At 67.1% G+C, this 57,671-nt stretch carries 49 protein-coding genes and 4 tRNA genes; 26 read left to right on the forward strand and 27 right to left on the reverse strand.

The window, feature by feature from the left end; translation table 11 throughout:
• Positions 1-196 precede the first annotated feature (196 nt).
• From AB0J16_RS00005 to AB0J16_RS00025, 5 genes are all read right to left on the reverse strand, one after another.
• Positions 197-1,501, reverse strand: coding sequence for a hypothetical protein (locus tag AB0J16_RS00005; RefSeq protein ID WP_358532514.1), 1,305 nt, complete (start codon positions 1,499-1,501; stop codon positions 197-199).
• 712 nt (positions 1,502-2,213) lie between these two features.
• Positions 2,214-2,290, reverse strand: a tRNA-Phe gene (locus AB0J16_RS00010).
• A gap of 4 nt (positions 2,291-2,294) precedes the next feature.
• A tRNA-Asp gene (locus AB0J16_RS00015) sits at positions 2,295-2,369 on the reverse strand.
• An 87-nt stretch (positions 2,370-2,456) separates the two neighbouring features.
• Positions 2,457-2,529, reverse strand: a tRNA-Glu gene (locus tag AB0J16_RS00020).
• Positions 2,530-4,074, reverse strand: a complete 1,545-nt coding sequence (locus AB0J16_RS00025) for a metallophosphoesterase (protein ID WP_358532517.1) — start codon at positions 4,072-4,074, stop codon at positions 2,530-2,532. It lies immediately after the preceding tRNA gene.
• A gap of 60 nt (positions 4,075-4,134) precedes the next feature.
• Here AB0J16_RS00025 and AB0J16_RS00030 point away from each other — a divergent pair, with 60 nt between their 5' ends.
• Both AB0J16_RS00030 and AB0J16_RS00035 read left to right on the forward strand, forming a co-directional pair.
• Positions 4,135-4,476: a metallopeptidase family protein gene (locus tag AB0J16_RS00030; protein WP_358532519.1), complete on the forward strand. Its 342-nt coding sequence runs from the start codon at positions 4,135-4,137 to the stop codon at positions 4,474-4,476.
• Positions 4,477-4,585: 109 nt separating this feature from the next.
• A complete protein-coding gene (locus AB0J16_RS00035) occupies positions 4,586-5,851 on the forward strand; it encodes an MFS transporter (RefSeq protein WP_358532521.1) in 1,266 nt (421 codons plus the stop codon).
• On the opposite strand, the gene AB0J16_RS00040 is transcribed toward AB0J16_RS00035, so the two are convergent.
• Entirely contained in the window at positions 5,852-6,151 is a 300-nt protein-coding gene (locus AB0J16_RS00040; protein WP_358532524.1) for a PspC domain-containing protein, read from the reverse strand.
• A gap of 91 nt (positions 6,152-6,242) precedes the next feature.
• On the opposite strand from AB0J16_RS00040, the gene AB0J16_RS00045 reads away from it, so the two are divergent.
• From AB0J16_RS00045 to AB0J16_RS00055, 3 genes are all read left to right on the forward strand, one after another.
• The gene (locus tag AB0J16_RS00045) at positions 6,243-7,397 is read left to right on the forward strand and encodes an acyl-CoA dehydrogenase family protein (RefSeq protein WP_358532526.1); all 1,155 of its coding nucleotides are present in this window, start codon (positions 6,243-6,245) and stop codon (positions 7,395-7,397) included.
• 59 nt (positions 7,398-7,456) lie between these two features.
• Positions 7,457-7,532 (forward strand) — tRNA-Lys (locus AB0J16_RS00050).
• Between the two features lie 458 nt (positions 7,533-7,990).
• Positions 7,991-8,401, forward strand: a complete 411-nt coding sequence (locus AB0J16_RS00055) for a hypothetical protein (protein WP_358532529.1) — start codon at positions 7,991-7,993, stop codon at positions 8,399-8,401.
• 259 nt (positions 8,402-8,660) lie between these two features.
• Here AB0J16_RS00055 and AB0J16_RS00060 read toward each other — a convergent pair whose 3' ends face one another.
• Both AB0J16_RS00060 and AB0J16_RS00065 read right to left on the reverse strand, forming a co-directional pair.
• Complete coding sequence (locus AB0J16_RS00060) at positions 8,661-8,861, reverse strand: hypothetical protein (RefSeq protein ID WP_358532532.1); 201 nt, start codon at positions 8,859-8,861, stop codon at positions 8,661-8,663.
• A 336-nt stretch (positions 8,862-9,197) separates the two neighbouring features.
• A complete protein-coding gene (locus AB0J16_RS00065; RefSeq protein WP_358532535.1) occupies positions 9,198-9,491 on the reverse strand; it encodes a hypothetical protein in 294 nt (97 codons plus the stop codon).
• Between the two features lie 102 nt (positions 9,492-9,593).
• Here AB0J16_RS00065 and AB0J16_RS00070 point away from each other — a divergent pair, with 102 nt between their 5' ends.
• The 7 genes from AB0J16_RS00070 to AB0J16_RS00100 are packed head-to-tail and all read left to right on the forward strand — an operon-like array spanning position 9,594 to position 18,146.
• The gene (locus AB0J16_RS00070) at positions 9,594-10,874 is read left to right on the forward strand and encodes a helix-turn-helix transcriptional regulator (protein WP_358532537.1); all 1,281 of its coding nucleotides are present in this window, start codon (positions 9,594-9,596) and stop codon (positions 10,872-10,874) included.
• 20 nt (positions 10,875-10,894) lie between these two features.
• On the forward strand, positions 10,895-11,569 hold the full coding sequence (locus AB0J16_RS00075; RefSeq protein WP_358532540.1) for a toll/interleukin-1 receptor domain-containing protein: 675 nt from the start codon (positions 10,895-10,897) through the stop codon (positions 11,567-11,569).
• Positions 11,562-13,832 (forward strand): hypothetical protein, encoded by a 2,271-nt coding sequence (locus tag AB0J16_RS00080; RefSeq protein WP_358532543.1) that lies wholly within the window; start codon positions 11,562-11,564, stop codon positions 13,830-13,832. Before AB0J16_RS00075 ends, AB0J16_RS00080 begins: the two co-directional genes overlap by 8 nt.
• Positions 13,829-14,767, forward strand: coding sequence for a hypothetical protein (locus AB0J16_RS00085; protein WP_358532546.1), 939 nt, complete (start codon positions 13,829-13,831; stop codon positions 14,765-14,767). The genes AB0J16_RS00080 and AB0J16_RS00085 overlap by 4 nt, the downstream gene beginning before the upstream one ends.
• Positions 14,760-15,959: an OmpA family protein gene (locus AB0J16_RS00090; RefSeq protein ID WP_358532549.1), complete on the forward strand. Its 1,200-nt coding sequence runs from the start codon at positions 14,760-14,762 to the stop codon at positions 15,957-15,959. Before AB0J16_RS00085 ends, AB0J16_RS00090 begins: the two co-directional genes overlap by 8 nt.
• Position 15,960: 1 nt before the next feature.
• A complete protein-coding gene (locus tag AB0J16_RS00095; RefSeq protein ID WP_358532552.1) occupies positions 15,961-17,349 on the forward strand; it encodes a hypothetical protein in 1,389 nt (462 codons plus the stop codon).
• Positions 17,346-18,146, forward strand: coding sequence for a hypothetical protein (locus AB0J16_RS00100; RefSeq protein ID WP_358532555.1), 801 nt, complete (start codon positions 17,346-17,348; stop codon positions 18,144-18,146). The genes AB0J16_RS00095 and AB0J16_RS00100 overlap by 4 nt, the downstream gene beginning before the upstream one ends.
• A gap of 338 nt (positions 18,147-18,484) precedes the next feature.
• Here the strand turns inward: AB0J16_RS00100 and AB0J16_RS00105 are convergent, their stop codons facing one another.
• Positions 18,485-18,691 (reverse strand): hypothetical protein, encoded by a 207-nt coding sequence (locus AB0J16_RS00105; protein ID WP_358532558.1) that lies wholly within the window; start codon positions 18,689-18,691, stop codon positions 18,485-18,487.
• 140 nt (positions 18,692-18,831) lie between these two features.
• Positions 18,832-18,987 carry a hypothetical protein gene (locus tag AB0J16_RS00110; RefSeq protein WP_358534790.1) on the reverse strand — a complete coding sequence of 52 codons (156 nt, stop codon included), beginning with the start codon at positions 18,985-18,987 and terminating at the stop codon, positions 18,832-18,834.
• Positions 18,988-19,660: 673 nt separating this feature from the next.
• Between AB0J16_RS00110 and AB0J16_RS00115 the strand changes: the two genes are divergently transcribed.
• On the forward strand, positions 19,661-21,244 hold the full coding sequence (locus AB0J16_RS00115) for a sulfatase (RefSeq protein WP_358532561.1): 1,584 nt from the start codon (positions 19,661-19,663) through the stop codon (positions 21,242-21,244).
• Between the two features lie 200 nt (positions 21,245-21,444).
• Here AB0J16_RS00115 and AB0J16_RS00120 read toward each other — a convergent pair whose 3' ends face one another.
• The 10 genes from AB0J16_RS00120 to AB0J16_RS00165 form a co-directional block, all read right to left on the reverse strand.
• Positions 21,445-22,116 (reverse strand): DNA alkylation repair protein, encoded by a 672-nt coding sequence (locus AB0J16_RS00120; protein WP_358532564.1) that lies wholly within the window; start codon positions 22,114-22,116, stop codon positions 21,445-21,447.
• Between the two features lie 120 nt (positions 22,117-22,236).
• Entirely contained in the window at positions 22,237-22,896 is a 660-nt protein-coding gene (locus AB0J16_RS00125; RefSeq protein ID WP_358532566.1) for a DUF998 domain-containing protein, read from the reverse strand.
• A 548-nt stretch (positions 22,897-23,444) separates the two neighbouring features.
• Entirely contained in the window at positions 23,445-24,794 is a 1,350-nt protein-coding gene (locus AB0J16_RS00130; protein ID WP_358532569.1) for a M1 family metallopeptidase, read from the reverse strand.
• A 188-nt stretch (positions 24,795-24,982) separates the two neighbouring features.
• Positions 24,983-27,511 (reverse strand): excinuclease ABC subunit UvrA, encoded by a 2,529-nt coding sequence (locus AB0J16_RS00135; RefSeq protein ID WP_358532572.1) that lies wholly within the window; start codon positions 27,509-27,511, stop codon positions 24,983-24,985.
• Complete coding sequence (locus tag AB0J16_RS00140) at positions 27,508-28,041, reverse strand: pyridoxamine 5'-phosphate oxidase family protein (RefSeq protein WP_358532575.1); 534 nt, start codon at positions 28,039-28,041, stop codon at positions 27,508-27,510. Before AB0J16_RS00140 ends, AB0J16_RS00135 begins: the two co-directional genes overlap by 4 nt.
• A 154-nt stretch (positions 28,042-28,195) precedes the next feature.
• Positions 28,196-28,486 (reverse strand): hypothetical protein, encoded by a 291-nt coding sequence (locus tag AB0J16_RS00145; RefSeq protein WP_358532578.1) that lies wholly within the window; start codon positions 28,484-28,486, stop codon positions 28,196-28,198.
• A gap of 166 nt (positions 28,487-28,652) precedes the next feature.
• Entirely contained in the window at positions 28,653-29,606 is a 954-nt protein-coding gene (locus AB0J16_RS00150) for an alpha/beta hydrolase (RefSeq protein ID WP_358532581.1), read from the reverse strand.
• Between the two features lie 82 nt (positions 29,607-29,688).
• Positions 29,689-31,002, reverse strand: a complete 1,314-nt coding sequence (locus AB0J16_RS00155; protein ID WP_358532584.1) for a family 43 glycosylhydrolase — start codon at positions 31,000-31,002, stop codon at positions 29,689-29,691.
• Between the two features lie 134 nt (positions 31,003-31,136).
• On the reverse strand, positions 31,137-32,312 hold the full coding sequence (locus AB0J16_RS00160; protein WP_358532587.1) for a hypothetical protein: 1,176 nt from the start codon (positions 32,310-32,312) through the stop codon (positions 31,137-31,139).
• Positions 32,313-32,411: 99 nt separating this feature from the next.
• Entirely contained in the window at positions 32,412-33,407 is a 996-nt protein-coding gene (locus AB0J16_RS00165) for a LacI family DNA-binding transcriptional regulator (protein WP_358532590.1), read from the reverse strand.
• A gap of 315 nt (positions 33,408-33,722) precedes the next feature.
• Between AB0J16_RS00165 and AB0J16_RS00170 the strand changes: the two genes are divergently transcribed.
• Genes AB0J16_RS00170 through AB0J16_RS00190 form a run of 5 tightly spaced genes read left to right on the forward strand, consistent with a single transcriptional unit; the run spans position 33,723 to position 40,622 of the window.
• Positions 33,723-35,231, forward strand: a complete 1,509-nt coding sequence (locus tag AB0J16_RS00170; protein ID WP_358532592.1) for an extracellular solute-binding protein — start codon at positions 33,723-33,725, stop codon at positions 35,229-35,231.
• 22 nt (positions 35,232-35,253) lie between these two features.
• A complete protein-coding gene (locus tag AB0J16_RS00175; protein ID WP_358532595.1) occupies positions 35,254-36,189 on the forward strand; it encodes a sugar ABC transporter permease in 936 nt (311 codons plus the stop codon).
• Positions 36,186-37,052: a carbohydrate ABC transporter permease gene (locus AB0J16_RS00180; protein WP_358532597.1), complete on the forward strand. Its 867-nt coding sequence runs from the start codon at positions 36,186-36,188 to the stop codon at positions 37,050-37,052. Before AB0J16_RS00175 ends, AB0J16_RS00180 begins: the two co-directional genes overlap by 4 nt.
• 22 nt (positions 37,053-37,074) lie before the next feature.
• Positions 37,075-38,745: an alpha-L-arabinofuranosidase C-terminal domain-containing protein gene (locus tag AB0J16_RS00185; RefSeq protein ID WP_358532600.1), complete on the forward strand. Its 1,671-nt coding sequence runs from the start codon at positions 37,075-37,077 to the stop codon at positions 38,743-38,745.
• Positions 38,746-38,765: 20 nt separating this feature from the next.
• Complete coding sequence (locus tag AB0J16_RS00190) at positions 38,766-40,622, forward strand: sugar-binding domain-containing protein (RefSeq protein WP_358532603.1); 1,857 nt, start codon at positions 38,766-38,768, stop codon at positions 40,620-40,622.
• 39 nt (positions 40,623-40,661) lie between these two features.
• On the opposite strand, the gene AB0J16_RS00195 is transcribed toward AB0J16_RS00190, so the two are convergent.
• Entirely contained in the window at positions 40,662-40,838 is a 177-nt protein-coding gene (locus AB0J16_RS00195) for a hypothetical protein (RefSeq protein ID WP_358532606.1), read from the reverse strand.
• A 618-nt stretch (positions 40,839-41,456) separates the two neighbouring features.
• On the opposite strand from AB0J16_RS00195, the gene AB0J16_RS00200 reads away from it, so the two are divergent.
• From AB0J16_RS00200 to AB0J16_RS00220, 5 genes are all read left to right on the forward strand, one after another.
• The gene (locus AB0J16_RS00200; RefSeq protein WP_358532609.1) at positions 41,457-42,068 is read left to right on the forward strand and encodes a PadR family transcriptional regulator; all 612 of its coding nucleotides are present in this window, start codon (positions 41,457-41,459) and stop codon (positions 42,066-42,068) included.
• A complete protein-coding gene (locus tag AB0J16_RS00205) occupies positions 42,065-43,828 on the forward strand; it encodes a sulfatase (RefSeq protein WP_358532612.1) in 1,764 nt (587 codons plus the stop codon). The genes AB0J16_RS00200 and AB0J16_RS00205 overlap by 4 nt, the downstream gene beginning before the upstream one ends.
• 42 nt (positions 43,829-43,870) lie before the next feature.
• The gene (locus tag AB0J16_RS00210; protein WP_358532615.1) at positions 43,871-45,214 is read left to right on the forward strand and encodes an MFS transporter; all 1,344 of its coding nucleotides are present in this window, start codon (positions 43,871-43,873) and stop codon (positions 45,212-45,214) included.
• Positions 45,215-45,286: 72 nt separating this feature from the next.
• On the forward strand, positions 45,287-47,536 hold the full coding sequence (locus AB0J16_RS00215) for a glycoside hydrolase family 3 C-terminal domain-containing protein (RefSeq protein WP_358532618.1): 2,250 nt from the start codon (positions 45,287-45,289) through the stop codon (positions 47,534-47,536).
• Between the two features lie 19 nt (positions 47,537-47,555).
• Positions 47,556-48,608: a family 1 glycosylhydrolase gene (locus AB0J16_RS00220; protein WP_358532621.1), complete on the forward strand. Its 1,053-nt coding sequence runs from the start codon at positions 47,556-47,558 to the stop codon at positions 48,606-48,608.
• Here the strand turns inward: AB0J16_RS00220 and mltG are convergent.
• The 5 genes from mltG to AB0J16_RS00245 all read right to left on the reverse strand — a co-directional run bounded on the left by mltG (position 48,595) and on the right by AB0J16_RS00245 (position 54,114).
• The gene (mltG, locus tag AB0J16_RS00225) at positions 48,595-49,557 is read right to left on the reverse strand and encodes an endolytic transglycosylase MltG (RefSeq protein WP_358532624.1); all 963 of its coding nucleotides are present in this window, start codon (positions 49,555-49,557) and stop codon (positions 48,595-48,597) included. The genes AB0J16_RS00220 and mltG overlap by 14 nt on opposite strands.
• A complete protein-coding gene (locus AB0J16_RS00230) occupies positions 49,554-50,066 on the reverse strand; it encodes a SigE family RNA polymerase sigma factor (protein ID WP_358532627.1) in 513 nt (170 codons plus the stop codon). The genes mltG and AB0J16_RS00230 overlap by 4 nt, the downstream gene beginning before the upstream one ends.
• Positions 50,067-50,230: 164 nt before the next feature.
• On the reverse strand, positions 50,231-53,353 hold the full coding sequence (locus AB0J16_RS00235) for a TIM-barrel domain-containing protein (protein ID WP_358532629.1): 3,123 nt from the start codon (positions 53,351-53,353) through the stop codon (positions 50,231-50,233).
• 289 nt (positions 53,354-53,642) lie between these two features.
• Positions 53,643-53,831, reverse strand: coding sequence for a DUF397 domain-containing protein (locus tag AB0J16_RS00240; RefSeq protein WP_358532631.1), 189 nt, complete (start codon positions 53,829-53,831; stop codon positions 53,643-53,645).
• Entirely contained in the window at positions 53,812-54,114 is a 303-nt protein-coding gene (locus AB0J16_RS00245; RefSeq protein WP_358534792.1) for a Scr1 family TA system antitoxin-like transcriptional regulator, read from the reverse strand. The genes AB0J16_RS00240 and AB0J16_RS00245 overlap by 20 nt, the downstream gene beginning before the upstream one ends.
• On the opposite strand from AB0J16_RS00245, the gene AB0J16_RS00250 reads away from it, so the two are divergent.
• Complete coding sequence (locus AB0J16_RS00250) at positions 54,100-54,492, forward strand: hypothetical protein (RefSeq protein WP_358532634.1); 393 nt, start codon at positions 54,100-54,102, stop codon at positions 54,490-54,492. The two genes, AB0J16_RS00245 and AB0J16_RS00250, sit on opposite strands and share 15 nt — an antisense overlap.
• Before the next feature lie 230 nt (positions 54,493-54,722).
• On the opposite strand, the gene AB0J16_RS00255 is transcribed toward AB0J16_RS00250, so the two are convergent.
• The gene (locus AB0J16_RS00255; protein ID WP_358532637.1) at positions 54,723-55,421 is read right to left on the reverse strand and encodes a hypothetical protein; all 699 of its coding nucleotides are present in this window, start codon (positions 55,419-55,421) and stop codon (positions 54,723-54,725) included.
• 224 nt (positions 55,422-55,645) lie between these two features.
• Here AB0J16_RS00255 and AB0J16_RS00260 point away from each other — a divergent pair, with 224 nt between their 5' ends.
• Positions 55,646-56,347 (forward strand): hypothetical protein, encoded by a 702-nt coding sequence (locus AB0J16_RS00260; RefSeq protein ID WP_358532639.1) that lies wholly within the window; start codon positions 55,646-55,648, stop codon positions 56,345-56,347.
• A gap of 254 nt (positions 56,348-56,601) precedes the next feature.
• Positions 56,602-57,342: a hypothetical protein gene (locus AB0J16_RS00265; protein WP_358532642.1), complete on the forward strand. Its 741-nt coding sequence runs from the start codon at positions 56,602-56,604 to the stop codon at positions 57,340-57,342.
• Positions 57,343-57,671 lie beyond the last annotated feature (329 nt).

Below are 57,671 nucleotides of genomic sequence, written 5' to 3' on the forward strand. Positions count from 1 at the left end.
GCAAGCTCGTCGAGCGGCCGGACGAAGCGCCCTCCGAGGAGGAGTCGCCCATCGCCGCTTAAAAGATCTTGATCCACAAGTATTGACGATTGCTCGCCCAGTGGCCAGCAGGCGCAGGGCAGGGTGGCCGCGCCCAGCGCCGCCACCCCTGATACCTATGAGATCAATTCGGCATTGTGTTGGACGCCGTTTAGAGTCATCCCTTCAGGTCAGTATCACTGGCGTACACGGTTCCCCGTTCTGTGCCGCGCTCCCGGTGGACATTCAGTCCCTCCTTACGGAAGCTGATCCATCCATCGTCGTCCTTTGGCCCCCGAACGATTCTGGTCTTCACGATGTCGTGGGTCGCATAACCAACAACCAGATGTGTCAGATGGTTGTCGTCTTTCCGGTTGACTTTGAGCCCTTCCACGGGGAAGGTGATCCATCCGTCGTCGGCGCTCCTCCCCTGCACCCACTTAGTGTTGACGCCGTTTAGATCGGCCTTGTCGGCGTGCACGGTTCCCCATGACCCGTTCCCTTGGCTGACGTTGAGCCCGTCCTTGGGGAAGGTGATCTTTCCATCGTCGGCGCTTCTCCCCTGCACCCACTCAGTGTTGACGCCGTTTAGATGGGCCTTGTCGGCCGTCACGGTCCCCTTCGCACCGGAGTTGCTAGAGATCTCCACCCCTGCGCCGGTGAAGGTGATACGCCCCTTGGTCGCTTCCGACGTGCCCTGGACCCAGGGCGAGTCAATGCCGGTGGTGGCGGTGAGTGTTTCTAGGACGGGATAGCGCACTTGAACGGTCGTGGTGAGAAAATGCTGCTGCTTAGTGACGGAGTCAGTGGCAACGAGAGTGTAGGTGGTAGCCCGCTTCGGGGCGTCGGCCAGCGGCCAGCTACGCCTCCCCGGGGGGATGGTCTCCTCTCCGCCGGGGAACAGGATCTTGTAGTCGAATTCGGCGGACCCCTCCCAGCTCAGTGTCAGGTTTTCGCCGGCGCCCATCATGCCCTTGTCCGGATGGAAGCCACGCGGCGCCGGAATCTCTTTCGGAGCGGCCTTCACCAGCGCTACCGAGGTGTAGCGAGTGTGCTCCCCGTCATCGTCCTCGGTCTTCTCTCTCACCGTCAGTACTGCCGGCCCGGCGGCCGAGGCGACGGTGATGTTCTCCAGCGTCAGCACCATGTAGTCGCCAGGTCTGAAAGATGCAACGCCCCCGGTCTGGGGAGTGACTTCGAAGACGTTGGTGCCCTGTTGGCGCTCAACCTTCACCCCCCGAGTTGTCGCCTGGGCTCCCCACTGGTTGTCGGTGTATTCGCCCTTCAGCTCCGTGATGTTCGGGCCAAGATGCCCGGGGCCGTCGCCCACGGGCACCTTCACCTCGATCCTGGACCAGTCCGTCCTCCTTGAGGTGTTGGTGACGACCAGGTACACCGTCCCTGTGGACTTGGACCTCCGTCTGGCGTCTGACGCCTCCAAAGACGCCGGTTCGGTGAAGATGGTGTAGGTCAGCGCGGTCATGATCACGGCTCCTTCTCTTGGGGAACGGCGCAGGCCGGCGAACCGCCCACGACGAGAGCACTGGGGCAGGACAGGCGGCGGCGCTGGGACGCATTCGGAACCCACCGCTTGGGGATGCACCCCAGAAGATCGCCCTTTGATCCAAACGCGTGCATTGGAGCGCGACAATAGAACGCAAGGGGTCATAGAAGGGCGATTCAGCAATGTTTTCAGCGTCTTGACGAGCCTTCATCGACGCATATACATGGACATGCTGTAACACTCAGGAGACGCCCCGCCGAGTGTTACAGTCGATCTTCAGCGCGAAGCGCATTAGAAGGGCGTACGAAGCACCGTTCAGCTTCTCGCCTCGTGATCGGTGTAGTCATCATCACCAGGGACGGTAGGGGCAGCCGCCCAGGTGGACCGGCCCTCGTCTCCGCTCGCCTTCGTGCAGGTCACCGCAGGTTCAGGGACGGCGGGGACAGCAGGGACACTGACCGCCTCGACTGCACTAACGGTGTACAAGGTGAAGTCCGCCTGGAGCATGGGGCATTGCTCCAGGGCCTTGGGGACGCAGCTCCAGCACGTCGGCGGAGCATCGGTCCGGCCGCTGTCCAGGCCGGTGCGCTCGAACACCGTCTTGGTCAGCTCGCTCCGGAACCTTAGACACGCAGACACAAATATGCCCCGTCCATATGATCATGGGCGGGGCATTCCTGCTGGTGAATAATGGTGGTCAGGGGCAGGGTCGAACTGCCGACCTTCCGCTTTTCAGGCGGACGCTCGTACCAACTGAGCTACCTGACCCGAGCGGTCCTGACGGGACTTGAACCCGCGACCTCCACCTTGACAGGGTGGCGAGCACTCCAAACTGCTCTACAGGACCTTGCGTCTTGCTTTGCGACTCGCTTAGCTTACCAGCTCCCGGTTGGCTTTCGACCAACCGTTTTGCGGTGCGCCAGGCGCTTCGCCGTGCCCCCAACGGGATTCGAACCCGTGCCGCCGCCTTGAAAGGGCGGTGTCCTAGGCCGCTAGACGATGGGGGCTCAGGAACTTTCCCTGTCGTCTTCCGTTGGAGACCTCTGAAGCATAGGGGACGATTGCCCTTGATGCCAAAGTGGCGGACCAGCGGCCGGCGACGTCGTGCCAGTGATCGATCCCGTTGGCGACGGGGCGTTCGTTGGCTCTGGAGAAATCATACGTCCCGGGTCGCGCTCCACGTGACGTTGGATGTACACCGACTGCTCGCCGAGGCCGCCGAGCGTGATGTCGTCCCAGGCCTGCAGGCGTCTGGTCTCCTTGTCGAAGTACATGACCGAGGCCTGTACGGGGGTCGGCTGCGGGTGTTCGAGGGCGCGCAGGCCGGCGCCGCCCGTGGAGCCCTGGACCAGGAGGCGGGTGCCCGAGGGCAGCATGGTCGTCGATCGTTCGTGGGTGTGACCCGCGAGGATGATCGGCGTGGCGCCGGAGAAGCCGCGGCCGACCTCCGGGTCGTGGACGGCGACCACGTCCGGTTTCCCCATTCGCGGCACACGCGAGCGGCCGAACTGGGCCAGGACCGCCGGGTCCGAGTCCACGGCGACGGTCTTGTCGGGGGTGAAGCGGGGGTCGCCGAGGCCGTAGATGTTCAGGCCTGCCACGTTCTGGGTCTTGTCGTCCAGGACTACGGCGTTCTTCTGCTTGGCGACCGCTTTCTGAGTGATCATCGAGTCGTGGTTGCCGCGAACGTAGACGTATGGGACGCCGAGGGTGCCGATCTCGTCGACGAACTTGTTCTCGGTCTTCGTGCCATGGTCGGAGATATCGCCGGTGTCGATGATCATGTCGACCTTGAACTGGTCCTTCAGGGAGCGGATCACGTTCCAGGCGATCGGGTTGATGTGGATGTCCGAGACGTGGAGGACACGGATGGATCTGGGGTCCGCGTCGTACAACGGCAGCGTCGACACCGTGTCGTACAGCTTGGAGACGTTCGTGACCAGCTTGGTGAGTTGTGATCGGTACGACTCGAACTTCGTCACGATCGACTCCGCGCTGCCCACCAGCGACGGCGCGGCGGCGATCAGCCCCGAGTATCTGGGCTCCACGAGCGAATTGGGGCGGAACGTGAGCGCCGCCAGCGCGCTGGTGCCGGCGAGTGCCACCGAGGTGACCAGCAGGCCCAGCAGCGCCACTCTAGGACGCCTGAACACCAGCAGGCTCGCGATCAGCGCCCCCGCCCCCGCGCACAGCAGTGAGCGGATCAGCAGCGCGCGGACACCGTCGAGCAGGTCGCGCTCGATGATCTCCGGCAGCCGGTCCGCCAGCCGCGGGTCCTCGATGATCGCCTTGGCGCGTTCCTGGTCGATGTTCTCGAGGGAGATGCGGAGCCGGAGCGGCGCGTCATGGGTGCGGAACGTGAGCGTGCCCAGCGGGCTGGCGTCCACGATCGTCTCGCCGTCCCAGGCGGGTCGGAGCGACATACCCGTCTCTACCGGACCGACCTGAGCCCTGACGGTGCCGCTGAGGAAGATGCCGAGCCAGGCGCCCACGGCGGCCACGATGAGGACGGCCACGACCCTGGACACCCGCGACTGGAGGACTGTCTTCAATCTGTCAGCGAACTTCATACAGTTTCTTGCTTACCCAACCTGCGAGGCAGAATGGCAAGGGTGATTGAGGTTTCGCGGGAGAGGTTCGAGGAGCTCGTAGCCGAGGCGTTGGACGTGATCCCCCCAGGTCTGACCCGGGCGATGAGCAATGTCGTCGTCACGGTGGTCGACGATGCGCCCGAACCCAACCTCCTGGGCCTGTACACCGGAATCCCCCTCACAGAGCGCGGCGACTGGTACTCCGCAGTCTTGCCCGACCGCATTGAGATCTACCGCAATCCGATATGTCAGATTTGCGATACCGAGGCCGATGTGATCGACGAAGTGCGCATAACGGTCGTGCACGAGGTCGGGCACCACTTCGGCATCGATGACGCGCGGCTCCATGAACTAGGCTGGTAACCGTTCGCAATGGGTTAGCTGCTTTGGGTTGCGGCCTGTCAAATGATCGGGCACCTTAGGTGACATAGCGAACACTCTGAGTCAGGCACAGCGGAGTCCAATGGGGGCCATGCGGACGCGACGGCTGCTGGGACGGCATCGCCGTGCCCTCCCGCGCCAAGTCACATACGGCGAGGTCATCGCCATCAGGGAGTTCCGCGCGCTCTGGTACGGCCAGAGCCTGTCCCTGCTCGGTGACCAACTCGCCCAGGTGGCGCTGGCCGTGCTCGTCTACGACCGCACGGGATCACCGCTCGCGACCGCGGCCGTCTACGCGCTGACCTACCTGCCGACGATCCTCGGTGGCCCGCTGCTGGCCGGCCTGGCCGACCGGTTCGCGCGCAGGGGCGTCATGATCACGTGCGACCTGCTCCGCGCGGCGCTGGTGAGCGTCATGGCACTGCCGGGGGTGCCGTTCCCCGTGCTGTGCGGGTTGGTGTTCCTCGTGGTGCTGCTCAGCGCGCCCTTCTCGGCCGCGCGCGCGGCGCTGCTGCCCGAGGTGCTCGAAGGTGACCGATACCTCGTCGGGTCCGCATTGCAGAACATGACGAACCAGGGCATCCAAATGCTGGGCTTCGCGGCCGGCGGCGCGATGATCGCCGCCGTAGGCCCCTATCGCGCGCTCGCGGTCGACGCGGCCACGTTCCTGGGCTCCGCGCTGATCCTCGTCGCGCGCGTCCATCGGCGCCCCGGGGCCGCCCACCACAGCGGCAGGCCGTCGATGTGGGCCATGGTCAGGGCGGGATCCCGGCTCGTCTTCGGTGACCGGAAACTCCGCACTCTCGTGCTCTTCGCCTGGCTCTGCGGCTTCTACATCCTGCCGGAGGGCCTGGCCGTCCCCTACGCGGCGAAGCTCAGCACCGGCACCCTGTCGCTCCCGGTGGTCACCGGGCTGTTGATGGCGGCGATGCCGATGGGGACCGCGGTGGGGGCGTTCTTCTTCAGTAGGTTCGTCACGCCGCCGCGGCGATTGCGCATGATGGGGTGGATGGCCATCTTGAGCTGTCTGCCGCTGGTCGTGACCGCGTTGCAGCCGCCGTTGGCCGTGGTGCTGGGGGCGTGGTTCCTGTCGGGGGTGGGTGGGGCGTACCAGCTTGCGGCCAATGCCGCCTTCGTCCAGTGCGTGCCGGCCGATCAACGCGGCCAGGCGTTCGGTCTGGTGCAGTCGGGGCTGCTGGCCGTACAAGGGATCGGGATCCTGATCGGCGGATTCGCCGCCGAGAAACTCGGACCGGAGCCGGTGGTCGCGCTGGCCGGCGTCACGGGTGTGACGGCCGCGGCCGTGCTCGCCATACTCTGGTCCGAGTCCCGGGTCGAGACCCCAGCCCCCGCCTGATCACTGCTGCGGCTTCTGCTCGCCGCGGTAGTAGTCGGTGCTGTCCTGCCAGGTGGACTTGGCCTGCTGCTTGCCGAGGAGGTCCTGGGCGATCGAGGTGTGGCGGTCCTCGTCCGGCATGAGCAGCCAGCCGACGGCGTACACGCCGACTCCGAGTCCACCGAACAGCGTGACGATCGCCAGGCCGATCCTGATCAGGTTGGCGTCGATGCCCAGGTACTCCCCGAGGCCCGAGCAGACACCCGCGATGACGCGGCCGTTGTTGGTCCGACGAAGCTGCTTGACGTTGTATTCGCTCATGTCTCAAGACTGCCCGGCGACCCGGCGTTCGCACATCAGGATTCCCCCTGGTAGAACCCTGGTAGGCCCTTACGTGACGGAAGGACGCTCGATGGACGACCTGCTGCGCCTGGACGACCGGCTCAACGGCGAGCAGCGGCTGATCCGCGACACCGTCAGGTCCTTCGTCGACGACCGCGTCCTGCCGTACGTCGGCGACTGGTTCGAGCAGGGCACCTTCCCCGCACGCGAGCTCGCGCCCGCACTCGGCTCGCTCGGCCTGCTCGGCATGCACCTCGAGGGTTACGGCTGCGCCGGAACGGACGCCATCTCGTACGGTGTGGCCTGCCGCGAGCTGGAAGCCGGCGACTCGGGTCTGCGGTCCTTCGTGTCGGTTCAGGGCTCGCTGGCCATGTTCCCCATCTGGCGTTATGGGTCCGCCGAGCAGAAAGAGCAATGGCTGCCCCGGATGGCCGCCGGTGAGGCGATCGGCTGTTTCGGCCTGACCGAGCCCGACCACGGCTCCGACCCGGCCAACATGCGCACGTACGCCAAGCGAGACGGCTCCGACTGGATCCTGAACGGCTCCAAGATGTGGATCACCAACGGCTCCATCGCCGACGTGGCCGTCGTGTGGGCGCAGACGGACGAAGGCATCCGCGGCTTCGTCGTACCGACCGATACGCCGGGCTTCTCCGCCCCTGAGATCCACAAGAAGCTGTCCCTTAGGGCCTCGGTCACCTCGTCCCTGTACTTCGACGACGTACGCCTGCCCGCCTCGGCCGTACTCCCGGAAGTCTCCGGCCTGAAAGGCCCGCTCTCCTGCCTCTCAGAGGCCCGCTTCGGCATCATCTGGGGCGTAGTGGGCGCCGCCCGCGCCTGCCTGGAGTCGGCTGTCTCCTACGCGAAGACGCGAGTGCAGTTCGACAAGCCGATCGGCGCCTTCCAGCTGACCCAGGAGAAGCTGGCCTGGATGTACGTCGGAACGGCACAGGCGGGGCTGACGGCCCTGCACCTGGGCGAGCTGAAGGACGCGGGGAAGCTGGAGCCCCGGCAGATCAGCTTCGGCAAACTGGCCAACGTACGGGCGGCGCTGGACATCGCCCGTCAGGCTAGGACGATCTTGGGCGGGAACGGGATCACGCTGGAGTACCCTGTGATCAGGCACATGAACAACCTGGAGAGCGTGCTCACCTACGAAGGCACCCAGGAGATCCACACACTGGTGCTGGGGGAAGCGCTGACGGGGCTCCCGGCTTACCGGTGAGGGGGCTTAAGGGCGTCGCGTGGGGGGCGGTAATCTCTGTACCCTTGTGCTGTTGCTAGGGGGCGTTAGCTCAATTGGCAGAGCTGCGGACTTTTAATCCGTAGGTTCCGGGTTCGAGCCCCGGGCGCCCTACCATCCTTGACCCTTATGACCAGACCCTTTGCCACTACCCCTGAATCCGCAGGGTCGCTGGGACCCTCTTGGGAGACCGAGGGGAGACCGCCCGCGGGACGATAGCGGCGCTCGCCTCGGCCGCATCGTGCGCCAGCTCCGGCGGCACCGTCGTATACGTGTTCTCCGTCAAGTTGGTCGAGCTGTGGCGCAACATCGAGGACTGCGCCTGCCGACAATTCCATCCATGCAGGTCAAGCGGCATGTGAGTACTCGTGGAGAACTCCGCCGAGCCGGCCACTTCGGCGTATGTTCAGGTCGATGATTCGCCCAGGGTCTGTGATCGGGTCCCGGGCAGGGCGCCGCGGGGCTGCTTGGTTCAGGGCTTGAGGGGCTCGGTGCTGGTTGTAGAAGTGTTCGTACTCGCGAAGGGCGTGCCGTAGGTGGCGTTCGTGCCATAGGAGGCAGCGGTCGAGGAGTTCGTGGCGGCATGGCTGCGCCGTACGTTCCATGATGGAGTTCATGCGCGGCATCCGGATGCCGATGAGTACAGCCTTGATGCCGGCTTCAGCGAGGATCTCGTCTATGAGGGCGGGGAACTTCCCATCTCTGTCGCGGATCAGATAGCGCGCCCGGCAGCCCGCATCGTCCAGGTCCATCACGAGATTCCTGATTGCCTGGATAGCCCAGTCGGCGGTCGGGTGAGCAGTGGTGCCGAGCACGCGGATGCGCCTGGTGGCGCGCTCGATGACGGCCAGGACGTACTGGCGTGGCCCGTTCAAGGTGATGGTCTCGATGAAATCGCAGGCCAGCAGGGCGTCGGCTTGCGAGCGCAGGAAGTCAGCCCACGTGCTGGATGCCCGTTCGGGTGCTGGATCGAGGCTTCCTGTTGAAGGATCTCCCAGACCGTGGATGGTGCGATCTCGATGCCGAGTGTGATGAGCTCTCCGTGGACCCGCCGATAGCCCCGGCTGGGTTCTCTCGAACCAGGCGCAGGACGAGAGCGCGGATGGAGCGGACCGTGGGCAGGCGCCCACGCCGCTTCGGACGGCAGGTACGAGCGTGATGCTGTCTCATCAGATCGCGGTACCAGCGCAGGACAGTGTCCGGCCGGACGAGGAGCCGCAACCGGCACGGAACCTCGCGTGGCAACTATGCCAGGAGGGCGCTGAGGAAGGCCCTGTCCTCCAGGGCGAATCTCACCTTGGCGTCGGCGCCGAGTTGCCATTCAAGAATCTTGATCTGATGACGCAGGGCCAGTATCTCGACGTCCTTGTCTCGATCGCTCATCGGGAGCAACCGCAGTGCGACGAAAGTGTTCGTGACGGTCAGGTAGGCCAGGCGAAGGAGCACAGCCGGTCATCATGCCGCACCCGCCTCCTCTCCTGATGGTCGGAACTCGCGCATGCCACGCGAAGCCCTCACAGAGGCATGACCTGGACGGATGTAATTATCGACAGGCGCAGGGCCCGCGAAGCAGAATGAATATTATTCATTTCTTGCACCATTTGTACGATTTGCCCCATGGGCCCCCGCGGATTTAATGATCATTTCTTCGATCACCGAGGACCGGAGGACCCAAGATCCAATAGCGTCTTTGTGTATCTGGGCGGTATGGGAGTGATCCATGGGGGTTGACCGTTTCCCCGTAGAGAGGAAACGGGAAACCCTCTTCACATGAATCCACTCTCATGAATTTTTGCGATGATTGTCCGATGCACTGCTATTGTCGGACGTGCTGGGCGTGCCTCGGAATGCATGCCATGTGTCCAGGAGCGCGATGATCACTATCGGCAGCGTGAGCGCCAGTCGATGGATGCCTTCCGTGTACAGGTCGACCAAACAACTCCATGTTGCCCAGAAGTGGAGCGTCCCGCGCACCCTGGTCAGCTGGATGGGATCACGCGGGCGGAAGTTGGGGTAGGCCGCTCGCCGGGTCATCGCTACCTCCTTGTTGATGCGAATGCCGTTCGGGATTTCCATCGGCTGATTTCCAGCGTGCGTGAAGCGGCTATTCGCAGATAGGTGTTGTCTCGCGGCGACCGGCAACGGCAACGGGAAACCAGGGTAGAGGTGGCGAAGCGGATGGGAACATTCGGTGCAGAGCTTCGGAGAATGCGAATGGCGGCCGGGCTGTCGTTGGCGCAGCTGAGTGATCTGGTGCACTACAGCAAGGGACATCTGAGCAAAATCGAGAATGGGAGTAAAGCTCCATCCGCCAAGCTAGTGCAGATGAGCGACGCAGCACTCGGCGCCAATGGCGCGCTGCGTTCACTCGCGCCTGCGCAGTCGCTGGAAGCGCAATTCTCCGAAATGGACGAAGGCGACGATGAGGTGTGGTTCATGAATCTTGCAGATGATGGAAACAGCTGGTTTCATCCCGTCGACCGGCGGGAGGCGCTGGCGATGACCGCCTCTTCCCTACTGGGCTTCGGGCTGAGTTCCCAGGGGCTTTCGGCAACCGCGAAGGAGCCGACCGCGCTGGAGGTCTTTCGAGGGCTGTTCGACCAGTTCCGCAGTCTCGGCCAGACAGCAAGCCCGGCTGCGGTGCTGCCCCCGGTGATTGCGCAGACTCATGTCTTGCGCGCCCTTGCCGCGCAGGCGGACAGGGATCTGAGGGACGAATTCCTGGTACTGGGCGCGAGGTTCGCCGAGTACGCCGGGTGGATGGCGCAGGAGTCGGGCAACGACCAGGCCGCTCTGTGGTGGACGGCGAAGGCGGTTCGGATGGCCACCGCCAGCAACGACCGTGAACTGGCCGTCTACGCCTTGGTGCGACGCGCGCTGGTCACCCTCTACCGGGAGGACTCCGAGCAGACCATCCGACTGGCGCGGCAGGCAAAGGAGTCCCGGGAGATGCCAAGTCGGATCCGGGCCCTGGCTGCGCAGCGCGAGGCGCAGGGACACGCTCTCGCGGGAAACTACAAGGCGTGTCTGGAGAGCCTGGAAGAGGCTCGCAATTTGCTGGATGACACAACAGAAAAGTCGCGGAGGCCAGTGCTCGGTTCGGTGAATCTGCCCGACGCAGTTTCCATGGTCACCGGTTGGTGCCTTTACGAGTTGGGCATGCCCGAAAAGGCGAGCGAAATCCTGGACGTCGAGGTCGCCAAAATCAGCCCGCAGGCTCTCCGCTCTCGGGCCAGGTTCGGGACCCGTCAAGCGCTCGCGCACGCGGCGGCAGGTCAGGTCGACCATGCTTGCGCGCTGACTACCGACTTGCTGCGCATTACCGATGTCGTCGCCTCCGCGACGATCACGACCGACCTGCGCCGTATTGCCCGGGAGTTGTCGCGATGGCACACCCATCCAGCGGTGCGTGAGTTGTATCCCGCGCTCACCGCGTCTTTGAGCTCACCACAAGTCTGAACGAGAGCAGTGAGGCGGTCATGACGAGAGTCTTCATCAATTACTCCACAGGCGACGAGGAGAACGTCGCCGCGATGCTGGACAGGCATCTATCGGATCGCTTCGATTCGTCGGTGTTCTTCCGCGCGAGCAAGAGCATCCCCTACGGGGACGATTTCTCCGAGGCGCTGCTTGACGCCATTCACGCCAGTGACGCTCTACTCGTCGTCATCGGTGTCCGCTGGCTGGCGGCCGATGAGAAGGGGCAGCGGAAGATCGACAAGGAGGGCGACTGGACACGTCGCGAGATCGAGGAAGCGTTCGCAAGCGGCGTCCGCGTCATCCCGGTCCTGATCGGATCGGTCGCTCCGCTCAGAGAGAAGGATCTTCCGCCTGTATTGGCGAAACTGGCCAGATGCCAGTACGCGCGGCTGGCCAGTCGCAGCGTGGACAAGGACCTTGATCTTCTGGGGCAGAGACTGATGGAACTCGTGCCGGGGCTGTCCGAGAAAGCGCAGCCAGGCGACGGGATCTCGATTCGCGTAGGCGGGCACTTGGACGCCGAAAGTTTCACGGCCGGGGACAGTATCCGTTCCAGAAACCCAGCGCAGATTACCCGTGAGCCGGGCAGGTCAAACGTTAATATAGATGCGGGCAGCGCCAGGTTCGGTAAGTTCGTCGGTCGGAACTCTATTGAGGAACTCGACGGTGACTGAACTACCCGATGAGGCCCAGGAGCCCGAGCAGGGCAACGCCCCCGATAGTCCTTCGGAATCCCCTCGGGAACTTGAGCTTTTCGTTCCCGTGCCAGAAGAAAAGGCTTTCGACGGCCATGCACGAGATATCGCGCCACCCGCCGGGCTACGTGAGGAAAGATCCGAGGAGCCAGATACACCCGACCCTTCGGAAAGCTCGGAGAGCGATGACCCCAGTACGGCGAGCTATCGGGACGAGTTCTACGGAACCAACTCCCGCCTGAACATCGGTGGTTACGCCGAATTCGGCATGTTCGCGGGGCGTGACCTTCACATTCACGAGCATGGAGGCAAGAGGCGGCAATCATCCAAGCAACGAGTGGAGCCGGGAAACCTGGCGACAGCCGCGACCCAATACGTGGACACCGGCACGGAACCGCGGTTATTCGCGGTGCTGGACCGGAGCCGCCTGGCCTTCCTGCGTGTCCGAGCCGGTGACGGGGGCGGGACGACTGCGCTCGCCGTACTCGACGAGCTGACCGGACGGAACCGCGAGGACTCGCGCGTCTGGCGCCTGAGCCCGGCCGCTCCCCAGGTGCTCATGACCGGTATCGGATCGCGGGTGGGTCTCCTGGTGGACACGCTTGGCACCAACTGGCCGGCCCAACTCCGGCGCTCGGATATGGATGATCTAGTGAACAGGCTGGTGGAGCGGACGTCGTTCATGATCGTCTTGGTGAGTGACAACGTGAGCCTTCCCGTTCTCGATGTCGTCGAGCACACGCCACCTGTGGCCGAGGAGGTGTTCCTGCGTCACCTGGCGTTCCTGCACGCGTATCGGCTCGGCGGGAAGACACCGACGCGAGCGACAGTCGACGTGGCGATGAGTGACGTGCTGCCAGGCCTGGTCAAGGAGGTCGAAGAGGGTCCGCAGGAGGCGCAGGAGTGGTACGCCGCGGTCCGGTCGCCCGGAACCAAGCCGCGTGAGGGGGTGATCTTCGCACAGGAGTGGTGGAACTGGCGCCGCCGCTACGGTCAGGCCGGCCAAAGTGAGGATGCTCCGCCGTTTCCTCGTCGAAATCTCCTTGAGCAGGCCAAGAACCTGCTGCGACGCAAGGGCGGATCGGACGACTCACCGGTCCGGCAGGCCTACATCATCGCAGCAGCGGTGCTCGATGAAGTGTCGATGAGCGACATCACCGACAGAGCGGGGCGGTTGGCGCAGGACTTTTGTGAGATCGAGCGGCCGGGGGCCGGTTCGCGTCGCGAACTGTTCGGTGAGCCGTTCCGCAGCTGGTTGGCACAGCTTTCCGCGGGCCCCTCGCCGGGCGTCGGCACCGACCCGGTGTGGCGCCGACAGCGTGAGCTGTCCCGCATCGTCGTGGAGGTGGCCTGGTCGGACTACGACGTCGTCCGTGAGCCGCTGCGCAAGTGGCTGGTCGACCTGTGCGAGCAGCAGGACGGCTTGCAACGTGTCCGCGCCGTGCAGGCGCTCGCGGTGATCGCCACCAAGGACTACGCGCAGATCAGGTCCAAGGTGCTTCGGGTTTGGGCGCGATCGGACAGGAACCGGCACCACGAGTGCGCTGCCTGGCTGCTGGAAGCGATGATCCGCTTCGGCGACCCCCACCTCCGGCGCGCGGCGGAGGGTGAGCTGAAGTCCCTGTCACGGTCCCTACGCAAGTCGGAGCGCGCGGTCGCGTTACGAGCATATGGGACACGTATCACGGACGAAGAACGGCTTGGCAGAGCCTTGAAGGCCGTGCAGGAATCCATGGGCGTCCTCAGAGGCCGCTTCGGGCTGCTGATCGCGCAGTGCCTACGGGACCTGTATGAGCTAGGGCACCGCGAGCCGGTCCTGAGTTTCCTGGCGAAGCGGACCTGGCCGTTGCCATTTCCCTTCGTTAAGGAACTGAGGGCCCGCGCGATCGTGCGAATCGCGCGGTTGCGGCTCGGTGGGCACCATGACCTACTCCAATTCGTGCACACGCTGCCACGTATCACGACGGGCGAGAATCCAGCGCTGTCACTGGCCGATATCGCCGAATTGTGGTGGTGCGCGTGCGACGAGGCCCTTACGAGGACCGAAGCGTGGCGGACTCTGGGCCGCTGGCACGCCGACTGTGTAACCCGTTCCGAGCTGATGATCACCTTCGAAGAATTGCTGGTCGCAATGGCTGAAATCGGCCATCGTGACCAGCCTGGAGACGACGAGGCGATGCGAACACGCATCAATCTCTATCGCAAGTTCTGGAAGAAAGAGGATCTGGAGAAGGAGCAATGACTATATCCCCCGACTCTCTGTCCCCGGACGGCTGGGACTCGCCGGCGCGGCCAAAACCGCCGCTACGGCCTACATGGTGGCAACGCTTCGTTGCTCGGGCGCGCGCCTGGTTCACGAGCGGTGGCCTGAACCTGGATCCGTTCGCTCCGCCGACCTCGATCACTCCGGACTATGTGCCACGCGACACGTTCTCGCTGTCCGTACCGGCGCTGGGGGACGCGTTCGATTTCACGGTCACCGTCCTGGTCGCCTGGGAGGTGCGGGGGACGGCGGCAGGTGAGCCCCTGCGCCATGCCGACCCCGCGGAACTGCAACGATTCATTGCATCCAGCAGGCAGGGCGCACGTGAGGTGATCGAGGAACTGATCAGGCCCGTGGCGCGTCGCTTCCCGCCGTACCAGGCCGCGGAGGCGGAGCGCGAACTCGCCAAGGTGTTGCAGGCATGCTTCCACGATGGCGATCTGCAGGCGAAAGTCCGCGTCCGAGTGGACGTCGCCGCCCCCGTCAAGGACGAACTTCGCAAGGTGTGGATCGTTCGGCTCCACGAAGATGGTAAGGGCGACCTGCGCAAACAAGCCGTACGCCTGACCAGTGATCTGCAGGACATCTGGCATGACGTGCTTCGCAAGGGCCTCACCGAATTCGGTGAAGTGGACATCGCCAGGACGTCCTGGATCGCTCCATACGCACTCGCGCTCACCGAGGACCCTAAGAACGCTGCGTCTTACCTGCAGCTCATGCTGGAGAAGCGGGTCGATCAGGCCGAAAAGCTGCTGGCCAGTCTCAGCAACATCACGCTCAGCGGGGACCACGTGGACGCGCTGGAGATCGCCTTCCAGAGCGACAGCGCATTGCGTGCCGTTCTGAAGGAGTTGGGCGTGGCCGCAGGCGATCCCAGGATCGCCACCTCCAGCAAGGCAGGCGATAATGCGTGAAGTATGGCGGACGGCGGTCGTCGTAGCCCTTCTCGTGGGCGTGGTGGGGTGCGCCGATCGGCGGCCGGTGTCGAACGGATGTAGCTGGATCACCACACCCGCCGACGGGGACACGGGAGAGGTGACGTCCAAGCAGATCGCGCTGGTGGATCTGAGCGGGTCGTTCTGGCCGGAGCAGGGCAAGAGCGTGTCGCAGCCGGTGGACCCGGTCGGGGAGATCACCGAGCAACTGGCCGCCGACTATACGGAGAACGGCATCCGACTGGTGTCGCTGGCCGGGTTCGACGGGTCGTCCACCACCATTGTCCAGCGGCTGAACGACGTGAAGCTGCCGGTGCCGACCGGCAGCAACCCCGAGCACGGCCGCCGAGCCGTTCGCGACTGCCTGAAAAAGGAGGTCGAGGCGTTGCTCGCCGAACGCCCCCAGGTACCGGGCTCGGACCCGATGGCCGCACTCGCCTCGGCCGGCTCGCAGCGCGGGGACACGCCTGCCAACCGCACGCACGTGCTCGTCGTGACGGACGGGCTCGGCAACACCGGTTGTCTGGATCTTCGCAAGGTCACCGCGGGCCGCTCGAACGCCGCCGACCTGGTCGCCTCCTGTAAGAACAAGAAGGATCTGGCCAAGCTGAAAGGCCTCAAGATCAAAATCAAAGGGATAGGGCTGCAAGTAGGGCAGCCCCCCCTAAAGACCAGCGAGCATGCCTGGCTCAACTCCTTCTGGGAGGAGGTGTGCGCCCACTTGGGGACGGAATGCGCTCTGGAACAGGCCCAGAGTGCCAAGCGCGGCTCCACTGTCCAGCGGCCCGACGACCCGGTCATCAAATTCCCCAATTTCGACTGCAACCCCTGCGTGCTACCGGAGAAGTTCCTGTTCGCGTTCGGCTCAGACGAATTGACCCCCAGCGCCTCGGGGTATCTCGACATCCTCATCGAGCGGCTGGGAACGCGGAAGGTCGTCAGCGTCGTCGGACACACCGACTCCATCGGCGGCGACGCGTACAACCGCGATCTGTCCAAGCGGCGTGCGGAAGCCGTGAAGGCACGCCTGGGGGACGTGGCCGCTGGGGCACGGGTGGACGGCGCCGGATCGTCCCAGCCGAAATGCACTCACGAGTATAACGACGGCAAACCCGACAAGAGTTGCATGGCTCAGAACCGCCGCGTTGAAATCACCCTGGGGAGCGGCTGACATGACTGCGGAGGAGGCCGTACTGGAACAGGAGCCGCTGATGGGCGAGGTGGTCGTGCCGGTGGCGGCGGAGGCGATCCTGCCCTGCCACCATGGCTGCACCTGTCGCTTGCACGCGCAACTGGTGTACGGACAGCGGGTTCCCGATCATCCGCCCGAGGTGCTTGACCAGGGAGAGATGGGGCTTCTCACCGAAGCCGCAGAGCAGGCCACCCGGCGGCTGAACGGCTACCACAACCATCTGCAGGAGCAGCGCACGATCGTTGTCGAGGCGTGGTTCGCGGCACTGCATGCGCTGGACGCGTGGTCGGAGGTGCTGGCCAAAGACTGGGTTGCACAGGCGCGAGGAGCGATGGAGGCGGTCGAAGAACGCTTTGCCGATTTGCCAGCGGAGATGCGCCTTCCTACACCGCGCTGGCTGGTGTGGTTGACTTTCGGACTCGCGCTTGCGGTCGGCCTGTTCGAAGCGGTGTTCTTCCAAAAGGCGTTCCTCGACATCCTCAATGTCCCTTTGCACGACGTCTCGCTGGACAAAGTGGTGGGAGTCCTCGCGGCGGCGTCGCTGGCGGTGGGCTTGGTTGTCACCGGGCGGATCCTGGCCGAGCCGTTGTGGCATCTGGCTCGTAGGTGGAGAACGCAGGCCAGCCCTGACCAACCACCTCCCTCCCGCCGGACGATACTGTTCCGGATTACGCTGCTGATCGCGGGACCTGGCGCGATCCTGTTCGTTCTCGGCTACTGGGCAAACCTCCGGGGTGAACTGGCCCGTCTGACGGCGCAGGACCCGGGCAGCATCTACCTGCCGGAGTCTTACGAGGTCATGATGTTGCTAATGATCATGGCGCTGACCGTGATCCTGCTTGAGGTGCTGATCTACAACCCCTATCAGGCGGGAATCAAGATCGCTGAACGGGAGCTGCGTCGACGCGAGAAAGAAGCTCGCGAAGTCGGCGACAGGGCTCGCTCCGCCGTGTCCGCGTATGAGATTGCCTGGCGTGACCTGCGCTCATGCCGCGACGAGGTAATCGCGATCGTACGTGCGGAACTAGCGCGGCCGTGGCACGAGGTCATCCTGCCCGCCCGCCTACGGCACGGCCGGGCCACGCCGGTGCCGGTCCCACCAGATACGGACGTCGACTCCGCGACAGGTGCCGAGATGACCGATACCGAAGATCCACCGCGCGTGTTCTACCGGATCTTCCAGGGGGTGGAGCAGCCGCAGCCCGGCCTCGGGCCGCTCGCCGAGACCATCCGCACAGTCCGTGAACTGCGCCCCGAGGAACTGGCGAAGCGTCACCCGCATCTGCCCGACCCGCTTATCAGGCAGCGGGACGAGCCGTCGGGGATCGAGGGCGACGGGACCACGCCGGACGCGGGGTCGAATCCTTGACCGCGCCGCACAGCCACTGGCGGCTGCTACAGCAGATGGAGCGGCTGGCGCACGGCCATGACCAGGCAGGTACGGCGCTGGCCCGCTACGCCGCGGAGACCCGGCGCCCGCCGGCCGGGCCGTTCCCGTGGTGGTCGATACCCGCCGCTCTCACCGCAGCCTTTCTCGGATGGACGTCCGCTGACGCGCTCCAGACGGTAACCGGCGGCGTGGTCCCGCTCCTGATCGCCTTCCTCCCCGGACTCGCCTTGGCCGGGGCGGTAACGGGAACGACCGTGATCACCGCGACCGCGTTCCGCGACTTCGCGAAGCGGCCCGTCATGCCTGTGCTGACCGTACTGTGCGGAATCAGCGTGATCGGCGGGGCGGTGTGGGTCACGTTGTGGTTGGAGAGCACGCTCAAGGCGGCGCGTTCCATCGCGTTCGCGGCGGGTGTGCTGTTGATTCTCGGTGTCGCCGCCGCGACGTTCGGTGCGGTCTTTTGGGGCGGATCACGTCATTCGCTCGCCACCAATCCCGAACGCTCACGGCGAGTACGCGCACGCCGAAAGCTCGCAGAGAAGGCGATCCGCTCACACGAACAAGCTTGGATGGGGATCGCACACCAAACAGGTGTGCTGCTCATGGACTCTCCCGAGGCGCGTGCCACTCTGCTTCGATTGATCGATGGGAAATCCGAGCCCATCGTTCCGGATGATCTCGATCCCGTGCATGCCTTGATGCTCACCGGTCTTCGAGATCATTGTCCGCGCGATCTGACGATCACGCTCGCGAGGATCGACGCGGGCGGTTCCTGAGGAGGGGCCTCAGGAAGGCGCGGGTTAGGGGAGGCCTCCTTATGACGGCGTATCTAGCCCTTCAGTCGTAGATCCTCTTTTCAGTGGCAGTTCAGTGGTGTCTGCGGTGGGTAGCTGCCGTCCATGCAGGTCCCGGTGTTGGACATCTAGCCGGTCGTTACTGACCGGGAACGCGCGGATGAGTGGGCAGATCAGCTGGAGGACCTCTTGGTAGAGGTGGGGTCGATCTTCCCGCGGGCTGATCTGCGGCGGCGGCGCGCCTACCGAAAATTCCATCCATGCTCGTCAAGCGGCATGTGAGCATTCGTGAAGGACGCCGCCGAGCCGGTCTCGCCGGCCTATCTTTGGTCGGTGATTCGCCCTGCCGGGATCGTGATCTCGCGCAGGATGTAGTCGGTGTCGCCGACCGTCTTCTGGGCGATGACCGTGCCGACCACGCCGGGTCCTGGCGGCGTCGCCTGCGCGGGCGTGCCCAGAACCAGCGTCGCGGCTGCCGCCATTGTGACGACGGCGGCGGCGCTGATCGCCTTCCGTTTGCTGAACAAGGAATTGCTTTCGCTCTTTCAATCATGTGGTCGGCCGAGGCCGCCTGCGGACGAACGCGTCAGAACTCTTCGAAAGCCTGGCGTACGCCCAAACCAAGTTCCATTGAACAGAGCGCGACTTGACTCCGACTGGATCAGAACTACTCGCCGAAGGCGAAGAGGCGACAGGGGGAAACAGTCTCGAAGCCGATCCGCCGGTACACCGGCCTGCCCTCGCTGCTCGACTGCAAGGTGGCGATGCGCCTTCCGGAGTTTCGGGCGATACGCAGCGCATCGAGGGTCAGGGCCGTGGCAATGCCTTGCCGGCGGAGATCGGGGTGGTGGCGACGCAGTAGAGCGCGGCGACGTCCGTACCGAGCGACAGCGTGCAGGTGCCGACCACCCGCGACGCTGCCGGTGGCGATGCTCCACTACTTCACCGTCCGCAACTTCTACGCGGAGATCGCCGCGCTGTGCGGGATCTATATCTGCTGCGGGTAAGGGCGGGCCTCGTCCGCGAGGTCCGCCTCATCTATGGGAGCAAGCGCACCCCCAGCCTGACACGGCCTCCTATCACCTACAGGAGGCCTCGACGGTGCCCTCGGACGAAGCCCTCGCGATCCCGCGGCCGAGGTCCGTTCGGCCTGCGGAACTCCCCGTCAGGGCATCGCCATGCTCTTGGCATTGAATTCTGTACAGCAAGGCCCGATAAAAAAGCCGACGACTTTTAATACGCAGGTTCCGGGTTCGAGCCCCGGGCGCCTAACCGTCAAAAGCCCATCTTGACCAGGGGCTTCACAGAACCGGACTTTCGAGCGGGGCGGGATTCGGGTCGTCTTCCACCCTTGGCCGACTCATCTTTGCCTGGCCTTGCTTCGGCACGCTTGCCAGGAAGTTTTCAGGATCAATCGGTTGATCCATCGCATAAAGCGCTATTAACGTGCATTCCACCCTCAGTTTTCCCGAGTTGTCAAGAAGGCGGTCACAACGATGACCCGACATACCCGCAGAGCCTTGGCGGTGGCCTTCGCGCTCGTCCTCAGCCTGAGCCTGGTTTCCCAGGCAGGTACGGGGACGGCCGCGGCCGCCAAGCCCCAGCGGCCGAACATCATCTTCTTCCTGGTGGACGACATGTCCGCCGACCTGCTGCAGTACATGGACACCGTGCGCGGCCTGGCCGACGACGGCACCACGTTCACCAACTACTACGTGTCGAACTCGTTGTGCTGCCCGTCGCGCGCCTCGATGTTCACCGGCCAGTTCCCGCACAACACCGGCGTGGCCACGAACCTGAACTCCGACCGCGGCGGCTACAAGGCGTTCGCGCCGCTCGAGCCCAAGACGTACGCCGTTTCGCTGGAAAAGGCCGGATACCGTACCGGCTACCTCGGTAAGTACATCAACGAGTACCCGGTGAAGGGCCCCGATTATCATGTGCCGACGGGCTGGGACGAGTGGCACGTGGCGGCCAACGGCTACGGCGAGTACAAGTACGAGCTCACCAACTATGTGAAGGGGGAGACGCCCGGCCTGGACTCCTCCGACGGCACTTACCTGGTGGACCTGCTCGGCAAGCGGGCCACGGACTTCATCGCACGTTCGCGCGAGCGCGCCCCGGGCAAGCCGTTCTTCCTGCAGGTCGCGCCGTTCGCGCCGCACTCCAGGCTCAACGTCAAGCCAGGCGAGAAGGAGCCGCGCTTCCCGCCCGCCCGCCGCGACCGGCCCAAGACCCAGTTCCCGGCCGGGGAGTTCCCGAACGGTGACTGCGGCGGGCCCGACTGCAATGACATCGACGTGAGCAAGCTGCCCACCTTCGACGAGGACACCGCCGACAAGCCCTCCTGGGTACGCCGCGAACCGCTCGCTCCCGGGCTGGTCAAGCAACTGCGGACGGACTACCGCGACCGGGTCCGCATGGTGCAGTCGGTGGACGACATGGTGGCCCGCGTCCTGGGCACGCTGACGGCCGCCGAGAAGCGCAACACGTACGTGGTGTTCACCAGCGACAATGGCTTCCACCTCGGCCAGCACCGCCTGGTACGCGGCAAGAGCACCGCCTATGACCACGATGTACGCGTGCCGCTGCTGGTCAAGCGTCCTACAGCGGGACGGCAGGGCGACCTCGTGACCAGCGCCATCGCCCAGAACGTCGACCTGTTCGCGACCTTCCTCGACATGGCCGGCGTCGGCGCCCCCACCCGCGACAGCCGCGACGGCCGCAGCCTGCTGCCGCTCATCCAGGGCAAAAAGGCCGAGGACTGGCGTAAGGCGGCCCTGATCGAGCACGTCAAACCCAACCCGGCCACAACCGGAGAGTCGGACCCCGACGCCGAACCTCTCCAGGCGGGCAACTCCCAGCCCCCCAGCTACACGGCCGTACGTACTGCCGGGGACCTGTACGTCGAATACGAGGGCGTGTCGAAGCCCGAGTACTACGACACGGTGTCGGACCCGAGGCAGGAGTCCAACGACCCCAGCAACGCCAAAACCGCCGACATGGCCAAGGTCCTCGACGCACTGACGAAGTGCGGCAAGGCGGGCGCCCCGGACTGCTGGACCGCGGCCCGCCTCTGACCTGGGCAAACCCGGCCGGGGGCAGCACGACATCCGCTGCCCCTGACCGGGCGCGCGCTCGAACCCGAGCGGCTCTGGGTGTCAGCGGAGCGTCTGTGTTCCGATGACGGACAGCACCTGCAGCTTCTCGTGGCTCTCGCTGCCGGGAATGGCGTCGTCGACTCGCACGGGAGTACGGCTGATCGTCGCATCGTCCCTCCCTACTTGTCGCGTTGCCGGCCCACCATCTCATTGATCCAGATGGGCGCGAACGGAGACGTACAGCCTGGGGAAGTGGGGTAGTCCTTGAGCACTTCCAGGCGCGCACCGATGTCGATCGCACGCGCGCGGTGCTCGGCGTGCTCGATCCCGATCTGCGCCAGGCAGGTGTTCATCGCCCACTGCAGGCGATCCGGGGCGTCTTTCATCTCCGCCTCGATGACATCGAGCAGTCCCGCGAGGTCGAGTCCCTCGGGCTGCTTCGTCACGCGTTCGGCGGTCAACGCCCAGCCGGCGCTCGCGGCCACCGGGTCCGGATCGGCGAACCAGGCCAGGCGCAGCTCTTCGGCGTGCGGGTTCTTCTTCACCACGTAGTTCACGAGCCAGTCGTGCACCTTGGGGGTGCGCGCCTTGCGCAGCATGCCGTCCAGTTCGTCACGCTCGAATGCTTTCGGGCGGCAGATCAGGATCGCCAGCAGTTTCGCCGCGGTGTCATCCGTCTCCCAGAGCCGGCACGCGAGTTCCTGCTGCGTCTTCAGCCGCTTGGCGAGCGCGCGCAGCTTGCCGAGGTTCACACCGTGATCGTCACCGTGCCTCTCGTTCACCTCGCGTGCCTTCGGGTCCTCCAACCCGGCCAGCTCGGCCATCACCTGGCCCAGCGTCGTCTCGGCCACCTCAGCCTCCTGTCCCTCACGTGCGAGATTCAGCCTAGACGGGAGGCCGCTTCGTACCGTACCTGCTGGTTCGGCGGCAGCCACCGACACGGGATCCCGCATCTTCGCGCCCTGACCCCTTCACTCCGAGCGGCCGGTAGTCAGCCGTCGCGCCGCCAGGAGCGATGTCCATGCCAGGACGACCGCGATGGCGAGGGCGAAGGCGACATTGGCCGCCCGTGAGCCCTGCGACGCGAAGATCGAGATCCAGGCTGCCAGGAAGAGCGTGCCGGTCACCGTACTGAAGGCGGCCCAGCCGCGGCGGCCGGCCGCCGCGAACCGTCGGCCGAAGGCGAAACACGCGGCGATCAGCGCGACAAAGGCGACCCCGGAGACGAGGAAGTGCACCATCCCGTGCGTGCTCATGCTCGTGGGCGGGCCGAGGGGCGTCCCAGGCGGGAAGCCATCGGCGGGGTCGGCGGAGAAGAAGGCGGCGGCGACCATCCCGGCGCCGAAGACCCCGACCAGCCGCGGCCCCCAGGTACCTCCCCAGCCCGCCGGACCACGCGCCCGGTGCAGGCCGATCCCTCCCGCCACGAACAGCAGGCCGCTGACCGCGAAGTTGGCGATCTGAATCCATCCCTGGTCACCGTTGCTCAGCATGCTGGCCGGGTACCGGCTGATGTCGAAGCCGTCCCTGGTGAGCATCTGCAGCAGCACCACGACGATGTAGAGCGGGCCGGCGACGATGCCGCAACCCAGCAGCGTCCGCGTCGCCCCGCCAGTGAGGTCGTCGGTCATCGGTACTTCGCTGAGAACGGGACGATTCACCGCGCGGCGGGTCATCTGTCGCCGTCCCCGCCGGCGTTGTCGCCGATCTCCCGATGGGTGGCGTTGATCTGGTTGACGATGTCGATCATTCCCCTTCTTCCCCCTCGTCGTTCGAGCCTGGCCGTTCCTCCGCGGGCGGCGTCTCGTCAAGCGGGTGGCGGCGTTCGCGAATTCGGCGCCCAGCGCGTGCAGGCGCCGGGGTGCCGACCGCGCCGCCGAGCACGTCGAGTACGTGAACGGGGCCAACAATTTCACTCGATACTTATATAAGTCAAGTCTTATCAATGTCGAGGCGGGCCCTCGGCGGGAGCGTTCCGCCCGTACGGTGGGCAGGCATGCGGCTTTACACTCCGTAACCGCCGGAAAGAGAGACGGAGCCGATCACTGGACAGACCCGATCCCGCTGGCCGAGATGCCGAAAGCGGTGCAGTGAGTTGTGTTCCAGGCGTCGTTCGCAGCGCAGGTACTGAGCGAGATCGCGGAGGGCAAGGACTGTTCGGAGGCTCAGCAGAACGTCGTCACCACGTCACGGGCTTGCTCGGGGTGTACAGCCAGACGTTGAAGAAGTCGGTCAGGTCCCGGCCGGAGATCTTCTCCGCGAGCGTGATGAACTCATCAGTGTCGGCCAGGCCGTAGCGGTGATCGGCCGCCCACGTCCGCAGCAGCCGGAAGAAGGGTTCGTCGCCGATCTTCGCACGCAGCGCCTGGAGCGTCATGCCGCCACGGTTGTAGACGGCGGTGTCGAACATGGTGTCGCGCTGCGGGTCGGCCACCTTCGACAGCCAGAACGACTCCGGCCTGGTGGTGTACTGCCGGTCGAACCACGCCTGGACGGTCTCGCCGCCGGTGTGCTCGGTCCAGTAGTGCTGGGCGAAGGTGGCGAAGCCCTCGTTGAGCCAGATGTGCTGCCATGTCCGCACCGAAACGCTGTCGCCGAACCACTGATGGGACAGCTCGTGCGCGACCGTGGTCTCGCTGCGGACGGCAGAGTACAGCGGCTTGGTCTGATTCTCCAGTGAGAAGCCGACGATGGGGACGTTGTCCACGATCGCGCCCGTCTCCTCGAACGGGTAGCGCCCGAACAACTCGCTCCAGTAGTCGGTGATGTCGGCGGTCTGCTGGAAGACGACCTCGGTACCAGGCACGGTCGGATCGGTGGCGACCCATTCGCGCAGGCCGTCCGGCGTCCTGCCCTTCTGCACGTCGAACCGGCCGATCGTGGTCGTGACCAGGTACGACGCCATCGGACGCAGTTCGTTCCACAGGAAGGTGGTCGTGTCACCGTGAGTGACCTGGGCCGCCAGCACGCCGTTGGCCGCGGCGGTGAGCCCCTTCGGGACGGTCACCGAGATGGAGTAGGTCGCCTTGTCGCTCGGGTGGTCATTGGAGGGGAACCAGGTGCTGGCCGCGTTCGGCTCGCAGGCGACGAGCACGCCGTCCTCCGTGGCGATCCACCCGTACGGCAGGCCGAACACGATCGGGCCGCCGAGCGGCTGCGGGATGCCGTCGTAGGTGACGCCTACGTCGAACACGCTCTGACGCCGCAGGCCCGACCTGGGCGTGACGATCAGCTCCTGGCCGTCGCGTACGTAGGCGGCCTGGCGGCCGTTGACCGTGACCGACCTCACCGTGAGCTGCTGGAAGTCCAGATCGAAGCTGGACAGGTCCTGGGTGGCACGAGCCAGCATGTGCACCGTCCCCCTGAGCACCTTGGTGGCAGGGTCGTAGCCAAGGTTGAGGGAGTAGTGCTGGGCATCGTACCCGCCGTTTCCCTCCAGGGGGAAGTAGGGGTCACCGAGACCGGGCGCACCCGGCCGGAAGTCGGGCGGCGCGGCCGCGGCAGCGGAAGGGGCGACTGCGAAGGTCATGGCCGCCGCCATGCTGAGAGCGGCGGTCCAGCGAGCGATCTGGGCAGGCACCATCGCAAGCCTCCGTGGGGTAGGTCATCAGCCCGAGAATGAAGGAAAAACCGGAACTTGTCCGGACCCAAAATTCGGCACCCGCGTCGACGACCACCACTACCACGGCCTCAGAACCCTCGCCCACGACGCCACGCTCACGAACAAGGCACCGAAACGACTTCTCCCACCTCCAGGAGCGGCAGGCCCGCCGCGTACCGGCGGAAGAAGCCGGCGGTCGGGGTGTCCGCCGTCGCGACGGCGTCCGGGGTGCCCTCCGCGACCACCGCGCCCCCGTCCGGACCGGCTCCCGGCCCCAGGTCGATCACCCAGTCCGCCGACGCGGCGACGGGGATGTCATGTTCGGCCACGACGACGGTGTTGCCCGAGTCGAGCAACACATCGAGCGCATCCACCACACGCTGGATGTCAGACGGGTGCAGGCCCGAGACGGGCTCGTCGAGAACGACGAGCCCGGCTTTGCGGCTCGCGGCACCGCGCTGGATCGCGGACGCCAGTTTCAGCCGCTGTGCCTCGCCGCCGGACAACTCGGTGGCGCTCTGGCCGAGTTGGAGATAGCCGAGTCCGACCTGGTTCAAGGATTCCAGGGTCTCCGTGAGCTGCCGGGGCTCGGAGAACCGCGCCACGGCCTCGGCGACGGTCAGCTCTAGTACCTGGTCGATGGCCAGCCCCTGATACCTGATTTCCAAGGCCTCCGGCTGGTAGCGCCGCCCCTCGCACGCGTCGCAGACGACCCACACATCCGGCAGAAAGTGCATGTCAACCAGCTTGCGGCCATAACCGGTGCAGGTCTCGCAGCGGCCGCCACCCGCCGTATTGAAGCTGAACCAGGAGGCACTGACCCCGCGCCCGCGCGCCATGTCGGTTTCGGCGAACAGCTTGCGGACGATGTCGAATGCTTTGCTGTACGTAGCCGGGTTGGACCGCGGCGTCCGCCCGAGCGGTTCCTGATCGACGACGGCGACCCAGCCGAATGCCTCGATGCCGGTCACCTCCCGCACCGTGTCGGTCGCCGCCCCGTTGAGGGCGGCCGCCACGCTCGTCCCGAGCACGCCTAGCAGGCTGCTCTTGCCGCTGCCGCTCACCCCGGTCAGGCAGGTGAGCCGGCCGACGGGGAAACGCACCAGGTCCGCGGTCACGTTGTGCGCACGCAGGCCGTGCAGCTCCATCCAGCCGGTGTCGTCCCCGGCCGGGCGGCGGGTCCGGCGCAGCTGCGGCCCTTCACCGGCCAGATAGCGCCCGGTCAGCGACTTCGGGTGGGCGGCCGCGTCGGCGGGCGGCCCCGACACCAGAACCTCACCGCCGAGACGGCCCGCGCCCGGCCCCATATCGATCACCCAGTCGGCCCGGGCGATCAGCTCAGGGTCGTGCTCGACGAGGAGCACCGTGTTGCCGGCCGCGCGCACTTCCAGGGCGATGTCGAGCAGGTGTGCCTTGTCCGCCGGATGCAGCCCGGCCCCGGGCTCGTCCAGGACGAAGATGATGCCGCTCAGCTCAGTGCTGAGCTGCGCGGCGAGCCGGGTCCGCTGCAACTCACCCCCGGACAGCGTCGCCGCGCTCCGGGCCAGTTGGAGATGGGCCAGGCCGAGCCGGTCGAGGATGCCGAGCCTGCGGTCCAGGTCCTGCAGCAGCGGCTCACCCACCTCGCGCTGCCGGGAGCCCAGGTCGTCCGCCACGCGCCTCACCCACCTGCGAACCTCCCGTACTTCCACCTCGAGCAGGTCGGGATAGGTCAGACCGCCGAGCCGCACGAACAGGGCCACCTGGTCGTACCCGCTGCCACCGCAGGTGCCACAGGGCCGCTTACGCATGTACGGCAGGTAGCGCTGCTTGGCGCTGGAGGTCTGGGCGTTCATGAACACCCGCTCCACCTCAGCGAGCGCCCCCCGCAGCGGCTCGCTCAAGGTGTAGGTCACCTGGGCCGTCTCATTCTTGTTCGTCATGTCCACGGTCGCCTCGATCTTCTCGTCACCCGTGCCGTACAGCACGCAGTGACGGAACTCCTCAGGCAGCGACTGCCACGGCCGGCCGAGGTCCACGCCCCGCTTGTCGGCAAGCGCCGGTACGAACGCGTGCTCTCCCGACCGCCACTTCGCGTACCAGGGCGAGGCCCCCTCGAACAGCGGCAACTCCGGGTGGGTGATGACCAGGTCCTCCTGCGCCTGCCAGCGCCCGCCCACCCCATGGCAGTCCGCGCAGCTCCCCTCCGGCGTGTTGCGGTCGAAGTGAGCGGTCGTCAGATGCCCGTCCCCACTCTCCGCCGCCGGGTCCGCGCCGATCCCGGGAAGGCGCGAGTACAACAGCCCCAGGTGCCCGTCGATGCCGGTGATCGTCGCGACCGTGGAGCGGGGGTTGCGGTTCAGGCGACGCTGATCGACCGCGATCGTCGCGCCGAGCCCCAGGATGCGGTCGACCTTCGGTCGATTGCGCTGGGTGATGTACTGCCGTACGAACGGCGAAAGCCCTTCCAGATACCGAAGCTGGGCCTCATTGTGCAGTGTGTCGATGGCCAACGAGGTCTTGCCACTGCCGCTCACTCCCGTGAACGCGACGAGCCGCCCTTTGGGGATGCTCACCGACACGTCCCGCAGATTGTTGGTACGAGCCCCCACCACGTCGATGGCCTCGCGTCCCATAGCCCCGACGTCCCGTACGAATGCCGTCAACTTTCGTTCACCCTCGCAATGACCTTGGCGATGTCGGGGGCGAAGACACTCATCCAGTGCGGACGCAGCCGGTAGTAGACCACTTCGTTGTCCCAGTCGAAGAAGTCGTCACCATAGAAGTCCTTGAAGTAGGCGAGCAGGTCCGGCCAGTCCGCGGCCGGCTCGCCGCCTGGAGGGTTGAGGATCTCCACCGTGCCGTGCGTGAACACGCCCAGGTCTTCACCGCGCATGTGCGCGGCGCTGACGGCGGGGCGGGCAGCCAGATGACGGGCCTTGGCGGCCTCGCGCGCCGTGCCGAAGTGCCACTTACCGTGCAGGAAGTGCCCGTCCACCCCGCTGATCCGCGGCTCGCCCTTGGCCGTCACAGTGGAAAGGGCCAGGGTGCGCATCCCGGTGAGTACGCCGGTGAGCTGCTTCGCGGTCAACGTCCTCTCGGCATTGATGATCGAGCGGAGATGCGAGGTGGAAAGGGAGAGAGAAGCATCCAGCAGGGCCTGCAGCTCTTTGAGATCTTCTTGGGTTTCGCGCATCGCGGTTCTTGTCCATCCGTAGGGCCCGGCCGACGTCCTCCATCAGCGCCGACCGGCGGACCCATGCTCGTCCCAAAACCCGACATCTTGTGTCATGTTTTTCATCGCTTGTGCGGACATCAGGCGTAGAGCTGTTGGGCGAGCGGCCGTCCACTCACCAGGTCACCGGCAGCGCGTTCAAGCCGTATACGGCGCTGAAGGTTCGGAAGTCGGCCTGCTCGTCCGGCTCGGCCGGGGCGAGGCCGGGGAAGCGCCGCGGCAGGGCCGGGAAGGCGATGCGCATCTCCATCCGCGCCAGCGGTGCCTCGAGGCAGTGGTGCACCCCGTGGCCGAAGGCGACGTGGCCGGCGGCGCCGACCGTCGGCTCCCGCAGACGCGACTCCGGCGGGAGCGCCGTGCCAATGCTGGACAGGATGGGGCCGGTCCAGCGGAAACCCATCTTCACGCTTGGGCCGTTCCGATCGGGCTCCTCGTTGTTGTGTATGCCGTTTCGTTTCTCACTCTGCCCGCGGCCGAAGCCATGACGCACGGGTGGGCAGTTGAGCTCGGCTGGATCGACGAGTAGCGGCCTGGTTCCGCGGCACCGTTGCGGGAATGCGGTGGATCTGGGCTCAGGCGCTGTCTTCCGCGGCCGAGGTGACGCGCTGGATGGCCTGGACGGCGACGTCAGGCTGGTCGAGGTAGATGTAGTGGCCGCTGCCGGTGGCCGTGCTCAGCTTGCCGGCGCTGGACAGCGCGAGCCACTTGCGCTGGCCCGCGGACCACGCCTGCTCCAGGCGCGGCCCGTATGTGGGGAGGGCCGCGAGGTACTGCTTGCCGTGCTGGATCACCTCCACCGGGATGTTTCCGGCGGAGCGCGCCTTTCCATCGGTGATGACGAGCTTCTCCGGGTTCTGTCCCTGGAATATCGCGAGGTTCTGCGCGCGTACCTCGGCTGCCGGGCCCTTGGCGGACTCGGGGATCACCTTCGAGATGTCGTGCACCATCGTGGGTGGCGTGGCGTCCATCAGGACCAGCCCTTTGACCCTGTCCTGATGGTCGGGGGCGTATCTGGCGGCGATCAGTCCGCCCAGCGAGTGCCCCGCCAGGACGACCGGGCCATCACCGGCGACCCGGTCGAGCACGCCGGTGAGGATCTTCCCGGTGCTCGCGAAGTCCTGCGGGCCGTCCGGCTGGTCGCTGGCGCCCGCGCCGAGCCGGTCGTAGCTACAGACCTGGTTCTTCTCGCTCAGCGTCTTCTGGAGGGCGGCCATCTTGTCCAGCCCGTCACCTCCTCCGTGCATCAGCACGATGACGGGCTTGCCCTTCGCCGGGTCGCCCGAACAGGACACGTTCACCGACCGGCCGTCAACAGTGATCTTCTTGGTTCCGGAGATCCGGTCGGCGTCGGCTTTGTGGGTCGCGGGGGCGAGTGGGTCCCAGTTGTCCATCGAGTCCTCGTCGCAGCCGGTGACCCCCGCCCCGATCACGGTGACGCACAGTGCGGCTACAACGGCTGCCTTGAGCTTGCGGGGCATGATGTCCTCCAGTGCGGAATCGGGAAGGTGGCCGAGGTGTCGTGCCACGCCCGTTACGTTATGGAGTCGACGGGTGCGGAATCGTCACCACACGGAGGACATTCGCCGGTAGCTCGCTCGGGGGACAGGGTCAGTGGTTCCGGCGCTGGACGTACAGGCGGTTGCCCTTCGGTCCCGTCCATTCCACCCGCACGATCCCGGGCACCGCCGTGTCGCCGACGCATGACGGGTCGGCCCAGTAGCCGAATCTGGGGTTGCGGAAGAACGTCGCCCACAGCTTGCCGGTGTGATCCACGAAGAAGTTGTTGTGGCCGGCGCCGACACCCACGGTCCACCGCTTCGAGTACGGTCCCTCGAAGGTGTCCGAGACGGCGACGACCGCGTCGTAGTGGTACTGCGCGCGACCGGTGCCGGGTGGGTCGTAGGCGTATCGGGTGCTGCCGTCGGCGTTGGTCGAGGTCCGGTTCCAGGCGGCCTGGAGCAGGAAGTACTTGCCGCCGTACTTGAAGACGTACGCGCCTTCGAGATACGGCTCGGGTGTGTAGGGCGTCTGCTGGAACTGCGGGAGGTTGGTGGTCGGGACGATGTCCTCCATGTCGTCGCGGAACTTCGCGTACACGTGGTTGTGCAGCACCAGCCAGGCGTCGTCGCCCTCGGAGTAGAGGCTGCCGTCGATGTGGTGGTAGGCGCCGGGCAGGATGAAGCCGGGCCCGCCGCTGACGGGGTCGCCGAAGGGCTTGTCGTGGTTGCCCTGGACCAGCCGGTACGGGCCTTCGGGACCACCCTCGCTCACGAGCATGAACGAGCCGACCTTGTGCGCGTGGTCGCCCATGCAGGCGACGATGTACCACTTACCGCGGAAGTAGTGCACCTCCGGCGCCCAGACATCGCCGCGCTTGCCGAACTGGTCGTCGTTCCAGTACTCCTGCCACGGAGCGACCACCATGCGGCCTGGCCGGTTCTCGTCGACGAACTCGGGCGACCAGACCTTGCCCTTCTCGGCGCCGGGGCGGATGCCGGTGGTGTCGGCCAGCTTCCACGGCCCGCGCAGGGACGGGGACACCCACATGAAGATGCCGTCGTTCCACGGGGCGGCGCCCTCGACCCCGGGCGCCCGGGTGGTGCCGGTGGCGACGTAGATCGGACGACCCTTCACCACGAAACAGTTGACGTAGGTGTCCCGCATCCAGACCCGGCCGAGCTCCTTGTCACGGGGGCGGAGCTCCAGCGGGAGGATGAGGGAGTTGTCCTCGCGCGGCCACAGGTCGAGCCGGGTGTCGGCGAGGTCGTAAGGTTCGAGGTCGGGCCAGTTCGCTGGGTATCGCTTCATCGAGGTGCTCGCCTTCGCGGCGGTCGCGGGCAGTGCCGCCGTTCCCAGCAGGCCGGCGGCTCCCGCCAGCAGGGACCGTCGGTCGACGTTGAACCCGTTGTTGGAATCAGTCATCAGTCACGTCCTCCACGTCAGCGCGCGATCCGTTCGGTGCACGCAGGTAGGTCACGGCAGGAAAACGTCCGTGACACCGCACCGGCAGCCGCAGGTTCGCGACGACCGGTGCGGGCTGGTCAGGGCTGGCCTGGTCAGGGCTGCTGGAGCTTGCGGAAGCTTTCGAGCCAGTAGCCGCGCCCAGAAAGCTCGCCGCGGGGCCGCACGATCTTGGAGGCGTACACGCTGTTGAGCAGCCACGGGGTCTTGTCAGGGCCGAAGTTCGTGACCATCGGGTCGTCCTGCTTGAAGCCGTACGTGGCGACGGCCAGCCGCCCGGTGCCCCGGTACAGCTTCATCTGGTCGCGCAGGAAGTTCGCCTGGCTGGTGAACCACGGGCTACTGTTCAGGAAGTCGTCCCACTTCCGCTCAGTGAACGGCTTGTCGATGGCGGCCTTGATGACCTGCCAGACCAGGGTGTCGGCGGGGAAGTCGTACTTCTTGGCGAACGTGGCCGGGATCGGGTCCTTCAGGTGCTGTTGCCAGTACCAGACGATGGAGAACTCGGTGACCAGGAACGTCTGGTCCGGACGCATCTTCGGCAGGATGTAGTCCAGGAACGGCTTCGCGGCCGCCTGCGAGGGGACGTGCGGGTGGATGTCCACGCCCGCGATCTCCGGCGTCTCGCGTACGAAGGTCATCCAGCGCTCGGCCGCCGGGGTGCGGCGGTCGGCCAGGTCGAGGCGGTTCAGCGCGCCCATGTAGAGCGAGGTGCCGCAGTCCGCGCCGCACTTCTCGCGCCGGTAGTCGATCACGTGGCGGGCGACGGTCTCGTAGAAGGTGTTGAGCCGCTGGTCACGCTCGGCGGGCAGGCTCTCGATGAAGGGCTCGTTGCCGATCGCGAGGATGTCCACCTTGCCCATCACCGCGGGCAGCACCTTGTCCAGCCGGGCCAGCTCCGCGGCCATCTTGGCGCTGCCCGGCGCGGGGAAGGACGCCGAGTTGTAGGGGAACTTCAGGCTGAGCACGGTGTCGTAGCCGCGCGCGGCCGCCTTGGTGATGGTGCTGATCGAGACGTGCTTGGCGGGGTCGCCCTGGTCGGTTTGGGGCATCGGGAAGAACCCGCGGACCCACTGCGCGTTGGCCTCGCGCAGTTCCCGGAAGTCGAGGGTGTCGAGGTTCTCGTTGAAGTTGGCTCCCAGAGCGCCGTACGCGCGGGCGCGCGGCTTGTCGTGGGCCACGGATTGGGCTCCTTCCGCGATGGCGGCCTGGGTGAGAGTCGAGAGGGCGAGAACCGCTGTCATGGCGATGGTCGACAGTCGGCGCAGCATGGGACCTGCTTTCTCGGAGGGGGCCGATGCGTATATCGGCTGGCCGCATTCATGTTTGCGCTAACCCATTTCGCCTGTCAACGGACGGCGGTATTGAGGTCAGCGGCGCGGTGGCGCCGTGGAGGCCCGCACCACCAGCTCCGGCAGCACGAAACGGCTGGCGGAGGCAGACGCCTCGGCCCCCTGCGGGGCCTCGATCTGCGCGATCAGCTGTTCGAGGCAGCGGCGGCCGACGGCGGCGAGGTCCTGGCGTACGGTCGTCAGCGGCGGAGAGAGGAACGGCGTGAAGTCGAGGTCGTCGAAGCCGACGACGCTCAGATCGTCCGGCACTCTGCGCCCCAGTTCGTCGGCCGCCCGCAGGACGCCCACGGCCATCTGATCATTGGCGGCGAAGACAGCGGTCACGGTGTCGTCGGCCAGCAGGCGGCGGGCGGCGTCGTACCCCGACTGCGGGGACCAGTCGCCGACGACGGGCGGCGGGACGGCGCGGCCGGACCGCTTCAGCAGCCGCTGCCACGCGGCCCGGCGCCGCTGCGCCGGGATCGAGCCGGCCGGCCCGGCCACGTGGTGGACGGTGGCGTGGCCGAGCCCGAGCAGGTGATCCACGGCGGCGCGGGTGCCCGCGGCCTCGTCCATGCCGAACGTGGGGTGCCGGTGCGCCGCCCTGCTGTCGGCGATCACCACCGGCACCTCGTCGGGAAGCTGCAGGTGCGGGGTGTCGAGCACCCGGGCCTCGATCACGATCACGCCGTCCACCGCGCGGTCGGTGAGGCCGCGGACGGCGGCGCGAATGTCCTTCTCGGTCGGGCCGTCGACCATCGCGACGCTCACCGAGTAGCCGCGGGCCTGGGCGCCGCTCACCACGGCCTCGACGATGCGGACGTTGAGCACGGCGCTGAGGTTGAACATGACGACGCCGATCGTGCCGAACCGGCCGGTGGCCAGCGCCCGCGCGGCGATGTTGGTGCGGTAGCCGAGCTGTCTCATGGCCGTCTCGACCTTGAGCCGCGTGGCGGCGGTCACCCGGTCGTTGCCGTTCGCGACCCGCGACACGGTCTGGCCGGAGACACCGGCGAGCTTGGCGACGTCCGCCATCGAGGGGCCACCGGACGATCCCGTTCCTGGTAGTCGAGCCACGCGGGGCGCTCTCCCTTCCTCGTAGCAGCGGCGTACAGCGTACATCGACGTCCTCAGTTGCCGCTCGCTGGATCGCGATGCATGTTTCCGCAAACATGCGACAGAGGAGGCTATGGCCTCTGAACTGGTCTTTTAAGATGCTAACCATCATGACCTTGACGTTGATAGAGGTCAGCCATAGGTTTGCGCAAACATGGATCCGCTTCGCGGGGAGTCCTGAACCTTCAGGGCTGGGCGGGATCGTGACCAAGCCGACGACCAAGAGGAGTCGCCATGGGGTCGCATCGCCGAATCCCCGGAATCCCGCCCGGCGTGGCAGGCGTCAGCCGCCGCCAGTTCCTCGGTGGCGCGAGCGCCGCCGTCCTGGCCGCGGCGCTGACCGCGTGCACCGGCGGCGGGCAGATGAGCCGCCGGAGCCAGGCCGCGAGTGACGCGCTGCAGTGGTGGGACCAGTTCAGGCCGCTGACCAAGATGCTGGAGAGCGACCTCTTCACCCCCTACGAGCAGGGGCACAAGGGCGTCACGATCGAACGGCGCCAGATGGACGCGCCCAACCTGGGCCAGGCGCTGCAGGTGGCCCGGCGCAGCAACCAGATGCCGGACGTGCACTCGCTGGCGGGGCTGGGCTCCGTCTCCCCTGCCGCCCTGGTCAGCGAGGGCTGGTTCCAGCCGGTCGGCAAGCTGGCCGACTTCACCGGCAGCCCCATCGCCGGTCAGCTCTACGACGGCATCCACCGCTTCAACGGTGAGATCTACTCCTTCGCCCCGTTCTCCGGCCGCAATCACGAGGCGGTGCCGTGGTTCAACACGGCGCTGCTCAAGGAAGCCAAGGTGGACCCCGAGGACGAGCCGGCCACCTGGGACGACCTGCGCGCCATCGCCCGCCGCGTGACCAAGGGGAACGCCTCGGGCGCGTACGGGATGGTGATCCCGCTCAAGGACCCCGCATACCTGGCGACCCTGGTGCACCGGCTCGCCATGACAGCGGGCGCCCCCGGCGCCATCGACTGGGCGACGGGCGCGTACGTCCACGACTCCCAGCCGTACATCGACGCCGTCGAATTCCTCGTCTCGCTGCAGAAGGACAAGGTCGTCCACCCGGCGTCCGCGTCGATGGGGCCCCGTGACGCCCGCGCCCGCTGGGCCGCCGGGCAGGCGGCCATCTACCCGTGGGGCGCGTGGTTCGTCGGCGGCCTGCGCGTGGACGAGCCCGAGGCGGTCGAGCGCGGGGTCGGCGTGTGGCACATCCCCTGCCCCGAGACCACCAGGAACTTCGTCTACAGCCCTCCGATGCCCGGCACGTTCTGGGTGTCGAGCCAGTCGAAGAAGGCCAAGTCCGCGGCCGAGGTACTGCTGCGGATGACCACCAAGGAGTTCCAGCTCAAGCTGGCCGCCGCCATGGACCAGCCGCCCGCGCTGGCCGAGGTGGTGAAGGAGGCGGAGGTGCACCCCGCCTACCGACAGTGCGTGGCCAACTTCCAGGAGGACGTGCGCATCGGACCGGTGCCCGAGGTCGGCACGCCGGGCGTGTGGCAGGTGCTGGCCGAGATGCGCGACATCCATCCCGACCTCGGCGACATCGTCCAGTCGGTGCTGACCGGCTCCAGCTCCGACGTGAGCGGCCAGCTCCGGCGCTACAAGGACCAGCTCAGCGCCGAGCGCGAGCGCGCCATCAAGGCGGTCAAGGAGGAGAAGGGGGTCCAGGTCGGCCTCGACGCCTGGGTCTTCGCCAACTGGGACCGCAAGAAGGACTACGAGCAGCAGGACTACGCCGGCCGCTGAGGGGCGGCCGGACAGGAGCACCATGACGACAACCCACTCCGCGCGCCCCCGGCCCGGACGGCTGAGGCGCCTGCGCAAGGACTGGTGGATCTACCTTTTCCTGCTGCCGACCCTCGTCGGGTACGGCGCGTACACCATCTATCCCCTGCTGGCGTCGTGGTGGTTCGGCTTCCTCGACTGGCCGGGCTTCGCCGACGCCGGGACGTTCATCGGCGTCGAGAACTTCGCGCGGCTGATCGAGGACGACCTGTTCTGGAACGCGTTCTGGAACTCGATCGTGTTCCTCGTGATCGCCGTGCCGCTGCGGGTCGGGCTGGCGCTCGCGCTGGCGATCGTGCTCAATCGGAGGAAGACGCCGTTCAAGGGTTTCTTCCGCACGCTGTTCTTCCTGCCTGTCGTCACCACCGGCGCGATCGTCGGCATCGTGTTCACGCTGCTGCTGGACGCCAGTGGCCCGGTGAGCGTGTCGCTGGTCTGGGCGGGCCTGATCGACTCACCGGCGAACTTCGCCGCCGACGCCGGCACCTCGCTCTACGCCGGGATCGCCGTCTGGGTGTGGAAGTGGCTGGGCATCACGCTCATCTACTGGCTGGCCGCGCTACAGACGATCCCGCCGGGCGTCCACGAGGCCGCGATGATCGACGGCGCCGGCCCCTGGGCGGAGTTCCGGCGCGTCACGCTGCCGCTGCTGGTGCCGTTCCTGGTGATCATCACGTTGATCGACACCGTGGCGGCGCTCAACGTCTTCGACCTGATGCAGACCCTCACCGGCGGGGGCCCGTCCTTCTCTTCCGAGGTGATCGAGATCTTCATCTTCCGCACGGCCTTCCAGGCCACCGTCCCCCAGCTCGGGTACGCCTCGGCCGCGGCGGTGCTGTTCGGGCTGCTCACCATGGTCCTCGCGATCGCCCAGGCAGTGGGCATGCGCTGGGCCAGGAACCGGATGGGCTCGGCATGACCGCGCTCACGGGGCGGTCGGCCCTCCGCCCGCCTCTCCGGCTGAGTGCCGGGCAGGTGGTGACCGCCGTACTGCTGCTCGTGCTCGGCGCCCTGTGGGTCTACCCGTTCATCTGGCTGGTCTCGGCGTCGCTCAAGACCTCGCCCGAGATCTTCGGCTCGGGGCTCGGCCTCCTGCCCGAGGAGCCGGTCTGGGAGAACTACGCCCGCGCCTGGACCGAGGTCGGCTTCGCCAAGTACTTCGTCAACACCCTCGTCGTCACCATCGGCACGGTGGTGCTCGTCGTCGTGCGCAGCGCCCTGGCGGGCTACGTACTGGGCCGCTACGACTTCGCCGGCAAGAAGGTCGTCATCGGCCTGTTCCTGGTCACCTTCTTCCTGCCCGAGGGCTACACGATCATCCCGATCACCCAGCTCACCGACCAGCTCGGGCTGCTCAACACCCACGCCGGCGTGATACTCGGCCTGGGCGCGGGCGGGCAGATCGCCTCGACCCTCCTGTACGCCGGGTTCTTCAGGAAGCTGCCGAACGAACTGGAGGAGTGCGCCCGCCTGGACGGCGCGGGACAGTTCACCGTCTTCTTCCGCGTGATGCTCCCGCTGGCCTGGCCGATCACCGCCACGGTGGTCATCCTCACGTACCTGTTCGCCTGGAACGTCTACCTGCTTCCGCTGGTGTTCACGCTCAGCGACCCCGACCTGCGAACGCTGGCCGTGGGCATGACGGTCTTCGCGGGCGAACGGGAAACGGACTGGTCGGGGATGGCCGCGGCCGCCGTGATCTCGCTGATCCCGGTGATCGCCGTGTTCGTCGTCCTCCAGCGCAAGTTCGTCGACAGCATCGCGGGAGCGGTGAAGCAGTGACCGGAATGGAGTTCTGAGCCATATGTCTGTCCACGGCCGCGAGGCACTCGTGACGATCGACACCCGCCGCCCGGCGGGCCGGATCGACGACGACGTCTACGGACATTTCCTGGAATCGGCGTTCTTCGGGAACATCGAGGGCGGCGTGTTCGACGAGGGCTCACCCCTGTCCGTCGCCGAGCCGGGCCTGCTCAACGGCGTCCGTACTGACGTGCTCGACCTGGTACGCGAGCTGGGCCCGGGACCGATCCGCTGGCCAGGCGGCAACTTCACCTCGGCCTACCACTGGGAGGACGGCATCGGCCCGCGCGGGACGCGGCCGAGCCGGCTGGAGCTGGCCTGGGGTGGGCAGGAGTCCAACCGCTTCGGCACCGACGAGTTCCTGGCCTGGTGCGAGGCGGCGGGCGCGGAGCCGTACCTGGTGCACTCCTGCCGGAACGTGGACGAGGCGGTGCGCTGGGTCGAGTACACCAACTCCGCCCGCGCGACCACGCTCACCGGCCGTCGCGCCGAGAACGGGCGGGCCGAGCCGTGGAAGGTGCGCTATTGGGGCGTGGGCAACGAGGTCTACGGCCCGTGGCAGATGGGCCACCGCACGGCCGAGGAGTACGCCGCCGCCGCCCTTGAGCACGCCCGGTTCATGCGCCTGGTCGACCCCGAGATCCGCCTGATCGGTGTCGGCATCCCCTGGCAGCAGGAGCAGTGGACGCGCCCGCTGCTGGCCCGGGCGGGCAAGCTGCTGGACTATCTGTCCCTGCACCTGTACGGCGCCAGCACCCATCTGTGGACCGGCGACGACTACGACGCCGTCGTGGCCCAGGCGCTGTACTTCGAGCGCGAGATCCATGCCTACTCCCAGCTCGTCACCGAGCTCGCCGCTGAAGTGGGTCTGGAGCGCCCGCCCGCGCTCGCGCTCGACGAGTGGACCATGCGCCACCTCGAACCCGAGGACTGGCCGCAACCACTGCCCGGCGAGGACGGCGGCGTCGCCGAGCGCGAGCTGCCCGAGACGGGCGGCGGCGGGCCCGAGCTTCCCGAAACGGGCGGCCCGAAGCGCCGGGTGCGGGTGAACCGGTGGAGCCCTCGCACGGTCGCCGACCTGGTCTTCTGCGCCGGAGTGTTCCACGCCGTCCATCGCTCCGCCGGCCTGCCCGCGCCCGTGTCCATGGCCAACCCGGTCAACCTGGTCAACGCCAACGGCCTGGTGGTCGCCCGCCCCGATGGCGCCCTGCGCTCGGCGATCTACCACCTTTGGCACCTCTACCGGCACCACACCGGCAGGACCGTACTGCCGTCCGAGGTGGACGGCCCGGCCAGGACTGCGGCGGTCCGGCTCGGCGACAACCGGGGCCCTGACGGCCGGCTGCTCACCGCGCCCCTGACCGTCCCGTTCATCGACGTGTCGGCCACCCGCGCCGACGACGGCTCGGTACGGGTGGCCGTCGTCAACCGCCACCGCGACGAGAGCATCCGGGTGCGGGTGGTCCTCGACGGCAGCTCCGGCGCCACCCCGGCCCGCGCGCGGGTGCGCACCGTCGGCGGTGACGTCCCCGGCCTCGGCGCGGTCAACACGCTCGGCGCACAGGACACGATCGCCGTGCGGGACCTGGGCGAGGTCGAGGCGAGCGGCGGGGCGTGGGAGATCGCGCCGCACTCGGTGACCGTGCTGACCCTGCTGGAGGAGCTTTCGTGACCCACTCTCGGGGAGCTTCCGTGACCCACTCTCAAGGAGCTTTCGTTACCCACGATCCCGACTACCCCCGTCCCCTCCTCGTCCGCCCGCACTGGCAGGACCTGTGCGGCGAGTGGGGCTACGCGGCCGACGATCGCGACCGCGGCCTGGTCGAGGGTTGGCACCGCGACGCCGGGGCGTTCACGCGCGCGATCGTCGTGCCGTACCCGCCCGAGAGCGAGCTGTCCGGCGTACACGAGCCCGAGCCCCACCCGATCGTGTGGTACCGCCGCGCGCTGCGCCTGGAGCGCGAGCCGGGGCCGGGCGAGCGGCTCCTGCTGCACTTCGGCGCGGTGGACTACCGGGCGCGGGTGTGGTTCAACGGCGAGTACGCCGGTGAGCACGAGGGCGGCCACACGCCCTTCACCTTCGACGTCACCGAGGCCGTCGTTCCCGGCGAGGAGCAGGTCGTGGTGGTCCGCGCGCAGGACGAGTGCGACGACGCGACCCAGCCGCGCGGCAAGCAGGACTGGCGCGGGGAGCCCCACGACATCTGGTACCACCGCACCACCGGCATCTGGCAGCCGGTCTGGGCGGAGGTCGTGCCCGACCTGCACGTCCGCGGCCTGCACTGGACCCCTGACGTCCCCGGCGCGTCCGTCACCGTCGAGGTGGAGCTGTCCCGCCGGCCGGATCCCGCCGTGGACGTCCGCGTCGTCCTCAGCCTGGGCGAGGAGGTCCTGGCGGAGCAGACATGCCGCACCGACCGGCGGGACGGCCGGTGGACGATCGCCGTCCCGGCGGCCCGGCATCAGATGGAGCAGGGCCGCCTGCTGTGGACGCCGGAGCAGCCGACGCTCCTGGCCGCCAGGATCGAGGTGATCGGGGGCGACGGCGCGCCGATCGACGCGGCCACCTCGTACGTCGGCCTGCGCAGCACCGGCGTCCGGGACGGCCGCTTCCTCCTCAACGGCCAGCCCCGCTTCCTGCGCCTGGTCCTGGCCCAGAACTACTGGCCCCGCTCGCACCTGGCCGCGCCGGACGCCGCCGCGCTGCGCCGGGAGGTCGAGCTGGCCAAGGAGCTGGGGTTCAACGGTGTCAGGATCCACCAGAAGGTCGAGGACCCGCGCTTCCTGGCCTGGTGCGACCGGCTCGGCCTGCTGGTGTGGAGCGAGCTGCCCAGCGCGTACGAGTACGCGCCCCGCACGGTCGAGCGGCTGACCCGCGAATGGCTGGAGGTCGTGGCCCGCGACCGCAGCCATCCGTGCGTGGTGACGTGGGTGCCGTTCAACGAGAGCTGGGGTGTCTGGCACGGGGCGGACGTACCCGAGCAACGGCACGCCACCGCCGCGCTCTACCACCTCACCAAGGCACTCGACGGCACCCGGCCGGTGATCTCCAACGACGGATGGGAGCACACGGAGAGCGACATCTGGGGACTGCACGACTACGCGCCGACCGGCGAGTCGATCCGCGAGCGCTATGACGGTCCCGAGGCGCTCGCGCGCATCCTCGGCGACCGCCCGCCCGCGCGGCGCGTCGCCCTGCTCGGCGACCCGGTCCGGCGCGGCCAGCCGGTGGTGCTGTCCGAGATCGGCGGGACCAGCCTCCGCCCGGCCCGGGACGAGGCCTGGCACGGGTACGGCACCGTCGGCTCCACCGAGGAGTTGGCCGAGGGCTTCCGGCAGATCGTGGACGCGGTGCTGGACAACCCGGAGCTGGCCGGTCTGTGCTGGACCCAACTGACGGACACCGAGCAGGAGTCGAACGGGCTGCTGACCGAGGACCGCGAGCCCAAGGTGCCCGCAGCGGCCATCCGCCGCATCCTCACCCGCCCGGCCCGATCGGTGCCCGCCGAGGCCATCGACGCCGCCCGCCGCGCGGCCAGGGACCGCTGACGGCGATCCGCCGCGTGTGCGGATCAGGCGTGCGCGGGCTCAGGGGGATTCGCACAGCCTGTTGAGCTCCGCGACGTCTGTATTGATATCCGCGATCACCTGGTTGGGATCGCCGCCGGTCATGCCCGTCATGCGAAAGTTCAGCTCCTGGAATTCTTGGGCCAGCCGACTGATCTTCTCCCCTACCACTCCTTCCGCGTCGAGACGTGCGCCCATCAGGTCGCGGTACGTCTGCTGAGCCGCGGCCGCCTGGCTGCTGCGGACGGACCCGGCGTTCCGGCGGTATGCGGTCAGCGCCGCTGCCGCCTCGTCGCAGCCGCCGGGCCGGATCGCTGACAGCGGTGAAGAGGAAGCCGGGGCTTCTCGCGTGGGGCTCGGTGGTTCGGGCGTCCTGGACTTGGGCGATGGTTTCGGGGTCCGCGGCGCGTGCCTGGTGGTGACCGGTTCGTGTGACGATGACCGCGGGGCCGGGGTGGGGACTTCCGTGTCGGTCTGAGGCTGGGGCTGGGGCTGGGGCTGCGGAGGTGGGGCCGGCGGCGCCAGGTACGCGACCAGCGCGACCACGGCGGCGATCACACCCGCCAGACCGCTCACTGCCGTCCAGTTCAGGCGCGAGCCTGCTTTTCCGCCCGCCGTTGGCGGCTGCGTTGATCCGCTCCCCGTCATGTCCTCATCGTGGCCGAGCCGCCGAGCTCGGTCCAGAAGACCTCCTGCTCTGGCTTGATCAGGCGAAATCTTCCACAAGGCGACTCTCGACAGAGCATGACACTTATGTCATGGTATCACCATTCCATTTGTGGCACGGTTAACTTCGTTACGACGACGGGCAATTTGATGAAGCTTGAGATTCTTCTCCTCGGGGCGCTGCTCAACCGTCCCAGCACGGGCTATGAGCTGAAGAAATTCTTCGACACGCACGGCCGGTTCGCGCGCTCGAACACGACCATGAGCCAGGCATACCGGACGCTGGCCTCGATGGAGGAGCGCGGCTGGGTCGAGCACACGATCGAGGAGCGTCCCGGGGCGAGCAACGCCAAGCGGTACCACGTGACCGAAGAGGGCTACACCGTCTTCATCGACTGGCTGACGCGCCCGTACAACCCGCCCACCCGCTTCCAGGACCCCGACCTGTACGCACGCCTGGGTGGCGCCGGTTTCATGACGGTCGATCAGGTGCTCGCCATCCTCGACGTCGAGATCAACACCCGGGTGGCGGAAGTGGCGCGTTACCGCCACCGAGACCGCAGCCGCTACGACGAGCCCCCGCGCGGCTACGACGTCCAGCTCGGCGCCCAGATGGACGAGTGGCTTCATCGGCGCGGCGCCGAGGCGATGGACCACCACATCGCTTCCCTCATCGAGCTGCGCCGGCGCCTGCTCGACGGGGAGCCGCTCAATCAGGACTCCCCGCCCACCATCGTGCGAACGGAGGAGACGTCGCGATGAGGGCGATCATCGTCATGTTCGACAGCCTGAACCGGCACATGCTCTCGCCGTACGCCGACACGTTCATCGACGCGCCGAACTTCGCCCGGCTGGCGGCGCGGGCGGTGACGTTCGACCGCTTCTATGCCGGTTCGATGCCGTGCATGCCCGCGCGCCGGGAGATGCACACCGGACGGTACAACTTCCTGCACCGCAGCTGGGGCCCGCTGGAGCCGTTCGACGACTCGATGCCGGAGCTGCTCAAGCAGGCAGGGGTGCACACGCACCTGGCCTCCGACCACCCGCACTACTGGGAGGACGGCGGCGCGACCTACCACACGCGTTACAGCACGTGGGAGTTCTTCCGCGGTCAGGAGGGGGATCCGTGGAAGGGCGTGGTCGGTGACGCCCCGAAGGGCCCGTTCGAGGCGATGAGGCGGCAGGACGCGGTCAATCGCACGTACATGCCGACCGAGGCCGAACACTCGCAGACCCGGACCGTCGACGCGGGCCTGCACTTCCTCGAGACCAACGTCGCCGCCGACCGGTGGTTGTTGCAGATCGAGATGTTCGATCCGCACGAGCCGTTCTTCACCCACCAGCGTTACAAGGACCTCTACCCGCACGACTACGACGGCCCGGAGTTCGACTGGCCGCCGTACCAGAAGGTCCTCGAACCCGGCGACCAGGTCGAGCATGCCCGCAACGAGTACGCCGCCCTGGTCTCGATGTGCGACCGCTCGCTCGGCCGGGTCCTGGACTTCATGGACGAGCACGCCATGTGGGACGACACGCTGCTGCTGGTCAACACCGACCACGGCTTCCTGCTCGGCGAGCACGGCTGGTGGGCCAAGTCGGTGATGCCGTGGTTCAACGAGCTGGTGCACCTGCCGATGTTCCTGTGGGACCCGCGCACCGGCGGCCGGGACCAGCGCAGGGGCGCGCTCGCGCAGACCATCGACATCGCGCCGACTGTGCTGCGCTACTTCGGCATCGAGCCGACCCCTGACATGCAAGGCGCGGACCTCACCCAGGACGCGCCCGCCCGCGAGGGCGCGCTGTTCGGCATCCACGGTGGGCACGTCAACGTCACCGACGGCCGCTACGTCTACATGCGCGCCGCCAAGGAGCAGGCCAACGGCCCGCTCGAAGAGTTCACCCTCATGCCCACTCACATGCGCGCCCGCTTCTCGACGCAGGAGCTCAAGGAGTGGGCGCCGGCCGAGCCGTTCACCTTCACCAAGGGCGTGCAGACCATGCGAATACCGGCCTCCCCCTCGTGGATGAACCCGTGGCAGCACGGCACGCTCCTGTTCGACCTCCAGGAGGATCCGGCCCAGGAAACGCCGATCGTCGATGACGACGTGGAGCTGCGGATGGTCGAGCTGCTGCGCCGCCTCATGCTCGACAATGACGCGCCGCCCAGCCAGTACGAGCGCCTGGGCATCCCGCGTGACGGTGACATCGAGCCCAAGCACCTCCTGGTCCGCGAACAGCGCGAGCGCGCGACGGCCGTCGCCGCGCCCCTTCCCGCAATGGAGAACCTGCGCGCCCCGGCTTTGCTCCGCGCCCCGCTTCTGGAGCTCCTGCGGATGACGGGCGCCAAGGACGTCCTCGCGCGGGAGGCGCCCGCGCTGGTGCAGTCGGAGCTGCTCTCCGCCCCCGCCTCCATGAGCCTGCTCGATCTCGCCCGTTACGGCTACATGCCCGCCGCGGTGCTGCGCCGCATCGACGAGCAGTTCGCCCTTCTCACGGCACCACCCGGCGTCTCAGCCCCCTGAGACGGCGTTTGCTTTATCGCACCACTGCAGACAGGACCCCCCATGGATGCCAGCGCCTCCACCACGTCCGTCCAGCCAGGAGCGGCTCAGGCCGCCAATGTCCCTCACCGCTGGCGCAATCTCGCCGTCGTCTCCGGCGTGAGCGTCGTCGACGGCACCGAAGCCGGCCTCATCAACACCGTCTTCCCCACGCTGGCGGCCGCGCTGCGGCTCAACAGCGGACACCTCGGCCTCATCGCCGCCCTCGGCAAGATCGCAAGCGTACCCGCCGGACCATTCTGGATCTGGCTGTCCGGCAGGATCGGCCGGCGCGCCACTCTGGCCGCCACGACAGTGACCGGCGGCCTGTTCGGCATCGCCGCCGGCTTCTCGCAGAACTTCGTCCAGCTCCTGATCTGCTGCACGCTCATGTCCGCCGCCGTGATCGGTGGCTCTCCCATCGCCATGGCCGTCATCGCCGACTCCTTCCCCGACGAGCAGCGTGCCCGGGCCAACGGCATCTTCTTCAGCTCGATCCAACTCGCCGGCATCGTCCTCGGCCCCATCATGGCCGCCTTCGTCGCGATGCAGGACGGCTGGCGGTGGGCCCTGTGGACACTCGGCGGCGTCTGCATCGTCGCCGGATTCGTCGTCCTGGCATTCTTCAAGGATCCGGGCATCGGGGCCGCCGAGCGGCAACTCGCCGACCTCACGCGTGAGGACCGAGCGAAGGCGAAGGTCACTTTCGGCTCCGTCATCGGACTGTTCCGCATCCCCAGCTACGCCGTGATGATGCTGAGCCGGCTCCTGTCCGGGCATCTGCTGATCATCATCTTCGGCGTCCAGTTCCTGGTCACCGAGCGCGGCATCCCCAACTCCACCGCCATCCTGGTGGCGCTGCCGTTCGGCATCGGCTACAGCGTCGCCACGCTGGGCGCCGGATTCATCCTCCCCCGCCTCGACCGGCTCATGCCGAGCAGAGGCCGGGTCATGATGCTGCAATTCGCGCAGATCGCGTTCGGCGTCATCGCCTTCTTCGGCACGCAGTTCCGGTACGAGACGATCACCGTCTACGCGGTCTTCTGGGCGCTGCTCGGCGCCTGCCAAGGGCTGAACCCGCCGGTCAACCGCCCCATCGTGGCCGCCGTCGTGCTGCCCGAGCTGCGCGGCCAGGCGTTCGCGATCTGGCTGACGGTGTTCGAGACGATCGGGTGGGCGCTGTTCTCGCTCCTGGCCGGCACGCTCGCGGCGGCGATCGGCATCCAGGGCGTGTTCTTCTGGGTTCTGGTCGTGCTGATGATCGTCAACGGTCTCCTGCTCTCGATCCTGTACTTCAGCTATCCACGAGACGTCGGCCGAGTCAGCGAGATGCTGGACAGCCGTCGCCAGCAGACGCTCGCGGACTGACGCGTAGAAGGGCACCCGTCGCCTCCTGAGGCGGCGGGCACCCCCTGCAATCCCTACCAGGAAGGTCACGACATGACCGACGAACGTTCCGTCGTCGAGCGGCTCACGCTCGAAGAGAAGGCGAGCCTCGTGTCCGGCGCCGGTTTCTGGGCGACCGCGGAGGTGGCCCGCGCGGGCGTGCCAGCCACGGTGCTCACCGACGGCCCGCACGGCGTACGCATGCAGCGGGCCGGCTCCGACCACCTCGGGCTCGCCGACAGCATGCCCGCCACGTCGTTCCCCACCGCCGCGGCACTGGGCTCGTCGTGGGACGAGGGACTCCTGCGCGAGGTCGGGGAGGCGCTCGCGGTCGAGGCCAGGGCGCTCGGCGTGGACGTCCTTCTCGGCCCGGGCGTCAACATGAAGCGCTCCCCCCTGTGCGGGCGCAACTTCGAGTACTTCGCCGAGGACCCACTACTGGCCGGCGTCATGGCGGCCGGGTGGGTCGCGGGCCTGCAGTCGCGCGGCGTCGGCGCGTCGGTCAAGCACTTCGCGGCCAACAACCAGGAGACCGACCGCATGCGCGTCAGCGCGGAGGTCGACGAGCGTACCCTGCGGGAGATCTACCTGCCCGCCTTCGAGCACGTCGTCCGCGAGGCGCGGCCCGCCACGATCATGTGCTCCTACAACCGGATCAACGGCGTGTACGCCTCACAGAACCCCTGGCTGCTCACCACGCTCCTGCGCGAGGAGTGGGGATTCGACGGGTACGTGGTCTCGGACTGGGGCGCGGTGCACGACCCGGTCGCCGCCCTCCGATCCGGGCTCGACCTGGAGATGCCGGGCACCGGCGGCCGAAGCGCCGCCACGATCGTCGAGGCCGTACGCGCCGGCGAGCTCAGCGAGGACATCCTCGACACCGCCGTGGCCCGCCTGCTGGACACCCACGACCGGGTACGGCTGCCACGCGAGGGCGAGGCCCCGGCACCGGACTTCGACGCCCACCACGCGCTCGCCCGGCGCGTCGCCGCGGAATGCGCGGTCCTGCTCAAGAACGACGGCGCCCTGCTCCCGCTGGACCCGGACGCCGGTGGCCGGATCGCTGTCCTGGGCGAGTTCGCGCGTACCCCGCGCTACCAGGGCGCCGGCAGCTCCCAGATCAACCCGACGCGGGTCGACGACGGGCTGACGGCGATCCGCGCCGTCACCTCGCGCGAGGTGACGTTCGCGCCGGGATTCCGTCTCGACGGGACGGCCGATGAGGCCCTGCTCGCGCAGGCGGTGGAGGCGGCTCGCGGCGCCGCCGTGGTGCTGGTGTTCCTCGGCGAGCCGTCAGAGGCCGAGTCGGAGGGCTTCGACCGCGACGACCTGGACCTGCCGGCCGTACAGCTCCGGATGATCGAGGCGGTCTTCGAGGTCAACCCGTCGATCGCGGTCGTGCTGAGCAACGGCGGCGTCGTACTGACCGGCCCGCTCACCGCTCGGGCGGCGGCCCTGCTGGAAATGTGGCTGCCCGGCCAGGCCGGCGGGAGCGCCACGGCCGATCTGCTCTTCGGGCACGCCGCGCCCGCCGGCCGGCTGGCGGAGACCGTCCCGCACCGGCTCAGCGACACGCCCGCGCACGTCAACTGGCCGGGCTCGGCTGGGCAGGTCCTCTACGGGGAGCGGCTCTACATCGGCTACCGCTGGTACGACCGCACCGAAGGCGACGTGGCCTTCCCGTTCGGCTTCGGGCTGTCGTACACCACTTTCGCCTACTCCGAACTGTCCGTGCACGTACCCGACCCGACCCGGCCAGAGGCGCGCGTCGAGGTCACCGTCACCAACACCGGCGCGCGTGGGGGCGCCGAGGTCGTCCAGGTGTACGTCAGCGACCCCGTCTCGGACGTGGACCGTCCCGTACGCGAGCTGCGCGGCTTCCGCAAAGTGCGCCTGACGCCCGGGGAGAGCGCCCGCGTGGCGATCGAGCTCGACGCCCGCGCCTTCAGCTACTGGAGCGCCCGGCACGGGCAGTGGGTGGCCGAACCGGGCGAATACGGCGCACACGTCGGCCCCTCCTCCCGCGACCTGCCCCTGGAGCAGCGCATTCACCTCGATCTGGCGATGCCGCCGACCCCTCTCACGGCCGACAGCACGCTCGCGGAATGGCTCGCCCACACCCGTGGGCAGGAGATCATCCAGGAGATCTTCGCGACGTCCGCTGGCTCGTCCTTCATCACCGACCCGGCCAGCCAGCCACTGGTCGCGCAGATCCCGCTGGCCACCCTCCTCAGCATGGGCGCCTCTCCCACCGGGCAACTCCCACCGTCCATCGACGACCTGGTCCGGAAGGCGAACTCCTAGGCTCATGAGGAAGTCAGGCATGCCCCAACTCCCCCTTGGCTTCCTCTGGGGTGCGGCGACCGCGCCGCACCAGGTGGAAGGCAACAACGTCAACAGCGACTGGTGGGCTCTCGAACAGACGATGCCCGGCATGCAGCACCGCGCGATGATCGACACCGCCCTGGATCTGGGACTCACCCCGGTCGTCACCCTGCATCACTTCACCCAGCCACGGTGGTTCGCCGACGTCGGCGGGTGGATGGGCGACCAAGGGATCGAGCGCTTCGCGGCCTACGTCCGGGAGGCCGCGGGCATTCTCGATGGCGTCGAGTGGGTATGCACGATCAACGAGCCGAACATGCTCGCCCTCATGGTCGGGATGAGCCGGGCCGCGCAGTCCGGTGACATCGAGACGTGGACGAGCCCCACGGTCGAAGGCGTCACACGTCCGGTGCTGCCGGATCCCGACCCCAAGGTCGCGGCGCGGCTGGCCGAGGCACACGACGCGGCCCGCGAGGTCCTGAAACAGCGCACCGGCGCGGCCGTCGGCTGGACCGTGGCGTGCCAGGCGTACACCGCGACTCCTGGCAACGCGGAGAAGCTGCGCGAGGTGAGCTACGTCCGCGAAGATCTTTACCTGGAGGCGGCCCGTGGTGACGACTTCATCGGCGTGCAGTCGTACTCCAGCCAGGCCGTGGACGAGAACGGCGTCGTCCCGCATCCGAAGCGTCCGGACAACACGATGACCGGCGACGCCTACCGGCCGGACGCGATCGGCATCGCCGTCCGGCACACCTGGGAGACGACCGGTGGCGTTCCCATCCTCATCACCGAGAACGGGATCGCCACCGCCGACGACTCACGGCGGATCGCCTATACGTCGGAGGCCCTCGACCACCTGTTCGCCGCCATGGACGACGGCATCGACGTGCGGGGCTACATCCATTGGAGCGCGCTGGACAACTTCGAGTGGGGGCACTGGGAGCCGACCTTCGGTCTCATCGAGGTCGACCGCCGGGCGTTCGACCGCCGGCCCAAGCCGAGCCTGGCCTGGCTGGGAGAGACCGCCCGTAGCTCCATCACCAGGTCCTGAGGTTCTTTCTGTATTCCTCGACCAGCGTGTCGTACTCGGATGGGGAGCCGGCGAACTTCGTGACGCCCGTCTTCGGATCGATCGTCACGAAGTACAGCCACGGCCCGGCGGCCGGCTTCAGGGCGGCCGCGATGGCGTCGGCGCCCGGGCTGCAAATGGGACCTGGCGGCAGGCCGAGGCGCGCATAGGTGTTGTACGGCGACCGGCTCTTGAGATCCTCGTTCGAGGCCGTGGCGCCGAACTTGCTCAGGCCGTACAGGACCGTGCTGTCCATCCGCAGCTCCATCTCGGGCCTGTGCTTCAGCCGGTTCTCGATGACCCGCGCGATCTTGGGCATGGCGCGCTTGTCGATCGACTCGGCCTGGACGATGCTGGCGATGGTCAGGATCTCCAGTGGCGTACGGCCGACCCGCCTGGCACCCTTCACCAGGTTGCTCTCCTCGGCGGCGCGATTGAAGCGTGTCACCATCGCGGCGAGGATCTCGGCGGGGCTCGACGTGGGCGAGACCTCGTAGGTTCCGGGAAAGGCGAATCCTTCCAGCGCGCCCTTGGCGTAGGCCGGAAGGCCGAGCGCCTTGCCGTCCTTGGCGGCTCGCTGGAACTCCACCAGCGGTCTGCCGGTGGTGGTCGACAACTGCTCCAAGATCTGTGAGAGCCGTAGTCCTTCCCTCACGGTCACGGTGATCTGTCCCTGCTTGGTGTCCACAATCGTCTCTCCAGAGCCCTGCCCGGCGACGTCCTTGGAGACGTCCTTGGAGACAGCGGACAGCCCCTGGACCACGAGCGTGGATCCGACCGCCATCACGGTTACGGCCGCCGCTGCCGCCAGGGCGAGGCCGCGCCGACGGGATCGACCCTGCTTGACCTGGAGGAACCGGCCCGGTGGGGGCGGCTGCTCCTCATGGGCCATGTCGGAGAGGGTCTCACGCAGCAGATCCTCGATGTTCATCCGAACTCCCTCACGGTGCTCAGTTCAGGCGCGGCCTTCTTCAGGCGCTCCAACGACCGGTAGATCTGGCTGCGAACCGACCCGACCCTGACGCCGAGCAGCCGCGCGATCTCGGTCTCGGAGAGGTCTTCGAAGTAGCGCAGCACGAGCATGGTCCGCTGCCGGGGCGTCAGCCGGGCGAGGGCCGCGCGCATCACCAGGCGAAGATCCACCATCTCGGCGTGCCCATCGCCGATCTGTTCGGGCAGCCATCCGGTGGACACTTCCGCGACGCGGGAACGGCGCCGCCACCAGCTCACCTGCTCGTGGTACATGACGCGGCGGACGTAGCCCTCGATGGCCGCGGTGTCGCGCAGGCCGCGCCACTTCGCTGCGGTCTTCGCCAGCGCCGACTGGACCAAGTCCTCGGCGGCGTGCCGGTCACCGGTCAGCAGGTACGCGGTACGGAACAGCGCCCCTGATCGATCGATGACGAACTCCCGGAAGTCCGCCGCAAATCCTGGATCCACCTGTCCTCCTCGCGATGTCGCCAAGCAAGGACGCGGACAGGGGGTCGATCTATGCCGCCGTGGCCGAACTGATCCGCGGCAAGGCGCTCAGTCGTCGAGGTGTGAGGCCCCGCCCCGACGGGGCCTCGGGTGTCATCCTCCGGGTCCTGGTGGGCCGTCAGGGGTCAGCCGGAAGTGAAGCTGAGCCGCGTCGTGTGTTTGGGGAGCTTGACGGTCAGGGTGCGGGTGGCGCTGTCATAGCGGTACGCCTCGGCGGGCAAGTCCTTGGGAGGTGCGGCATTCAGGAAGTTGAGCGTCCATTGGCGCGGCTTGCCGCTGATCTTCACGGTCCGCCGCCCTCCTGACTCCGAGTATCGGATCGTGGTCCTGTCGTACAGCGTGTACGAGCCGGAGGCTCCCGAGGCGATGTTCAGGGTGACCTTGTCCAGGGGGTTCTGGACGTCGTTGGCGACGTCAGCGGTCCTGGTCGGCAGGATGCCCCCGGCCTTGACGAACACGGGCATCGTGTCGAGGCCGGTGGTGATGCTCCGGGTGGTGCCGCCGGAGTAGGTCTGGCCGGTGAAGTAGTCGGTCCACTGGCCTGGCGGGAACCACACCGAGGTCGTGGCCGTGGCGCCGGGCGTGGTCACGGGCGCGACCAGGAGGTCGGGGCCGTAGAAGTACTGGGTGGCGACGGTGGCGTACGCGTTCTCCTCGTCGGGATATTCCAGATAGGTCGGGCGGACGATCGGGACGCCTGTGGCGTTGGCCTCCTGGGCCAGCGTGTAGGTGTAGGGGACCAGGTTCTCCCTCAGGTTGAGGAACTTCTTCGCCGAGTCCTTCGCCGCGGTCCCGTACTGCCAGGGCAGCCGGTCGCCGTGGTTGCTGTGCAGGCGGTCGATGGGCTGGAAGGTGCCGAACTGGACCCACCGGGCGTACAGGTCGTCGGGCAGCTTGCTGGTCCGCCTGGTCTGCCCGTTGTCGAGGTAGGTCTCCGAGCCCGGCAGGCCCGTGGTGTCGTTGTGGCCGCCGATGTCGTGGCTGATGGACGACATGCCGGTGGCGGCGGATTCGCCAGGCGTGTAGCCGACCTCCGCCCGGAGGGTTCCCCAGGTGGAGGACGTGTCGCCGGTGAAGTGGACAGTGCTGCGCTTGTCGGCCCACGGGCCGGTGGGCAGGCCCGAGCGGCCGGCGTACGAGCCGGTCTGGAGGGAGCCGAAGGCACGGGAGAGCACGAAGCCGCCGTTGGCCGCGGCGTACTGCTGGTGGATCCAGGCGTCAGGGGTCACGCCGGGCAGCGAGGACTGCGAGGCGTCGCAGCACCAGTCGAGCCACCAGAAGTCGTTGCCCTGCTGATCCATGGTCTTGTGCAGGTCCATGTACGCCTTGAGCTGGTCGGGGTCGCCCCAGTCGAAGGTGTAGCAGTTCGCGCCCGCGGCCCCGGCGCAGCCGCCCTTGCGGAGTTTGCCCTTGGCCGTGGCCTGTGCCTGGGCGAACTGGGGGTCGTCGCCGACGATGCTGGGATGGACGTTGAGCGTGTTGTGCAGGCCCTGGGCGGCCGACCAGTCGAAGAACGCCTTCGGGTCGGGGAACTTCGCGCGGTCGATCTGCCAACCACTCCAGGTGTTGGGCGATTTGAAGTCGGTGTCGGTGACCAGGACGTCCAGCGGGACGCCCTCGGAGCGGAACCTGGGCAGGATCGTGTTCTGGTAGTCGGCCGCGGTGCGGTCGATGTACTCGGAGTACCACACGCCGTACGCCCAGCGGGGTAGCAGCGCCGGCGGCCCGGTCAGGGTGGACAGGTCCGACAGGGGGCGCTTGTAGTCGTGGCCGTAACCGAAGAAGTAGCCGTCCTGGTACGCCCTGCCGCCGGGCCGCTGGGTGACCTTCCCGGTGGCGGGGTCGTACAGGGCCGAGGGTGTGTCGTCGAGCAGGTACCAGCCGTCCTTGTGCAGCAGGCCCGGAGTGGTCGGCGGGGTGCCGTTGTCGCCGTTCACGTTGTCGAGGCTGCGGCGGTAGCCGCCGAGCGGGAGGTGGGGCGGCGGGGCGGCCGTGCCGGTGGGGGTCACCGCGAGCGTGTCCGCGTTGACGCGGCAGCCGGAGGCGCCAGGGCAGGTGAGGGCGATGTCGTTCGTGCCGGACTTGAGCGCGACCGTGATGGCGGCCGTCGCCCAGGTGTCCCAGTCGGCCGTGATCGGGAAGGTCATCTGCTGCGTGGCGCCGCCCGTTGTGACGGTGGCCGTTCGCGTCTGGTGCAGGCCGTCGCCGCCGACGCCGTTGGCGTAGCGGATGTGCAGCGTGTACGTGCCGTCGGCGGGCACGCCCACCAGGCGGGTGGCCAGGCCGGCGCCCTGGTTGAGCTCGGCGACGAAACCTCTGCCCGCGTAGCCGGCGTGGTCCTGCACCACCTTGGCCGTACCGGCGAGCCCGCCCGCCTCGGCCTCGCAGCTCGTGCCGTACGCGCAGGGCACGGTGGCTCTGGCCGACGGCGGCGGATATCCGGCGCCCGGTGGCAGCAGCGCGAGGCTGTCGATGTTGACGTTGCCGGAGTCGGCGGGCGTGCGGGTCAGCGTGATCATGTGCCGGCCCGCGGCGAGCTGCACCGCAGGTGTGGCTATGGCCCAGGTGTCCCAGTTCGCGGTCACCGGCAGGGTCACCGTCTGGCCGGTGCCCCCGTCCACCGACAGGGTGAGCGTGCGCGGCGTGTGCTGGCCGTCGCCGCCGACGGCGTTGGAGTAGCGGATGGCGAACTGGTACTGCCCTGATGTGGTCGCGTTCACGTCCGCGGACAGCGAGTTGCCGGTGCCCTCGAAGCCCGCCAGGAAACCCGCGCCGGTGAAGCCGGTGTGGTCGGTGGCGACAGCCAGCCCGCCGTACGAGAGATCCTCGGCCTCGCACAGGGCTCCGGCGGGACAGGTCAGTTGTTGCCACGGGGCGGCGGTCGTGGTCTTCAGGCTGACCGAGAGGTTCTGCGGGGTGAACGGTCCCGATCCGACCTGGTAGCGCAGGGTGAGCGCGCTCGTCCTGATGGTGAGCCAGCCGTTCGACGTACTGGAGGTGAAGGGCGTCGCCGGAAAGGTGCCGCGCCCGACGGCGTTGAAGGTCGGGGTGTCGAGGAATTTGGCGTCGCCCGCGTACTCGGTTCTTATCAGGGTTGGGGACAGCACTTCGAAGCGGGCGTTTCCTGAGGTCACCGCTTTGATCCGGTTGCTGTCAGGCATCGCCTCCGCCGGGGTGGGGGCGATGCCCGACATGGCCACCGCGGTGATCGCGACGGCTACGAGGCGCAGGAAGGGGCTTGGTCGCACTGGGCGGCTCCTTAGTCACGTTCGATCGGACAGCGGACCGAATTTGACTGCTTTGCCGCAACTATTGACCAGACTGATCGACCTGACAAGATCGGATCATCATATTGATCGGATTCGGTCAGTGGGGTATGTAAATCGGTCAGTACAAGAACCGGAAGCCCGCTTCACCGGCTGGGGAAGCAAGGTACGCGTGACTCCCCCGCCCGCCAGTCGGGTCTACCTCCCGAAAAGGCGCAGCGACGACTGACGCCGATCTGGTGAGCGAGACAGGGACGCCGCCACGGACACGTCAGAAGTTGAATTCACCCTTCTTGACGCCATCAATGAACGCCGCCCAGACCGAAGGTGGGAAGACGTAGGGGGCCTTCTCCGGATGCTCGGAGTCGCGCAAGCCCACTCGGCCGTCGCCCAAGGGAGCCACTTCGATGCAGTCGCCCGCCTCCCCGGAGCGAGTCGCCTTACGCCACGCTGCGCTCACTGTCAGCGGTGATCTGGCTCAGCGTGATCGACTCCAGGTAAGCCATGTCCGGCGCCCCCGGCCCACTGGCGAGAACGAAAGCGCCTTGCAGACCGGTGGTCAACCAGGAGTTACGCGGGAGCACACGGACGTTGATGCGAGGAGATTCGTCCAGTGCGGCCAGGTGCGCCATCTGCTCAGCCATTACCGCCTCGCTGCCGATAGGCCGACTAAGAACCACTTCGTCCGCTACTACCCATACCGTAGGCCCGTCGTCCCGCTGAAGGACATGCTGGCGTTCCAGACGTGCCGCAACATTCCGCTCGACCTCATCGGGGGTGGTGGCGGGCTTGTCTGTCTACTCTCGGAGTCCGCCATGCCCGAACCCATCACCCCCGCTGTGGCCGCTCATGCCGCCACCCATCTCACCAATCTGCAGGAACGGCTGCAGAACCTCGGCTTGCATGCACGCCTGCTGACCCGGGACGAACAGCTACCGCGCCTGCGTGTGATCAACCCCGAAGCCACCACCCTGTCCGAGGTGATCTCGGCCGCGCCGAAGGAAGGCCAATGGCTGTTTTGGTGGTCATGGGCCGAACCAATCGTCGAGGTCGCCGATCTGGCCACAGCGGCCGATCACATCTGCCGCGTACTGGCCGTAGCACGGCGAGGCGCCGCCTGATCTCGATCAACGCTGAACCACTGGACAACGCCCACCGGCCGCCCCGGCACCCGGTACACGGCCAGGTCGCGCCCTTCCGGACAGTGGTCGCCGTCCCGGTTGCATCCCCGAGCTGCGGGGACGGCAGGGTCGCTGCCCTGGCGATCGAAGGGACGAGACGGCGTGAAACTGGTTACCACTTGCCCGTCCACCGTATGGATGAATCGGCCATGTGCGCTGCGATCACACCCCTAGCCACTGAGGCAGAGATAGCTGGACATGACCCACCCTTCGCGTTTGGCGTCGCCTTCGACATGTCCGAAGCGCCAATATGTGGTGCGCTTGCTGACGACGAACCTTTCACCGACGCGCAGGTGTCCGAGCAGCTGGCCACCACGCACCTGGCCGGGCTGGCTGAGGATCAATCGGTCCCGGGGTGAGCACTGGCGGTACACGGGCTGCCCCTCGACGGGCCAGGTCTGTCCGACGGCATCGCCTCCGAGAGGCCACAGGCACACCACCGCGCCTGCCGCGAGCACCACCAGGAGGGCTGTGGCAGCGAAGATCTTCGTCCGCGTCGACCAGGACGAGGGCGTGGCCAACCCTCGATGAGAACGCTCCGCCGCAGGCGCATCCTCCGCTGGACGGCTTTCGGAGGTGCCCGCCGAGAGCCGGGCAGCGTGGGCGTCACGTGCGTCCGTCCATAGTCCGTGCCATTCCTGGCTATCGGTGATCTTAAAGTAGTCCAGAATGAGGGCGATTTTGTCCCATTCTGGGACTGTCTTACGGTCTTTCAGCCACCCTCGGACAGTGCTGGCCTTGAGGCGTAGTTCTGGCGAGTTTTGCTCGCTATACGTTTGAAGCTTAGGAAGCGTCCCCTTTCCCTTAGAGTCTATGAGGCGCGATAAATGATCATAGAAGGCGTTGATCGGATCCGGGTTGGACAGCATGGGCGGCAGTCTGCCAAAACTGGCGCAACATGGCGACCTGGACAAACAGCCCCATTGGCGCGCGAATCGCGCGGACTCGGCGCGATTCGCCGGGCATTTCGGATTTCGCCTTGCGAGCGCGACGGCCGGCTGCCAAAGTTTCCACGGTCGCCCGGCAGTGGCGACATTTCCGGAACACGCACGCCACCTCCGTCATTTTCCGATAATTCACCATTCGGGGAAGAATGTCGCGTTTGGTGGAGGCTGCGAAGAACAAGGAGGGGATGTTCGTGAAGGTCTCCGCACACCTGCGAACCGCCATGCTCGCCGCCCTATCGGTGCTCCTGGCCGGAGGACTGACGGCCAGCGCCGCGCCTGCGGCGCTCGCCGGAACGGCCTCCGGCCCTGCCCCCGAGCCGGAGCGGGACAAACTGCTGATGTTCTACGACACCAAGGCGCCCTGCACCATCATGACCAACTACGGCCAGCCGGCTGTAGCCTGGCAGACCACGGCGGGCACACATCTGGTGTGGCGCTACAACATCGACGCCACCTGGGCGATGATCTCCCAGCCATCGCGCAAGGACTCCCCCGGTTTCCCATGGTGGGGCGTCACCCAGCGATCCTGCCTCGGCAACTCGATCAAGCAGAAGGACTACCCCACCGGCATCCCTGTCCCAAGTTCGATCCAGATGGGACGCTCCCAGCAGGAGGACGGATGGCGCCCGGTGCAGTGGAACGTCCCGGCCAGCCCCATCGTCCGGCGAGGCGTCAAGGTGACGCGCAACGCCACCCTGCGCGACCCCGCCCATTTCGTGCTCGGCAACGTACCGGCCACCTGGCAGGTGGACCTGACGGCTACCCCGTCACCCACTGACTGGTGGGTCAAGGTGTACGTGCCGGCCCTGAACCGCTGGGGCTACATCGAGCGGGTCGCCCTTTCCTAGCCAACCCAGCAGCCGCCTCGACCGGAACCCGGGCTGTTGGCCTTTCCAATGGGCCGCGTTCCGGTCGATGCACCCTGCGTCCTTCGCGATCGGGGCCCGCGTCGGCGGCCGATCCACATGACCGCCGCGCGTCCCGCAGCTCACCACTCCTCGGCGAATTGAGGCTCTCCCGGCCGACGGCATACGCCCGACTGACGGAACTCCGGGCCTGCCATTGATCGACTCTCATCTCTGGCACTCGTAAAGGAAATGATATGAGCCACATCGACATCCGTACCTGCAGTCGAACACTCATCGCAATATCTGGCGTCCTGGCAATGTCACTCCTATCGGCGCCCGTAGCGCTGGCAGGGACCGCCTTCACGACCAAGGACGGCGCCATTCCCAGCCCTAACGAGGGCAAGGATGAGCTAGGCGCCGGCGCCCGCATAACAAACCGCCCATTCGGCTACTACCTCGGCCGGATAATGTCCCAGTCCGCATTCATCCAAGTAGGCCCCAGCCAGCTGAACCACGCCTACGGTCGGCTCCAGGGGGCCGGAGTCAACATGTGTGGATGGATCCACCTGAGCGCCCGTGGCGCCCGTACCGGAACTCGACCGAACAGCTGCTCCACCAGCACAGCCAACAGCATGTGGCAACGCACGAACATCGGTACGAAATTCAGCAAGCCAGCCGGCACCAAAAGGCACAGCGGAGTCCCCACCAAAGTGGCGGCCGGCAAGGGTAAAGACTGCAGACTCTACTACAATTACTTCACCGGAACGAACTTTACTCGTGGCACCTTTCGCGACCCCGCGCATCCCACCGAGCAGATTGGCAAAAGGTCAGGCCAGATCAATTACCGTTTTCAGACCCTGGACGGCAAAGCCCTAGTCGTCCTGGACGAAGACTACGGCTGGGGATTCATCAGACCAGAGTGTGTGACGATGCTCGACGCCACAACCAACCAGCCGATCCCGACCTTCAACGACCCTGACCACAAGAACCGATAACACTCCCCGATCGGTCCAGTGGGCGCGTAGCGCTCAGCCTGTTCTCACCTGCCCCGGTCGACTCGCTTGCGACGGCCGCGGGCAGGTAGGGGTCACGCACGACGGTTACACAGGTTGAATTCGCAGGGTCCGGTCATGGGTTTCTGCCTTCGCCGCAACCACCGTGGACGTCATCACCACCGGGTGGATCAGCTGGCCGGCAGAGTCCACTTTCCACCTGTGCAGGCGGGCGGGCCGAAGGTGAAACGCCGTCCACTGGCCGTGTCGGCCACGATCACGCCTTCGGCTCCTGCATGGAGGCAGGCTCCGGACACGACCGCAATCCGCGT

It is taken from the genome of Nonomuraea sp. NPDC049750 (genome assembly GCF_040659625.1).
In the GTDB taxonomy this organism is placed as follows: domain Bacteria; phylum Actinomycetota; class Actinomycetes; order Streptosporangiales; family Streptosporangiaceae; genus Nonomuraea.

Bases quoted from the DNA above. Each gene is read 5' to 3' on its own strand.
- AB0J16_RS00005 (WP_358532514.1), bottom strand. From the start codon at position 1,501: ATGACCGCGCTGACCTACACCATCTTCACCGAACCGGCGTCTTTGGAG.
- AB0J16_RS00035 (WP_358532521.1), top strand. From the start codon at position 4,586: ATGCGGACGCGACGGCTGCTGGGACGGCATCGCCGTGCCCTCCCGCGC.
- AB0J16_RS00040 (WP_358532524.1), bottom strand. From the start codon at position 6,151: ATGAGCGAATACAACGTCAAGCAGCTTCGTCGGACCAACAACGGCCGC.
- AB0J16_RS00045 (WP_358532526.1), top strand. From the start codon at position 6,243: ATGGACGACCTGCTGCGCCTGGACGACCGGCTCAACGGCGAGCAGCGG.
- AB0J16_RS00065 (WP_358532535.1), bottom strand. From the start codon at position 9,491: ATGGAAATCCCGAACGGCATTCGCATCAACAAGGAGGTAGCGATGACC.
- AB0J16_RS00070 (WP_358532537.1), top strand. From the start codon at position 9,594: ATGGGAACATTCGGTGCAGAGCTTCGGAGAATGCGAATGGCGGCCGGG.
- AB0J16_RS00075 (WP_358532540.1), top strand. From the start codon at position 10,895: ATGACGAGAGTCTTCATCAATTACTCCACAGGCGACGAGGAGAACGTC.
- AB0J16_RS00085 (WP_358532546.1), top strand. From the start codon at position 13,829: ATGACTATATCCCCCGACTCTCTGTCCCCGGACGGCTGGGACTCGCCG.
- AB0J16_RS00090 (WP_358532549.1), top strand. From the start codon at position 14,760: ATGCGTGAAGTATGGCGGACGGCGGTCGTCGTAGCCCTTCTCGTGGGC.
- AB0J16_RS00095 (WP_358532552.1), top strand. From the start codon at position 15,961: ATGACTGCGGAGGAGGCCGTACTGGAACAGGAGCCGCTGATGGGCGAG.
- AB0J16_RS00115 (WP_358532561.1), top strand. From the start codon at position 19,661: ATGACCCGACATACCCGCAGAGCCTTGGCGGTGGCCTTCGCGCTCGTC.
- AB0J16_RS00125 (WP_358532566.1), bottom strand. From the start codon at position 22,896: ATGACCGACGACCTCACTGGCGGGGCGACGCGGACGCTGCTGGGTTGC.
- AB0J16_RS00130 (WP_358532569.1), bottom strand. From the start codon at position 24,794: ATGACCTTCGCAGTCGCCCCTTCCGCTGCCGCGGCCGCGCCGCCCGAC.
- AB0J16_RS00140 (WP_358532575.1), bottom strand. From the start codon at position 28,041: ATGCGCGAAACCCAAGAAGATCTCAAAGAGCTGCAGGCCCTGCTGGAT.
- AB0J16_RS00155 (WP_358532584.1), bottom strand. From the start codon at position 31,002: ATGACTGATTCCAACAACGGGTTCAACGTCGACCGACGGTCCCTGCTG.
- AB0J16_RS00160 (WP_358532587.1), bottom strand. From the start codon at position 32,312: ATGCTGCGCCGACTGTCGACCATCGCCATGACAGCGGTTCTCGCCCTC.
- AB0J16_RS00165 (WP_358532590.1), bottom strand. From the start codon at position 33,407: ATGGCGGACGTCGCCAAGCTCGCCGGTGTCTCCGGCCAGACCGTGTCG.
- AB0J16_RS00170 (WP_358532592.1), top strand. From the start codon at position 33,723: ATGGGGTCGCATCGCCGAATCCCCGGAATCCCGCCCGGCGTGGCAGGC.
- AB0J16_RS00175 (WP_358532595.1), top strand. From the start codon at position 35,254: ATGACGACAACCCACTCCGCGCGCCCCCGGCCCGGACGGCTGAGGCGC.
- AB0J16_RS00180 (WP_358532597.1), top strand. From the start codon at position 36,186: ATGACCGCGCTCACGGGGCGGTCGGCCCTCCGCCCGCCTCTCCGGCTG.
- AB0J16_RS00185 (WP_358532600.1), top strand. From the start codon at position 37,075: ATGTCTGTCCACGGCCGCGAGGCACTCGTGACGATCGACACCCGCCGC.
- AB0J16_RS00195 (WP_358532606.1), bottom strand. From the start codon at position 40,838: ATGGGCGCACGTCTCGACGCGGAAGGAGTGGTAGGGGAGAAGATCAGT.
- AB0J16_RS00200 (WP_358532609.1), top strand. From the start codon at position 41,457: ATGAAGCTTGAGATTCTTCTCCTCGGGGCGCTGCTCAACCGTCCCAGC.
- AB0J16_RS00205 (WP_358532612.1), top strand. From the start codon at position 42,065: ATGAGGGCGATCATCGTCATGTTCGACAGCCTGAACCGGCACATGCTC.
- AB0J16_RS00210 (WP_358532615.1), top strand. From the start codon at position 43,871: ATGGATGCCAGCGCCTCCACCACGTCCGTCCAGCCAGGAGCGGCTCAG.
- AB0J16_RS00215 (WP_358532618.1), top strand. From the start codon at position 45,287: ATGACCGACGAACGTTCCGTCGTCGAGCGGCTCACGCTCGAAGAGAAG.
- AB0J16_RS00220 (WP_358532621.1), top strand. From the start codon at position 47,556: ATGCCCCAACTCCCCCTTGGCTTCCTCTGGGGTGCGGCGACCGCGCCG.
- mltG (WP_358532624.1), bottom strand. From the start codon at position 49,557: ATGAACATCGAGGATCTGCTGCGTGAGACCCTCTCCGACATGGCCCAT.
- AB0J16_RS00250 (WP_358532634.1), top strand. From the start codon at position 54,100: ATGCTGGCGTTCCAGACGTGCCGCAACATTCCGCTCGACCTCATCGGG.
- AB0J16_RS00255 (WP_358532637.1), bottom strand. From the start codon at position 55,421: ATGCTGTCCAACCCGGATCCGATCAACGCCTTCTATGATCATTTATCG.
- AB0J16_RS00260 (WP_358532639.1), top strand. From the start codon at position 55,646: ATGTCGCGTTTGGTGGAGGCTGCGAAGAACAAGGAGGGGATGTTCGTG.
- AB0J16_RS00265 (WP_358532642.1), top strand. From the start codon at position 56,602: ATGAGCCACATCGACATCCGTACCTGCAGTCGAACACTCATCGCAATA.